The following is a 54565-nucleotide window of genomic DNA, read 5'->3' as shown; positions in this document are numbered from 1 at the left end:
GCCAGACGCGCCGGGATCACCACGCAAAAGCCGCGGCTCATTTTATTTCTTCTTCCGGCGCCAGCTCGCGGGCTTCGGCTTCCAGCATCATCGGGATGCCGTCCTTGATCGGGTAAGCCAGTCGGTCGCCCTTGCAGACCAGTTCCTGCTTGGCCTTGTCGAAAACCAGCGGGCCCTTGCACAGCGGGCACACCAGAATATCCAGGAATTTAGCGTCCATGTTTTATCTTCAGTCGATCCAGAATCCAAGCGCTCAGATCAGGCTCCAACTCCGCCTGAACCGGCAAAACCCATAGTCTAGCACGCTGCGCTGCATCATGAATCACCCGCCGCAGCTTGACCGCGTCCTTGCTGGTGACGATCACCGCGTCCATGTCGGCCGGCAGGTCCGCCGCGGCGAATTGATGATGGTCGGGCCAGGCCAGGCAAAGCTCAGGCCGCAGGCCCAGGCCAGCCAGCGTGTCGAAGAAGCGCTGCGGGTGGCCGATGCCGGCCATCGCCGCCAGCCGCAAGCCGGCGAAATCCGCCGCCGCCCGCGTCTCCTCGGGCCGGTCCAGCCGCTGCAGCGCGGCCGGACGCAAACGCATGGCAAAACGCCGCGGCCCGGCCGGCAAGGCCAGGCCGGCGGCGTCCCCGCCGTTGATCACCACCGCGCCGACGGAGCACAGCCGAGACCACGGCTCGCGCAGGGGACCGGCCGGCAGCAGCCGCCCGTTGCCGCCGCCGCGCGCGCCGTCCAGCACCACGATCTCCAGATCGCGGCTTAAGCGGTAATGCTGCAGACCGTCGTCGGTCAGTATCAATTCCAAATCGGGATGCAGCGCCAGCAAATGACGGCCGGCGGCGACCCGGTCGCGCCCCACCACCACCGGCGCGCCGGCGGCGGCCAGCAAGAGCGGCTCGTCGCCCACTTCTTCCGGCGAGCTGTCCGGCCGCACCAGCGTGGGCTGGCGGTGGCTGCCGCCGTAACCGCGGCTGATCACCCCCGCCTTGACGCCGCCTTGTTGCAAATCGCGCAACAGGGCCAGGGTCAGCGGCGTCTTGCCGACGCCGCCCACATTGATGTTGCCGATCACCGCCACCGGCGCGGCCAGGCGCTCCGCGCGCAGCCAGCCGCGGCGGTAAGCCAGCCGCCTGGTCGCCGCCGACAGGGCAAACAGCCCTTCCAGCGGAGCCAGAAGGGCCGTCAGCCACCAGCGCGGCCGATACCATTGCCGTTCTATCCAATGCATACGGCTATTGCGAACGGGTGGCGAAGGTCAGCTGGTTCAGACCGGCCTCGCGCGCCGCCTCCATCACCGTCACCACCGATTGGTGGGTGGCTTTGGCGTCGGCGTTGACGATGACGATCACATCGCTCTTGCCCGCGGCGTCGTCCTTCAGCTTGCTCAACAGCGCCGCCTTGTCGCCGGCGGCCAACTTGGCCTCGCCCACCGCCATTTCGCCGTTGGCGGCCACCGCCACGGTGATTTCCGACGACTTGGTCTTGGCCTGCTCGCCCTGGGCGGCCGGCAGATTGATCTTGAGTTCGGCGAACTTGGAATAAGTGGTGGTGACCATCAGGAAGATCAGGATCACCAGCAGCACGTCGATCAGGGGAATGAAGTTGATCTCGGGCTCTTCGCGGCTGCGGCCTCGGCGGAAATTCATGCTCAACCCCCGTTTTTACGCTCGCCGTGCAGCACTTCCACCAGCTTGACCGCTTGCGACTCCATCTCCACCAGCAGGCCGTCCACCTTGGAGCGGAAATGGCGATAGAACATCATGCTGGGAATGGCGACGATCAGGCCGAAGGCGGTGTTGTACAGCGCGATGGAAATGCCGTGCGCCAATGCTTGCGGGTTGTTGCCCGCCGGCGACTGCGAACCGAAGATCTCGATCATGCCGATCACCGTGCCCAGCAGGCCCAGCAAGGGCGCCATCGCGGCGATGGTGCCCAGCGTGGTCAGCAAGCGCTCCAGTTGATGCGCCACCACACGGCCCTCGTCCTCGATCGCTTCCTTCATCACTTCGCGATTGCCGCCGACATTGCGCAGGCCGGCGCAGAACAGGCGGCCCAGCGGCGAATGCTCCTGCAGCTTGCGCAACAGCTCCTCGCTGGCGCCGGCGCGGCGGTACTCCTGCAAAGCCTGCCCCAGCAGGCCCTCCGGCGCCACGCTGCTCTTCCTCAGGCTGAACAAGCGTTCAAAGATAATCGCCAGCGACACGACCGAGGCGGCGATGATGGTCCAGATCGGCCAGCCGGCCGCTTCAATGATTGACCACACGAGGAGGTTCTCCGAAAAACGATTGCAAACGCTGAACTTTAGCGGCATCCATGCCGGTTCAGCAACCGGCTCCGCTACGCGCCGCCGCCGCCGCGCCCTCAAACAGGCGCTTAGCGGCGAAAACTACGCAGAGTTGTCAACAAAGCCGTCTAAACCCATCTTTTATAAAGGCTTTCGAATGCCGGCCCCATTTCATCGGCGCCGCTCGAAACTCAAGCCGGCGAAAGCCGCGCCAGGCAAGGCTTTCAACCCAGACTATCAAGATCCGCGCCATGATTGGAGGCTGCCGCTTTTTTAACCTTTGCCAGCAAAAGCCAAGCCCTGGCAAGCGATCCACACAGTTATCCACAAGGTTATTCAGCCGCCGCTGTGGATAATTGCCGCGCCTCAATCGCGCAGCGAAATCACCCGCCAGCCCTCTTGCTCGGCGTGGGCGCGCAGGGTGTCGTCCGGGTCCACCGCCACTGGATGATCCACCAGCTTCAGCAAGGGCAGATCGTTGTGCGAGTCGCTGTAGAAAAAGCTCTGGCCGTAGCTGTCCATGCTCAGGCCGCGCTCGTCCAGCCACTGCTGCAAACGGGTGATCTTGCCCTGCTGAAAGCTGGGCACGCCGCTGACGCGGCCGGTGAAGCGGCCCTGCTCGTCTTCCTCCAGCTCGATGGCGATCAGATGCTCCACGCCCAGCTCGCGGGCGATAGGCCCGGTAATGAAGCGGTTGGTGGCGGTGATGATGATGATCTCGTCGCCCTGGGCCGCGTGCGCGGCCAGCAAATCGCGCGCCTTGCGGGTGATGATGGGCTTGATGTGTTGTTCCAGGTAGTCCGCATGCAAGGCGTCCAGTTCGGCGCGGCTGAAACGCTTCAAGGGCTCCAGCGCGAACACCAGGTATTCGTGGATGTCCAGCGTGCCCTGCTGATACTGCCGGTAGAAATAATTGTTGCGCTCGTCGTAATGCGCCTGCTCCAGAATGCCGCGCTGGATCAGGAAGCGCGGCCATTCGAAATCGGAATCGCCGGCGATCAGGGTGTGGTCTAGGTCGAACAGCGCCAGATTGCGCAATGCAGAAGTGTCGGTCATGGTTCCGGGCTTGCGGTTTGCAAAACGTTTTTCACCAGCGGCACGGTGATCGGCCGCCTCATGGCCAGAGAATAGCGGTCCAATATGTCAATCATGCCGATCAGGCTGGACAGGTCGCGCCGCCAATGGGTCAGCAGGTAGCGGTAGACATCGTCCGGAATCGACAGCTGGCGGCTGGCGGCGTGGCTGCGCAAGGCGGCCAGCTTGTCCTCGTCCGACAGCGCCTTGACTTCGAACACCAGGCCCCAGCCCAGGCGGGTGCGCAGATCGTCGCGCACCGCCAAGGCCATCGGCGGCTGGCGGCCGGCCATCAACAGCCGCGACTCCCCGCTCTCTTTCAGCGAGTTGTAGAAGGAAAACAGAGTGATCTGGTCGTCCGGCGCCAGGTCGTCGACATGGTCGACGGCGATGAAGCTGGCTTCGCGCGCGAAGTCCGGCAGATGCTCGGTCTTGCCGTCCAGATAGATGGAGGCGCGCCCCAGCCGCTCGGCGTGGGCGATCCAGGCCTGCAACAGATGCGTCTTGCCGCAGCCGGGCTCGCCCCACAGATAGATGAAGCGCTCGCCGGCCTCGGCCGTCAGCGCGGTAATCACCTCGCGGTTGCGTTCGGCCAGGAAATTGTCGAAGGCCGGCAAGGGGGTGGGCGTCAAATCAAGTATTAACTGGTCCAAGTGAAGGCGATCAAACTAGGTTTTGATGTCTATTCCTGATTTTACGCTGATAAAAGCGTGTGTTGAAATAAGCGCGCGCCAGAAAGCGGCAGATCACCAAGGTGGCGGCCGCCATCGGCAAGGCCAGCAGCAGGCCGGCGAAGCCCAATAACTGCCCGAAGGCGAGCAGGGAAAAGATCACCGCCACCGGCGACAGGCCGATGCGCTCGCCCACCAACCAAGGCGTGATCAGCAGGCTTTCCAGCAATTGTCCGGCGCCGAACACGCCCAGCACCAGCAGCACCTCGCCGGCGGAATCGAACTGCAGCGCGGCGGCCAGGCCCGCCAGCGCGAAACCGAGAAAAGTGCCCAGATAGGGAATGAACACCAGCAGGCCGGCCACCACGCCGATGGCGATGCCGGACTCCAGGCCCAGCAAGGCCAGGCTGGACGCGAAGATCACCGCCATGATCAGCATCACCGACAGCTGGCCGCGCAGGAATTCGCCCAGCACCCTATCCAGCTCCCGCGCCAGGGCCGTCACCTCGTCCGCCCAGCGCCGCGGCACCAGCGTGGCCAGCGTCGCCGCCATCCGCGGCCCGTCCTGCAGGAAATAAAACAGCAGCACCGGCAGCAACAAGAGATTGAACAACAGGCCGGCCAGCATGAAACCGCTCTGGGTGGCGCGCAGGGCCACCGCCGACAGCGCGCTCTTCAAGGCGCCGGCGTTGGCGGCCAGCACCCGCTTCCAGCCGGCGGCGTCCAGCTCCAGCTGGATGGCGAACTCGGCGCGCAGCCAGGGCAGCACCCGGCCCTGGGCGAAATCCACCAAGACCGGCAGGCGGTCGATCAGGCCCTGGGTCTGCTTGAACAGCATGGGCGCCACCACCAGCAGCAAGGCGAAGGTGGCGGCCATGCCGGCCAGCGTCACCAAGCCGGCGGCCAGCGGCCGCGGCAGGCCTTTGCCGGCCAGATAGCGCATCGCGGGATTGAGCACATAGGCCAGCACCGCGGCCACCGCGAACGGCGTCAGCGCGGCCGCCAACTGCTGCAACAGCCAGCCGGCGAACAGCAGGGCTGTTGCGCCGATGACCCAGGGAATCAGACGGTTTTGGGAGCGTTTCATCGCGACTTCAGTTAAAATGTGCTGCTTTCGCGTCGGCGAAAGCTTGATGTAAAAATACTTCAAGATTTGCAGAAAGCGAGTTTACCTTGAACACCACTTCCCTCAGTTACCGTGATGCCGGCGTCGACATTGATGCCGGCGACGCGCTGGTCGAGAACATCAAGCCTTATGCCAAGCGCACCATGCGCCCGGAGGTGATCGGCGGCATCGGCGGTTTCGGCGCACTGGTGGAGATTTCCAAGAAATACAAGGAACCGGTGCTGGTTTCCGGCACCGACGGCGTCGGCACCAAGCTGAAACTGGCCTTCGACTGGAATCGTCACGATACCGTGGGCATCGACCTGGTGGCAATGAGCGTCAACGACATCCTGGTGCAAGGAGCGGAACCGCTGTTCTTCCTCGACTATTTCGCCTGCGGCAAACTGGACGTGCCCCAAGCCACCGACGTGATCAAGGGCATCGCCGCCGGTTGCGAACAGGCCGGCTGCGCGCTGATCGGCGGCGAGACCGCGGAAATGCCCGGCATGTACCCGACAGGCGAATACGATCTGGCGGGCTTCGCCGTCGGCGTGGTGGAGAAGAGCGCCGTGATCAGCGGCCGCGACATCGCCCCGGGCGACGTGGTGCTGGGCCTGAAATCCAACGGCGTGCACTCCAACGGCTACTCGCTGGTGCGCAAGATCATCGACCGCGCCCAGCCGGACCTGGACGCGCCGTTCGAGGACGGCCGCAGCCTGCGCGACGCCATCATCGCCCCCACCCGCATCTATGTGAAGCCTCTGCTCAAGCTGATGCAGGCGCTGCCGGTCAAAGGCATGGCCCACATCACCGGCGGCGGCATCACCGAGAACACGCCGCGCGTGCTGCCGGAACATGTCGTCGCCCAGATCGACGCCGCGGCCTGGCCCCAGCCCAAGCTGTTCCAGTGGCTGCAACAGGAAGGCAAGGTCGATAGCCAGGAAATGTACCGAACCTTCAACTGCGGCATCGGCATGGTGGTGATCGTGGCGGCGGAACAGGCGGAACAGGCCGTCGCCCTGCTGCAGGCCGAAGGCGAGACCGCGTACCGGATCGGCGCGGTGCGCGCCCGCAATGGAGACGAACATCAAACTCAGATCGCCTAAAGCGCTGCGTTGGATGCTACTGGCGCCGCTGGCCCTGCTGGCGGCGTTTGTCATTTATCGCGAGGCCGCCATCCTGGCCGACCTCGATCGCTGCCTGGACCTGGGCGGCGGCTGGCACGAACAAGAGTTGCGCTGCATCACCGATGCCGCCGACTGGGAACACTATCTGGCAAAGTCTCCGTCGATTCCATCATGAAGAATATCGTCATCCTGATTTCAGGCCGCGGCTCCAATATGCAGGCCATCGTCGACGCCAAGATCGCCGGCGCGCGCATCGCCGCGGTGATCTCCAACCGACCCGACGCCGCCGGCCTCGCCTGGGCGGCCGAGCGCGGCATCGCCACCGCGGCGCTGGACCATAAAGCCTTCGCCAGCCGCGAAGACTTCGACACCGCGCTGGCGCAGCTGATAGACGGCCACCAGCCGGACCTGGTGGTGTTGGCCGGCTTCATGCGCATTCTCAGCGCCGGCTTCACCCGCCGCTACGAAGGCCGCATGCTGAACGTGCACCCCTCGCTGCTGCCGGCCTTCACCGGCCTCAACACTCACCAGCGCGCGCTGGAAATGGGCTGCAAGGTGGCCGGCTGCACCGTGCACTTCGTCACCGCCGAGCTGGACCACGGCCCCATCGTCGCCCAGGGCGTGGTGGAAGTGCTGGACGGCGACAGCGCCGACACGCTGGCCGAACGCGTGCTGCAACTGGAACACCAACTCTACCCGGCCGCGGTGCGCCGCTTCGTCGCCGGCGAGCTGAACATCGTCGCCGGCAAGATCGCCAGCCGCGCCGCGCTTGCCGGCAGCCTGATGGCGCCCGCGCCCTGAACCCATGAAAAGCCGTCGCCTGATCCTGCTGGCCCTGGCCCTGTCGCTCGCCCTGCATCTGGGCGTGCTGGGCTCCGGCCTGCTGCCGGAAGCGGCTTTGGAACTGCCGCCGGATCAGGACTTGCGCAGCATCAGCGTCAAGATGCAGGCGCTGGACGCCGATGAGCCGGCGGCCAAGCCGGCGCCGCAAGGCGCGGTGGCCCAATTGCGGCCGGCCGCGCCCAAGCCGGCGCCGGCCAAACCCAAGCCCGCCGCCAAAAAGGCGGAAGCGTCGGCGCCGCGGGCGGCGTCGGAACCGATAGCCGCCCAGGTGCGGCCAAACAAGAACGCCGGCAGCGCGCCGCTGGCGGAGGCCAAGCCCGACGCCTCCATGCCCGACGCGGAGAACAAACTCGCCTCGTCGGCGCCGGTCGCCGATAATGTGGCGGCGAACGACAAGGACGAGGCCAGCGCGCCGGCGGCCGAAACCGCCGCAGCCGACGACGGCTACCTCCATCCCAAGAGCAAGCTGCGCGGCTTTCCGCGCCAGGCCACGCTGGGCTACCAGGTATTCTACGGCTCGGCGATGCTGGGCACCGGCACGCTGGAATGGGGCCGCGGCGACGGCGGCTACCGCTTGGAGATCAACGCCAATCCCTTTATCGGTCCCAAGCTGCGTTACCTTTCCGAAGGCCGTTTCAAGAACAAGGCGGGCTTGCTGCCGGACAGTCTGCAAGCCTGGCGCGGCGGCCAAAGCAAAGAGTCCGCGCATTTCGACTACAATGCGGGTCAGCTGCGTTATGGAGATCAGGGCGACAAGCTGCTGGACTTGAAGCCCGGCGCCCAGGATGTGTTCAGCCTGGCCTTCCAGCTGGGGCTGAAAGGCGGCGAACTGGGACCGGAAGCGATCCAGATCACCACCGGCAAGAAAGTGTACGAATACCCGATGCGCCCCAGCGGCGAGGCCGACTACGACACCGGCGCGGGCAAGATCCGGGTCATCGTGTTCCGCGCCCAGGGCGACGGCGACATTAATGAATTCTGGCTGGCGCCGGAATTCTCCAATCTGCCGGTGCGCATCCAGCGCATCGACAAGGACAAGCGGATCGACCTCAGAGCCGTCCGCATCGACGTGAACGGCGCGCCGCAATGGAAGCTGCCGCCGCAACCCACGAGAAAACACAAGAATGACTATTAATCACCATCAACTGAAACATATCGAAACCGTCATCGGCCAGATGATCCGCTTCGACCGCCCAGCCGACGCGGTGCTGTCGGCCTATTTCCGCGAACACAGCAAACTGGGCGCCAACGACCGCCACATCATCGCCGAAACCGCCTTCGGCGCGCTGCGCCGCCTCTTGCAGCTGCGCGCGCTGATCGCGCCGGACAAGGCCACCCCGCGCCGGCTGGCCCTGGTGGCCCTGCTGAAAATCCACAGACTCAACGTCAAGGAGCTGGGCGACGCCGCCAGCGCCGGCGAAAAGGAATGGCTGGGCCAAATCAAGGGCAAGGCGCTGCCGGCCAGCCTGGAAGTGGACGCCGAACTGCCGCAGTGGGTGATCGAGCGCCTGGGCGAACAGACGCCGGAACAGGTGATCGCGCTGGGCAAGGGCCTGGCCGAAGGCGCGCCGCTGGATCTGCGCGTCAACACCATGAAGATGAAGCGCGACGAATTGCTGGGCCGGCTGCAAGCCGACGGCCTCGAGTGCGAAGCCACGCCCTACTCTCCGCTGGGCATCCGTCTCAAAACCAAGCCCTCGCTGGCCAAGCACGAGCTGTTCAAGGCCGGCGTGTTCGAGGTGCAGGACGAGGGCAGCCAGCTGCTGGGCCTGATCACCGGCGCGCGCCGCGGCGAAATGGTCGTCGACTTCTGCGCCGGCGCCGGCGGCAAGACCCTGCTGTTGGGCGCGCAAATGGCCTCCAGCGGCCGCTTGTACGCCTTCGACGTTTCGGAAAAGCGCTTGGCCAAGCTGAAGCCGCGCCAGGCGCGTTCCGGCCTGTCCAATGTCCATCCGCAGCTGCTGGCCTCGGAAAACGACACCAAGGTCAAGCGCCTGGCCGGCAAGGCCGACCGCGTGCTGGTGGACGCGCCCTGCTCCGGCCTGGGCACGCTGCGCCGCAACCCGGACCTGAAATTCCGCCAGAGCCCGGACAGCGTGGCCGAGCTGAACGCCAAACAGGCGTCCATCCTGGCCTCCGCCGCCCGCCTGGTGCGCGCCGGCGGCCGCCTGGTCTACGCCACCTGCAGCCTGTTGCCGCAGGAGAATCAGGACATCGTCGCCGCCTTCCTGGCCGATCACCCCGAGTTCAAGCTGGTGAAAATGGACGAGGTGCTGGCGGAGCAGAAGATCTCGCTGCAAATGGGCGATTATCTGGAACTGAAACCGCAGTTGCACAATACCGACGGCTTCTTCGCCGCGGTGCTGGAAAAAAACGCCTGAGCATGCTCAAACCCCGGCCCTTGATGCGGCCGGGGTTTGTCATTCCGGGCAATACGCCTTACCATTGAATATTAGAAAAATCTCACATATTCATTCGCAAAGGCCGGCTCCATGCCAGACACCCCCACTGCCAGACAAGTCCGCAGCCGCGTCCAGCGCCGCCTGCGTTACCTCTACTTGTCCGCAGTCCTGTGGCGCCGCCACATCCCGATCTGGACCGCCGCCATTCTGATTGGCCTGATGGCCAGCGTCTTCGCCAACGGCAGCCATCTGTCGCACGCCATCTTCACCCGCATCTACGACAACTCGCCGTACTGGAGCCTGCTGATCACTCCGGCCGGCCTCGCCTTGGCCATCTGGCTGATGCGCCATTACTTTCCCGGCTCCGCCGGCGGCGGCATCCCGCAGTCCATCGCCGCGCTGGAAGGCGGCATGCAGGCGCTGCGCGAGCGCATCCTGACCATACGCGCCGCCATCGGCAAAATGCTGCTGACCCTGATCGGCATCAGCTCCGGCGCCACCTTCGGCTACGAAGGCCCCATCGTGCAGGTGGGCGCGGCGATCAAATACTCGCTAAACCGCCACGCGGCGCTGCGCCACGAGGGCGCGGCGCGCAGCTTCATCCTGGCCGGCGGCGCCGCCGGCGTGGCCGCCGCCTTCAACGCGCCGCTGGCCGGCATCGTGTTCGCCATCGAGGAAATGGGCCGCACCTTCGATTTGCGCGCCAGCTCCACCATCCTGCTGTCCGTGATCGTCTCCGGCCTGACCGCCACCGCCATCCTCGGCAATTACAGCTATTTCGGCATGGTGTCGGTGAATATGGAACTGGAGCAGTCCTGGCTAGCCATCCCGGTCTGCGGCATCATCGGCGGCCTGCTCGGCGGCGTCTGCTGCCGCATCATGCTGGCGCTGACCCAGCGCCTGCCAGGCCCGCTGCACGGCTGGCGGCTGCAAAAACCGGTGCTGTTCGCCGCCGGCTGCGGCCTGGCGCTGGCGGTGATCGGCATCGCCAGCGACGGCGTCACCTTCGGCACCGGCTATTTCCGCGCCCGCGAAATCATCGAGGGCAGCGGCGCCGGCATGCAGGGCTACGGCCTGCTCAAACTGCTCAGCATGTTCATCAGCTTCATCAGCGCGGTGCCCGGCGGCATGTTCGCGCCGTCGCTGGCGGTGGGCGCCGGCTTCGGCCTGAACATGGCCAATCTACTGCCCTTCCTGCCGCAGACCTTGATCGTGCTCTTGGGCATGGTGGGCTTCTTCGCCGGCATGACCCGCGCGCCGATGACCGGCTTCATCATCGTGATGGAGATGACCGACTCCTCGGCGATGATCATCCCCTTGATGGCCACCGCGCTGCTGGCGTCCAATGTGTCGCGGCTGATTACCCGCCGCGCGCTCTACGACGGCCAGGTGCACATCTTCCTGCGGCAATGGCACGCCGCGCAGGCGGCGCCCGCTGCGAAGCAAATTGACCCGCGGGCGGCCGAAAAGTAAAATAACCCATTGAAACGCTCGGGTATTTCGCCGCAGGCGGCCCCGCAGCCACATTGACGATCCAAGCAAGGACCACTGAATGAGCGCGCAACAAACCATCCAGCAAACCGTGACCGACAACCCGGTAGTGCTGTTCATGAAGGGCTCGGCCCAATTCCCGCAATGCGGCTTCTCCTCCCGCGCGGTGCAAATCCTCAAGGCCTGTGGCCTTGAACAGTTCGCGACCGTGGACGTGCTGCAAGACGCCGACATCCGCCAGGGCATCAAGGACTTCTCCAACTGGCCGACCATTCCGCAGCTCTACGTCAAAGGCGAGTTCGTCGGCGGCTCCGACATCATGTATGAAATGTTCCAAAACGGTGAATTGCAAGAGCTGCTGAAAGACCTGTAAGCGCCTCTACCAGGTCCCGGCCATGGCCGGGACCTTTGTTTTTGAAGCGGAATTTAGCGTTTCGAAAACACCCGCCATGTCATACAATCAGGGTGACATCCGCTTGCCCGACCCAAATCACCCCATGCCGACACATCAGGAAACCAAAGCCGCCCTCAGCCCCGCCAGCGCCATGCCCATCGAAGAGATCTGGCGCGCCTTGGTCAACGATCAGCTCATTCCCTGGTTTCAGCCGATAGTCGAAATCTCCAGCCGCAAGGTGATCGCCGCCGAGGCGCTGGCGCGCTGGCAGCACCCGGCGCTTGGCGTGCTGTCCCCGGTCAGCTTCGTGCCGGCGATGGAAGAGCGCGGCATGATTCGCGAACTCACTGAACTGATCCTGGAAAAATCGCTGTACGCCTGCAGCGACTGGCAGGAGCGCGGCCACGACATTCCGGTCACCATCAACCTGACCTCGATGTCGCTGGACGATGAAAGCCTGTGCGAGCAATTGCTGCAGAAAGTACGCATCCTGGGCCTGGAGCCGGCCAAGCTGACGCTGGAATTCTCCGAATCCACGCTGCGCCAGCACTGGCAGAAGGCCGACGCGCAACTGTCCCAGTTGCGCGCCGCCGGCTTCGGCATCGGCATAGACGAGTTCGGCATCGGCGTCACCCTGACCGACAAGCTGTTGATCAGCCATTTCAGCCTGCTGAAAGTGGACCGCGCCTTCGTGCAGGGCGTCAGCTCCAATCAGCATCTGCAAGCCATCCTGCGCGAAGACATCGGCCTGGCAAAGGCCTCCGGCCTCACCACCGTGGCCATCGGCGTGGAGGACAGCGCCGACTTGGCCACGCTGGCCGAGCTGGGCTGCGACGCGGTGCAAGGCTATATCTGCAGCCCGCCGCGGGCCGCCGCCGAATTCTTGCAGTGGATTTCGGAATGGGAAAAGGGGTAAAATACCGCCCCATACCAAATACCCCGCACCGGCAGCCCGGGATCATCGAAGGCTGCCGGCTTCATAATTAATACCAAGAGCTGCTTTTGGCGCGCCCGCGCCGAAAGCAGCTCTTTGCCAAGGTATGGGAACGTCTCATGAACATCACCGTCGTCCAGCATCCGCTGGTGCAACACAAGCTCGGCCTGCTGCGCGAAGCCGACACCAGCACCATGAAATTCCGTCAGCTGACCCAAGAGCTGGCGCGTCTGCTCGCCTATGAAGCCACCCGCGACTTCGAACTGGAAAGCGTCACCATAGACGGCTGGTGCGGCAAGATCGACGTCCAGCAGATCAAGGGCAAGAAGGTCACCGTGGTGCCCATCCTGCGTGCCGGCATCGGCATGCTGGACGGCGTGCTGGACCTGGTGCCCTCGGCCAAGATCAGCGTGGTCGGCCTGGCCCGCAACGAAGAAACGCTGGAACCGGTGTCCTATTTCGAGAAGTTCGTCGGCAATCTGGACGAGCGCATCGCCATCATCATCGACCCGATGCTGGCCACCGGCGGCTCCCTGGTCGCCACCATAGACCTGCTCAAGCGCAATGGCTGCAGACAGATCAAGGCCGTGGTGATGGTGGCCGCGCCCGAAGGCGTGAAGATCGTCAACGACGCCCACCCGGATGTGCAGATCTACGCCGCCTCGCTCGACAGCCACCTGAACGAGCACGGCTACATCATCCCCGGCCTGGGCGACGCCGGCGACAAGATCTTCGGCACCAAGCAAGCCTGATCATGAGCCCGTCCAGCGCCGCTGCTCCCACTCCGGAAGCGGCGCTTTTTTGCGCGCCCAGCCCGGCCCCAAGCATGAAAATACGTCCCGCTGCCGCAAGCGACCTCGCGGCGATCTGCCGCCTGGCCGACGAGATCAACCTGCAGCACCATCGCGCGCTGCCGCACATCTTCGCCGCCAACGGCGCCGCAGACCGCGACCGCGCATTCTGGGCCGGCCTGCTGGACGCGCCCGGCGGCGCGCTGCTGCTGGCGGAATCCGGCGGAGAGGTCAGCGCTTTCATCGCCCTGTCCCTGCTGGAACTCACCCTGCCCTTCCTGCGGCCGCGCCGCATCTGCCGCGTCACCACCCTGGTGGTGACGGCGGCTGAGCGCGGGCAAGGCCAAGGCAGCGCGCTGCTGGCGGCGGCCGAAGACTGGGCGCGGCGGCATTCGGCCGACGAGATCCGCCTGGAGGTGAAGGACTTCAATCAGGCCGCGCTGAATTTCTACCTGCGTCGCGGCCTGGAACCGCAGTCGCGCATTCTGGGCAAGCGGCTGGACCAGGCCCCCGCCCCCCATTCAGACCAAGACGAGCCAAAAGGTTAAAACCATGTTCCAACAACTCAAGCTGGCCGTGTCCGGCGCCCAGATCCTGTTCGTCGCCTTCGGCGCGCTGGTGCTGGTGCCGCTGCTGACCGGCCTCAATCCGGCGATGGCGCTGCTGGGCGCCGGCGTCGGCACCCTGCTGTTCCAGCTGTACACCGGGCGCCAGGTGCCGATCTTCCTCGGCTCCTCCTTCGCCTTCATCGGCCCCATCATTTATTCCATGCACACCTGGGGCCAGGGCGCGACGCAGTTCGGCCTGTTCTGCGCCGGCTTCATGTACTTCCTGTTTTCCGCCGTGGTCCGCTGGCGCGGCATGGCCTTCGTCAACCGGCTGCTACCCCCGGTGGTGATCGGCCCGGTGATCATGATCATCGGCCTGTCGGTGGCCTCCGCGGCCTCCGGCATGGCGATGGGCATCGCCGGCGGCAAGCAGGTGACGCCTTACGCGGTGTCCATGCTGCTGGCGGCGATCTCGCTGGCCACCACCGTCATCGTGTCCATCTACGCGCGCGGCCTGTTCAAGCTGGTGCCCATTCTGGCCGGCGTCATCGTCGGCTACATCGCCGCCGCCCTGCTCGGCGTGGTGGATTTCGCCAAGCTGGCCGCCGCGCCGTGGTTCGCGATGCCCGCCTTCCACAGCCCGGAAGTCAATTGGGCCGCCGCGCTGTTCATGCTGCCGGTGGCGATTGCGCCGGCCATCGAGCACATCGGCGGCGTGATGGCGATAGGCGGCGTCACCGGCAAGGACTACACCAAGTCGCCCGGTCTGCACCGCACCCTGTCCGGCGACGGCCTGGGCGTCTGCGTGGCCGGCCTGATCGGCGGCCCGCCGGTCACCACCTACGCCGAAGTCACCGGCGCGGTGATGATCACCCGCAACTTCAACCCGGTCACCATGACCTGGGCCGCGCTGTTCGCCATCGCCATGGCCTTCTTCGGCAAGTTCAACGCGCTGCTGCAGTCCATCCCGCTGCCGGTGATGGGCGGCATCATGGTGCTCTTGTTCGGCACCATCGCCTCCATCGGCCTGAAGACCCTGATCGAGGCCAAGGTGGACCTGATGGAACCGCGCAATCTGGTGATCATCTCGGTGGTGCTGACCTCCGGCATCGGCGGCCTCAGTCTGAAGCTGGGGGATTTCGAGCTGGCCGGCGTCGGCCTGTGCTCGCTGCTGGCCATCGTGCTGAACCTCTTGCTGCCCAAGCGCGCCGCCAGCCATGACGGCATCGTCGAGGGCCAGGACGTGTAAGAAGCTGTTTACGATCTGCTGCGCGTCGAGAGACGTGGCACGGTGAGTACGCCTTCGAAATGCTCATATACCACGTGTACATTCCGCTTTCTCAGCCGTTTTCGCCTTGTCTCGCCTTAGCTCGCGGGATCGTAAACACGCTCTAAGCACCCCCACGCAATTGAGCCTATCCGGCCGGCCTCCTCGCGGACGCCGGCTTTTTCACGGCCGCAGCTCGCCCGCCTCCACCGCCTGCTCCAGCCGCTGGATGAACCACTGCAAAGCCTTGCCCGGCTGCGCCTGCTTCCAGGCGAAACACATCTGGTGGTCCGGGCTGTCCTCGGCCACCTCCTTGGCCACCAAGTCCCCGCTGGCCAGATAAGACCCCACCATGGAGCGCGGCAGATAACCGCTGCCCAGGCCGGCCAGGATCACGTCCAGCTTGGCGCGGCTGCTGTGCACGGTCAGCACGTCCTGGCCGTCCAGCAAACCGCCGGTGCGCGGCTGCAAGCGCCGCGAGGTGTCGCCTATCGCCACCGCGCGGTGCTGGCGCAACACATGCGGCGGCAGCGGCTTGTCCTCCGCCGCCAGCGGGTGGCCGGCGGCCACCACCAAGACGAAATCGTAACTGCCTATGGTGCGAGTGAAATAATCCCCGGGCGGCGGCATATTGGGCGCGCCTATCACCAGATCGGCTCGGTCGTCGTACAGCGCGTCCCAGGTGCCGCCGAAAATCTCGCTGCGGAAAATCAGCCGCGTAGCCGAGGCCAGTTGATCGAATTCCGCGATCAAGGGAATCACCTGGGCGAAATCCACCAGGTCTCCGATCACGATGCGCAACTGGTGTTCCCAGCCCTGAGCCTGCTTGCTAACCCGCAGCTCCAGCTGACGCGCCGCGTCCAACAGATGCCGGCCGTCCTTGAGCAGGCGCTCGCCGGCCGGCGTCAGCCGGGCGCGGTGGCCGCTGCGGTCGTAGATCTGCACGCCCAGACTCTGCTCCAGTTTCTGCACGGTATAGGTGACCGCGGACGGCACCCGGAACAGGGCGTCCGCGGCGGCGGCGAAGCTGCCGTGATTATCGATGGCGTCCAGCACCAGCAAAGCGTCGAGAGATAGTTTCATATTCAAATTTACTGATGGTTCAGTGCAAATCATTCCGCTATCTGCGGCGAAAAAACATCCTTAATATTCAGTCACTAAGTCGCACAGCCCGCCAGAGCAGGCTAAGCGGCTTCTTAGCGGAGCGCCGGATCGATTCTAGCATTTTGAACATCCTCGCCGCCGCCAAGCCACTCAATCACACAAGGATTTTGACCATGTTGAAGCAAACTCTTATCGCCGCCCTGTCTCTGATCGTTCTGTCCGGCGCAGCCGCCGCCGGCGGCGAGGGCGCCGGCAACGCTCGTGAAATGCGCGAACGCATGCAAGCCCAGATCGACGCCAAGCAGGCCCAAACCCCGGCCCAGGCTCCGCAAGCCAAATAAGCGCCCGTCCCACACTTTACAAGGAATTCACCATGTTGAAACACAGCCTTATCGCAGCCCTGTCCCTGATCGTTCTGTCCGGCGCCGCCACGGCCGGCGGCGAAGGCGCCGGCAACGCCCGTGAAATGCGCGAACGCATGAACGCCCAGATCGCCGCCAAGCAAGCGCCGACAGCGCCTCAAACCAGCCAGGCCGGCCGGTAATCCGGCTTTGTAAACGCCGTCAAAACTCATTAGCACACGCTCACAATCGTTTACCGCACTGCGGCAAAGCCCGCCATAGAATGTCGACTCAAGCCCTGCCGCCGGACGCAGCAAGTCCGGCCCCGGCAAGATCGCAATGAAAGGAAACCATCATGAAAAAGACCGTACTCACCGCGCTGTCCCTGATCATTCTGTCCGGCGCCGCCATGGCCGGCGGCGAAGGCGCCAGCAACGCCCGTGAAATGCGCGAGCGCATGGAGGCCCAGATCGCCGCCAAGCAAAGCGCCGCGCAGCCAAGCGCGGCAGCCGGCGCTCAGACCAGCCAATCCGCCAGCTAAGATGGCGAACCGCCCCCTCCCGCCCGCGCTCCGCGGCGGGAGGCCAGGCCCCGCGAAACGCGATTCACACTCGTTTGCAAATTGATCACCGCCATGGCCGGACAAAGTCCCTGCCTTCACTAGAATTCAATGGCGATGCAGGCCGCCCAAACAGCGACAGGCTTCGCCAGGCCCGCAGCCGACCTCCGTCGACGCCCTGCGCCGAGCCGGTCGACCGGTCGATTTGCCATGAAAGGAAACATCATGCTGAAGAAAACCGTACTGACCACCCTGTCCCTGATCCTGCTGTCCGGCGCCGCGATGGCCGGCGAAGGATTGTCCAATATGTGGGAAATGCGCGCGCGCATGGACGCTCAGCTGCAAACGCAGCAGCCGGCGCCGCAAGCACAGGACGCCGCAGGCAAATAAGCACGCAGCCACGCCAGCGCCCGCCCACGCGGGCGCTTCGTCATTCCAGCCGGCGCAAACGCGCCATGATCAAGGTGTCTTCATAACGGCCGGCGCGCAGTTGTTCCATCCGCCGCCTCCCTTCCAGTTCGAAACCGAATTTGCGATACAGGGCGATCGCCGGCTCGTTGTCGTGCACCACCGCCAGCTCCACCCGCAACAATCCCAACCAGTTGTCGGCCAGCTCCAGCAGCGCCCGCAACAAGGCGGAACCCACGCCGCGGCCGTGCCAATCCGGATGCACGACGATGAACAGGCTGGCCGCGTGCCGGATGCGCGGACGCTCGTCGCCTATCAGGCCGGCATTGCCTATCACCCGCCCTTCGGCATTGCAAACCACCAGGGAATGCACATGCGGCGGCGTGTGCGCCAGCTTCCGCCGCCAGTCCTCAACCGATTGGTAGGGCAGTTGCAAAGTATTGGCCACCACCTCCTCTAACACCATCATCGCCGCCAAGACGGGCGCGTCTTCCGGCTCCACCTTGCGGATATGCAGTCCATCCACGATTCACCTCCTGTCGATTATTGCGATTCGGCCTTTGAGTCATCATCAACGGAACGGGATGAGGCCGGCAAGCGAAAATGACAAAAGGATTTCAGCGCGGCGCAAGCCCGCGTCAAAACAGGTATCCTGAATGCTGCGACAAACCCCTCACACGCCCCAAGGAGCGCATTATGCTGATGCACAAGGAGTTGGCCAGCCTGCTGGTGGTGGACGTCCAGGAAAAACTCGCGCCGGCGGTCGTCGACGCGGCCGGCATGGCGGCGCGCTGCCGCTGGCTGATCAGCGTGGCCGGCGACCACGGCCTGCCGGTGGTGTTTTCGGAGCAATATCCGCGCGGCCTGGGCCACACCCTTCCCGAGCTGCTCGCCCAGGCGCCGGAACCCAAGGTGGTCGAGAAGACCCATTTTTCCTGCGTCGCCGCCCACTGTCTGCCGGACGCCGTGCTGGCCCGGCCGCAAGTCATCGTCTGCGGCATGGAAGCGCATGTTTGCGTGCTGCAAACCGTGCTGGAACTGCTGGAGCTGGATAAGCGGGTCTTCGTGGTGGCGGACGCGGTGTCCAGCCGCAAGGCGTCCGACATCGAACTGGGCTTGCAAAGGATGCGCGACGCCGGGGCCGTCATCGTCAGCAAGGAGATGGTGCTGTTCGAATGCTTGCGCCAGGCCGGCAGCGAGCACTTCAAGCGGATGAGCCAGCGCTATCTGGTGGGCGAGCAGCCCTGATGCGCTGAAAATGAAACGGGGTCGCCGGCTTCGCCGATCGACCCCGATCCAAGGCGGCTTTGCCGCTCTCTTATCCCCTTTGGAGACTGGCGCGAGACGCCGGGCCATGCCCTGGCGTCACCAGATCGCTTTATAGTTAGCAATTGCCGTGCCAAGTTAACAATCACAGGCCAAGCCTTTGATTCATTAACAAATCCGCAACACAAAATCATCCAAAGCATGGTGTAATGAAGAGCTGTCGGCATACATTGCACCAAATCAAGGCAAGACGGCCGAGCGGCCGCACCAAAAATGTGCAACGCGCGGCAGCCGGCTGAACTTTCTCAGCCGGCCCGCCGCCTAATACCCGGCTACACTGGAACGGTCTTGCATCCGGCCCGGCCCAACGCCGCGGCCCATGCGCAACGCCCCCTCAACGGGCCGCCCCGGCGGCCCGCCACGATAACGACAATAGGAAACACATCATGCAAGCAAGCGCTTTCAAGGACATCCTCAACACCCTGCCCGCCGTCGACGACATTCGCGCCATCGTGCTGCTGGACGCCAGCGGCGAGCCGGTCGGCCGGCTGGACAATCAGCCCGGCACCGCCGGCTCGGTGCGCGTCTACCACGCCCTGATCAAGGCCCACGGCCATATCGACCGCAAGGCCGCGCGCGAGGGACTGGCGCTTTACGCCGAACACACGCCGGACGCGCGCGCCAATCCGGGCAAACACCCCAATATCGACCGCCTGCTGTCCATCGCCGAGGCCGACGCGCCCGGCTTGCGCGCGCGCCTGGTGCTGAGCCAGGACGACTGATCCGCGCCCCGGCGCGCGCCCAAACAAAAAGCCCGCTCGAATGAGCGGGCTTTTTGATAAAGCGTTCCTGAAAACAGGAATTAAGCTTCGGCAACCACCACGATCTTGATCGGGGTCACGACGTCGTGATGCAGAGCGATCTCGATGTCGTACTCGCCGATGGCCTTGAACGGGCCGTTCGGCAGGCGAACTTCGGTGCGCTTAACCGCAACGCCGAAGGCGGTCACGGCTTCAGCCACGTCGGCGTTGGTCACGGAACCGAACAGACGGCCGTCAACGCCGGCTTTCTGAGCGATGGTGACAACGGCTTCGTTCAGCTTCTCGGCGCGGACCTTGGCGTCGGCCAGGATCTCGGCTTGCTTGGCTTCCAGTTCGGCGCGACGAGCTTCGAACTGTTTCAGGTTGGCTTCGGTAGCGCGCTTGGCTTTGCCTTGCGGGATCAGGAAGTTACGACCGTAACCATCCTTGACTTTAACCACATCACCCAGTTGACCCAGGTTGGCAACTTTTTCGAGCAGAATGATTTGCATCTTTTAAGTTCCTTTTCCCGGCTTAGTGCTGGTCGGTGTACGGCAGGAAGGCCAGGAAGCGAGCACGCTTGATAGCGGTGGTCAGCTGACGCTGGTAGCGGGCCTTGGTGCCGGTGATGCGAGCCGGAATGATTTTGCCGTTTTCGGCGATGAAGTCTTTCAGGAGATCAACGGATTTGTAGTCGATTTCCTTGATGCCTTCTGCCGTGAAGCGGCAGAACTTCTTGCGCTTGAAGAGTTGACGAGCCATTTTGACTAACCTTTTACAAATTCAACATATTCGATATTGAGCACTAACCGCGGATTCCTGAGGCTGCGCTGGGACAGAAAGCCGGTGAGATTCACCGTGTTTCCCGCCAGTTTCCCGGAAAACTTCCGGGCGTCTTCGCCTATCAGCACGGCCTGTATTTCGCAGGCCACATCCCGATCAAAACCGTGAGCTGTCTGTCTGGACTGATGCTTGAGCCACATTTCCAATACCGGCAAGCCGGCGGGCGTGTATCTCAGCGCATCCTCTCGGTCGACCGTGGCGGTCAGCGCCAGACGGTTCTGCAAGACTTTGCTCCGGCCAATTAGGCGGAAGCTTCAGCCTCGGCTGCCGGCTGCTGGGCGTCCAGCAGGTTCTTGGCCTTTTCGTCCTTCATCATCGGAGACGCTTCGGTAACCGCGCGCTCCAGCTTGATGGTCAGGTGACGCAGAACAGCGTCGTTGAACTTGAAGGCGTGTTCGATTTCGGCCAGGGTCTCGGACTGGCACTCTACGTTCATCAAAACGTAGTGAGCCTTGTGCAGCTTCTGGATCGGGTAAGCCAGTTGACGGCGGCCCCAGTCTTCCAGACGGTGGATCTTGCCCTCAGCGGCCAGAACCATGCCCTTGTAGCGCTCGATCATGGCCGGAACCTGTTCGCTCTGGTCCGGGTGGACGATGAACACGATTTCGTAATGACGCATGTTAACTCCTTGTGGCTATTGAAGCCTTTTGCCATGCAGTTGCAAAAGGCAAGGGGTTGAAACCGCAGCATTCTACGCGCTAAGCCGGCGGCAGGCAAATAAATCAGTGGCTTCCGCGCGGAACGGCGGCAAGGCTGTGGCGAAGACGGGATTCGGAATCCGCCCCAAGTCGCGGTTCAAAGCCTCGCAAGCGAGGGCGAGGCAAGGCGAAAACGAGCGAAAAAGCGGAATGTACGAGGGGGGTACATGAGCATTCTGAGCTCGCACTCGCCGTACAACGCTTCACGACGCGCAGCAGACCTTGAACAGGTTCTCAGAGCTTTTTGTCGCGGGAGATATCCACCACCACCCCATTGCTCAGCGTCACCGTGGTGGTATAGGGCACGGCGTCGTTGGCGAGCCAGGACAGCGAGCGGGTGCTGGTTTCCACCACCGCGTTGGCGTCCTTGGTTTTGACCGTGGGGCCGTTGCTGCTGTAATCGGGCGCGCCGGCCTGGGACACCAGTTCGGCCTCGGACATGCCCTTGTGCAGCTTGATGTAGACCTCGAACGGAATCGGCCCCGCCGCGGCCAGCGCGGAAGCGAGGGACAACAGGACGGCGAGCGGGGTTTTCATGTGCATTCCTTTGCGGCGACGCGGCTCAGCGCACTTTTTTGACCACGTCTATCAGTTCGGTGACCATGCCGGTGGCGTCGCCCTGATGCAGCGCGCGCGCCACGCAGCCTTTCATGTGATTTTCCAGCAATTGCATCGACACCGCGTCCAGCGCCGACTTGACCGCGGCCACCTGGGTCAGGATGTCCACGCAATAACGGTCCGCCTCCACCATGCCGCTGATGCCGCGCACCTGACCCTCGATGCGCGCCAAACGCTTGATCAGCGCGCTCTTGCCCGGCTGCACCACGGTTTTGTCGGAAAGCGGGGCCGCTGCGTCGCAACAGCCGTCCTGCGGTTTTTCTTGCGTCATGTCCATCCTAATCCAAGCGGGTTCAAAGCGAGCCCGGCCGCCGTCCGGCGGGCCGGGCTGCGGCCATTGTGACGCAGTTGCGCGCGGCCGCCTAGGCCTCCACCCGCAGCATGCCCATCATCCCCGCGTCTTCGTGCTCGAGGATGTGACAATGAAACATGCGCAGGCCCGGCATGTCCTGGCGGAAACGCAGCCGCAGCGTCTCGCCGGCGGAGACGTTGGCCACGTCGCGCCAGGCCAGGAACGGTTCTTCGCGCCAGACGCCGTCCTTGCGGCGCGCCAGCGCCTGGAACTGGGTGCCGTGAATGTGGAAGGGGTGGTCCATATCGGCCTCGTTCACGATCTCCCACTCCTCCACCGCCCCCACCTTGCCCAGGAAGTCCGCCCGCTCCATGTCGAAGGTCTTGCCGTTGATCAGGAACATCGCGGCGGGATTGGCCATGTCTTCGGACAGCACCACCCTGCGCCGCACCGCCGGCGCGCCCAGGGGCTGGATTTCGCGCAGCCGCTCAGGCAGCGGCGCCGTGGCTTTGGCGACGGCGCCCCGGCGCAGCTCCAGCAGCGTCAGGCTCGCGTCCTGCTCGGCCGACATCATCTTGCCGCGCCGATACGGCAGGGCCAGCAGGCCGGCGCCGTGGCCGGGCGCGAAGCGTCCGGTCACCACCAGCTCGGCGCGGGCGCCGGGCGGCAGCGTCAGGCTGTCGATGCGTCGCGGCCGCTGCAGCAGGCCGCCGTCGCTGCCCACCAGTTCCAGTTCGTGGCCGGGCAGGGCCAGCTTGAGCACGCGCGCGCTGCTGGCGTTCCAGACTCGCCAGCGCTGGCGCTCGCCGACGCCCAGCGTCAGATGCGGCCGCCAGGCGCCGTTGACCAGCAGGAACTGGCCTTCGCGGCCGTCCATGCGATCGGCTTCGCTATTGGCCGCGATCTTGCCGTCGGCGTCCAGCTTCAGGTCCGACAACACCAGTCTTTGCTCCGGCAGATGCGCCAGCGGATCGCTGCGGCTCTTGACCACGAACACGCCGGCCAGTCCCCTATACACCTGCTCGGCGGTATGTCCGTGCGGGTGCGGGTGATACCAGTAACTGCCGGCGCAGCCCTGCGGCAAAGTAAAGCGGTATTCGCGGCTCCCTCCCGGCGGCACCGGGTCTTGCGGATTGCCATCCTGGTCCGCCGGAATCGGCAGGCCGTGCCAATGAATGGTGGTGGGCTGGGACAGGCGGTTTTCGAAATGCAGCCGCAATTCGTCGCCTTCGAACACTTCTATCGTCGGCCCCGGCACCTGGCCGTTATAGCTCCAGAACACGGTGGCGGGCTTGCCGGGCAACAGCGGCAGCGCCTGCGCGCCGGCGCTGAGCGCCGCGCTGAACACGCCGGGCAAGGCGCTCTGGTTGCGCAACAGCGGCAGGGCCGGCAAAGCCAGGCCCGCCGGCAGGCCCAAAGCGGCCGCGGCCGGCATCGTCTCCGCCGCCGCGCCCATGCCGCCATGTCCCATCGCCGCGTGATCGACGGCGGGCGGCTGCGCCGCCCAGGCCTGCCGCAACAACGGAACCAGAGCCAACGCCGCGCCGGCGCCGATGAATCCACGTCTATCCATCACTGCACTCCCCCTCTCGCAAATAGGATACCCAGGTAAGGTATCAACAAGACTGCGGCGGCGCCAGATCGGTTCCGTATTCTGTCTACTTTTTTAGGCTCGCATCTGATCACAGTCAAACCCCGCGCCCAAGAAAAAGCCCCCGAGGACGGGGGCTTTGCGGTGCGGGTGGCCAGGGCTCAATCGGCCTTGGCCTGCGCCAGCGTGCGCTGGCGGCGGCTTTCCGACAGCACCATGCCGGCGGACACCGACACGTTCAGGCTTTCCACCGTGCCGAACATCGGGATGGACACCAGCACGTCGCAGTGCTCGCGGGTCAAGCGGCGCATGCCCTCGCCTTCCGAGCCCATCACCCAGGCCAGCGGGCCGGCGGCGTCGCAGTGGTAGAGGTCGGTATCCGCCTCCATGGTGGTGCCGGCGATCCAGATCCCGGCGTCTTTCAAGTCGCGCAGCGTGCGCGCCAGATTGGTGACCGTGAGATAGGGAATCACCTCGGCGGCGCCGCACGCCACCTTGGACACGGTGGCGTTGAGGCCGGCGGAACGGTCCTTGGGCGCGATCACCGCGTGCGCGCCCATCGCGTCCGCCACCCGCAGGCAGGCGCCCAGATTGTGCGGATCGGTGACGCCGTCCAGGATCAGCAACAAGGGCGGTTCGCTCAGATTGTCCAGCACGTCGTCCAGGTGCACGAAGTTGCGGCTGGCGTCTATCATCGCCGCCACGCCCTGGTGGCGGGCGTTGCCGCTCATGCTGTCCAGGCGTTCCTTGTCGACGATGTGCAGCTTGATGCCCTCCTCGGCGGCCTTGTCCAGCACCGCCTTGGCGCGGGCGTCGTGGCGGCCGCCGGCCAGCCAGACTTCCAGCAGGCTCTTGGGGTTCTGCCACAGACGGGCATTGATGGCGTGAAAGCCGTGGATCAGGCGTTTGTTGCTCATGGCGATTCTCTAATGACAATCCCGCCATTTTAGAGCGCGCGGCGGTTCAGGGCAAAACCGGCTTGCGTTCAGCTGCCCAGCACCTCCACGCCGGACATCAGCCCGAGCTGCCGCTGCTCGCCCACGGCGACGATGCCGGCCAGCAAGGCGGGCAACTCCGCCGCCGGCACCGGGCGGCCGAAGTGATAGCCCTGCAGCAAGGCGCAGCCCTTGCTGGTGAGGAATTGCGCCTGGCGCTCGCTCTCCACGCCCTCCGCCACCACCTGGAACTGCAGCTTGCGCGCCATCGCCAGAATGGCTTCGGCGATGGCGGCGTTGTCGCCGTCGTCCGGCAGGCCTTCGACGAAGGATTGATCGATCTTCAAGGTATCCAGCGGAAAACGCTTCAGATGGGACAGCGAGGAGTAACCGGTGCCGAAATCGTCGATGGACAGGCCCACGCCCAGCGCCTTCAATTCGCCCAGCTGGCGCACCGCCTCGCCGGGGTTGAGCATGATCATGCTTTCGGTGATTTCCAGCTCCAGCCGCGCCGCGGACAGGCCCGCCGCCCGCAACGCCTCCGCCACCTTGAGCGGCAGCAGCTGCTGTTCGAACTGGCGCGCGGACAAATTCACCGCCAGCCGCGGCACCGCCACGCCCTGACGGTCCCAGACCGCCAATTGGCGGCAGGCTTCCTGCAGCACCCAGTCGCCTATGGGCTTGATCAGGCCGGTTTCCTCCGCCAGCGGGATGAAGCGGCCCGGCGGCACCAGGCCCAGTTGCGGATGGCGCCAGCGGATCAGCGCTTCCGCGCCCAGCACCCGGCGGCTGACCGCGTCCACCTGCGGCTGGTAATGCAGTTCCAGCTCGCCGCGCTCCAGCGCCAGCCTCAGGCCGTTCTCCAGCAATAGGCGTTCGAAGGTCTGGGTGTTCATTTCCGCGGCGAAAAACTGGTAAGTGTTCTTGCCTGCTTCCTTGGCGCGGTACATCGCCACGTCGGCGTTCTTGAGCAGGGTCTGGGCGTCGGTGCCGTCATTGGGGTAGACGCTGATGCCTATGCTGCCGGTGACGTAGACTTCGTGGTTTTCCAGCCGCAGCGGCTGGCCCAGCGCCGCCAGCGTGTCCTCGGCGGCGGTCACCAGCGCGGCGGCGTCCTTGAAGCCGGTCATCACCAGGGTGAACTCGTCGCCGCCCAGCCGCGCCAGCAGGCCGCGCGCGCCCACCGCCCGCTGCAGACGCAGCGCCGTCTCGCGCAACAACTCGTCGCCGGCCTGATGGCCGAAGGAGTCGTTGATCAGTTTGAAACGGTCCAGGTCGATGAACATCACCGCCAGCGAGCCGCTGGCGCAATCCAGGCTGATGATGGCCTCGTCCAGACGCGTGGTCAGGCTGCTGCGGTTGGGCAGCTGCGTCAGCGGATCGTGATTGGCCAGAAACTGCAGACGTTCCTCGGACTGCTTGCGCAGGGTGATGTCGGAGAACACCGCCACGTAATTGCTGAGCGCGCCGCCAGCGTCGCGCACCGCCGAGATCGCCAGCTCGGCCGGATACCACTCGCCGCTCTTGCGGCGGTCCAGCATCTCGCCCTGCCAATGGCCGCCGCCCGCCAGCGCCTCCAGCATCGCCTGCCGGCTCAGCTGTTTCTGATCGCCAAAAATGCGCGACACCTTGCCCAGCGCCTCGGCCTCGGCGTAACCGGTGATGCCGCTGAAGGCGTGGTTGACCGCGATGATACGCGCCTCGGCGTCCATCAGCAGAATGCCTTCCGCCGAGTTTTCGAACACCTTGGCCGCCAGCCGCAGATTGGCGTCCGCCGCCAGCCGTTCGGAAACATCCATCACCACGCCGATGATGGCTTTCTTGCCCTCGTAGTCGAACAGCCGGCTGTGGATTTCCACGTCCACCACCACGCCGTCCTGGCGCACCGCGCGGGTGCCGTATTGCAGCACCGCGATGTTCTCGCGATAGCGCTTGACGATTTGCTGGCGGATGCGCGCGGCCTCGCCCGGCACCAGCAGTTGCTCCAGCCCCATGCCCTCCATTTCCTTGGGCTGATAACCGATGATGGCGGCCAGCTTGGGGTTGGCGTAGATCAGCTTCTCGTCCTGCAGGATGTAGATGCCCACCAGCGATTGCTCCACCAGCGCGCGGTAACGCTCCTCCGTTTCGCGCTTGGCTTTCTGCTCCTGACGGGTTTGGGTGATGTCGGTGTCCACGCTGCCCACCCCGGCCGGGCGGCCATGGGCGTCGAACAAGGGAAACTTGGTGACCAGCAAATGGCTGAGCACGCCGTTGAACAGAAAGCTCTCCTCGAACTGGCGCGGCTCCAGGCAGGACAGCACCACCGCGTCCTGCTCGCGGATCTGGGCGGCATCCTGCTCGTCGAACAGCTCCTCCACCGTTAGACCCTGCATGCCCTGAGGCGCGCGCCCCACCCGGCGCGCATAGGCGGCGTTGGCCAGCAGAAACCGGCCGTCCAGCCCTTTAAGCGACATCATATTGGGACTGTTGTTGACCAGGGACTCCACCCGCGCGCGAAACTCGCGCAGCGCGCTCTCGTTCTGACGATGGCCGTCGGCCAAGACCGACACCAGCAGGGTGGCGCAACTCAAGGCCAGGGTCAGCGCCACCTCGCTGGCGCCGTTGAGCACGCTGGCGTGCATGGTCAGCTCCGGCGCCAGCACGTATAGCGACAGCAGGCCGAGCACCCAGGCCCCCACCAGCGCCGCGCCGCGGAAACCGACGCGAAAGGCCGCCCACAGCATCAGCGGGAAAAACAGCAATTGGCAGGGCAGCGAATAGGCGACGCTGCTGCCCAGCAGGCTGAACCACATCACGCTGGCCAGGGCCAGAATCAGGGCGGTTTCCAAGACCTGGCGCCGCGTCGGCGGCGCGCCGGACGCGTACAAGGCCGGCGGCGCGCACAAGGACAGGGCCAGGCCGGACACGCCCCAGGCCTGCGCCGCCCACGACCACAAGCCTTCCATGCCGAACCAGCGCCAGCCGGCGCCGGCGGCCAGGCCGGCCAAAAGCACCGAGGGATAGCAGGCGAGCCGCAGCAGCAGCCGCAGCAAGTCCGCCGGCTGACGCACCGCCAGTCCCCCGCGCAGGCCGGCCGCGTACAGACCGGGCGCCAGCGCGTACAGGCTGATCAGTAGCAGGGCCGCCCATTGCGGCGGCGACCATTGCGCCGCCAGCGCGGCGGCGGCCAGCGGCCACCACCAGGACTGGCGCCAGCCGCGACGCAAAAAACGATAGCTCCATACACCGTGGGCGAGGAAGGCCGCCAGCGAAAATCCCAATACCGGCTCGCGCGGCCAAAAAGCCGTGCACGCCAAAAACCCCAGAAACACCGCCGCGTCCCGGCAAGCCGATCCGACTGTCACGCCACCCCGCCCCCATTCGCGCCGGCGCCCCGCCGCGCGCCGAAATTAATTTTGCATTAACAAATCAAGCGCATATATGCCAAACGAAAAACAAAATCACCCGGCTGACATACAATATATGCAATTGCCGGATGCAGCCAGACAATGACGATGAAAATATTCACCCCGCCGGACACAAGCGACGCCCGCCCAGCGCAAGCCGGGTAAACGGCGCGCGCCGGACGGCTGCTATAATCCCGAAACCGCCAAAACTAGTGAAGCAGCATGCTGGATAACCTCCCGCGGATCCCTCCCGCCAGTCAGAAAACTCGTCACGGACGCCTGCCCGCCGGGCTGGACGCCAACATCGTCGCCCGCCTCGCCGCAGAGCGGCGTCCGCTGCTCATCCTCGCCGCCGACGCGCAATCGGCGCAGCGCCTGCAAGCCGAGGCTCCGTTCTTCGCGCCCTCGCTGCGCGTGGCGCTGCTGCCGGACTGGGAGACCCTGCCCTACGACCATTTCTCCCCGCACGGCGAACTGGTCAGCGAGCGGCTGGCCACCTTGTGGCAGATCCATCAGCGCGAATGCGATGTGATCATCGCCCCGGTCGGCACCGCGATGACGCGGCTGGCGCCGATCGGCTATCTGCTGGGACGCACCTTCTTCCTGCAGGCCAAGCAGCGGCTGGACGTGGAGCAGCTGCGCGCCAATATGGTCACCGCCGGTTACCACCACGTCACCCAGGTGATGGCCCCGGGCGAATTCTCCATCCGCGGCGGTCTGATCGACCTCTTCCCGATGGGATCGGCGCTGCCCTACCGCATCGATCTGTTCGACGACGAAATCGACAGCCTGCGCACCTTCGACCCGGACAATCAGCGCACCCTGTACCCTGTGCCGGAAATCCGCCTGCTGCCGGCGCGGGAATACCCGGCGGATGAAAGCGGGGTCACCGCCTTCCGTCAGCGCTACCGCGAGCGCATCGAAGGCGACCCCAGCAAGAGCCGCATTTACAAAGACGTCTCCCAGGGCCTGTGGCCGGCCGGCATCGAATACTTCCTGCCGCTGTTCTTCGACGACACCGCTACGCTGTTCGACTACCTGGGCGAAGACGCGCTGATCGTATTGCACCACGATGTGCAACAGGCCGCCCAGGTCTTCTGGCAAGACGTGGAAAGCCGCTACGACATGGCGCGCGGCGATCTGGAACGCCCGGTGCTGCCGCCGGCCGACATCTTCCTGCGCCCGGACGAACTGATGGCGCGGCTCAAGCCTTACGCCCGCGTGGAACTGGCCGGCGACGGCGAACTGGCGGAAGGCTGCGCCCCGCTGCCGGAACTGGCGGTGGAGCGCCGCGCCGAACAACCGCTGCACAAGCTGGACGCCTTCATCCGCAGCGGCGGGCAACGCATCCTGATCACCGTGGAAAGCCTGGGCCGCCGCGAAACCGTCCACCAGTTCCTACAAGAGCACGGCATCAAGCCGCGCCCAGTGGACGGCTGGGCCGAGTTCCTCGCCGGCGACATGCCGCTGGCGCTGAGCGTGGCCCCGCTCTACACCGGCTTCGCCCTGCCCGGCGCCGGCATCGCCGTGGTCACCGAATCCGAGCTCTACCAGCATGTGGCGCGCAGCCACACCCGCCGCAAAAGCGCGCGCGCGGGCTCCGACTCCATGCTGCGCGACCTGGCCGAGGTCAAGGCCGGCGACCCGGTGGTGCACGAACAGCACGGCATCGGCCGCTACGTCGGCCTGGTGTCCATGGACCTGGGCGAAGGCGAAACCGAGCTGATGCAGCTGGAGTACGCCGACAGCGCCACCCTCTACGTGCCGGTCAGCCAGCTGCATCTGATTTCCCGTTACGCCGGCGGCGCGGCGGACCAGATCCACCTGCACAAGCTGGGCAATCCGGCCTGGGAGAAAGCCAAGAAGCGCGCCGCGGAAAAAGCCCGCGACACCGCCGCCGAGCTGCTCAACCTCTACGCCCAGCGCGCCGCGCGCGAAGGCCACAGCTTCAGCCTGTCCCACCACGACTACGAAGCCTTCGCCGCCGGCTTCGGCTTCGAGGAAACCCCGGACCAGGCCAGCGCCATCGAAGCCGTGGTGCAGGACATGTGCTCCGGCAAGCCGATGGACCGCCTGGTCTGCGGCGACGTCGGCTTCGGCAAGACCGAAGTCGCGCTGCGCGCCGCCTTCGTCGCCGTCCTCGGCGGCAAACAGGTGGCGGTGCTGGTGCCCACCACCTTGCTGGCGGAACAGCACTTCCAGAACTTCTCCGACCGCTTCGCCGACTGGCCGGTGAAAATCGCCGAACTGTCCCGCTTCCGCAGCGCCAAGGAAAGCAAGGCCGCGCTGGCCGGCCTGGCCGACGGCGGCGTGGACATCGTCATCGGCACCCACAAGCTGGTGCAGCCGGACATCCAGTTCAAGAACCTGGGCCTGGTCATCATCGACGAGGAACATCGTTTCGGCGTGCGCCAGAAAGAGCAACTGAAACGGCTGCGCGCCAATGTGGACGTGCTGACGCTGACCGCGACGCCGATTCCGCGCACGTTGTCGATGGCGCTGGAAGGCCTGCGCGACTTCTCCGTCATCGCCACCGCCCCCAGCCGCCGGCTGGCGGTGAAAACCTTCGTCAGCCCGATGGCCAACGGCGTGATCCGCGAAGCGGTGCTGCGCGAACTCAAACGCGGCGGCCAGGTGTTCTTCCTGCACAACGAGGTGGACACCATAGAAAACATGCGGGAAAAGCTGGCCGAACTGGTGCCGGAAGCCCGCATCGGCGTGGCCCACGGCCAGCTGCGCGAACGCGAGCTGGAACAAGTGATGCGCGACTTCCTGCAGCAGCGCTTCAATGTGCTGCTGTGCTCCACCATTATTGAAACCGGCATCGACATCCCCAACGCCAACACCATCCTGATCAACCGCGCCGATAAGTTCGGCCTGGCCCAGCTGCACCAGCTGCGCGGCCGCGTAGGCCGCAGCCACCATCAGGCCTACGCCTATCTGCTGACGCCGGACGGCATCACTAAGGACGCGATGAAACGGCTGGAAGCCATCCAGATGTCCGAGGAACTGGGCGCAGGCTTCTACCTGGCGATGCACGATCTGGAAATCCGCGGCGCCGGCGAAGTGCTGGGCGAAGGCCAGTCCGGCGAGATGCAGGAAGTGGGCTTCTCCCTGTTCACCGAAATGCTCAAGCAGGCGGTGCGCGATCTCAAGAAAGGCCGCACCCCGGACCTGGACGCGCCGCTGGGCGTCACCACCGAAATCAATATGCACAGCCCGGCCCTGCTGCCGGACGGCTATTGCCCCGACGTGCACGAGCGGCTGGTGCTCTACAAGCGGCTGGCCACTTGCGAGAGCGAACAGGAAATCGACGACATCCACGAAGAGCTGATAGACCGCTTCGGCCTGCCGCCGCAAACCGTCAAGACCCTGATAGACAGCCACCGCCTGCGTCTGCTGGCCAAGCCCTTGGGCGTGCAAAAGCTGGACGCCAGCGAAGTGGCCATCCAGGTCCACTTCGCCAAGAACCCGCCGATAGACCCGATGAAAATCATCCAGCTGCTGCAAACCAAGCGCAACTACAGGCTGGCGGGACAGGACAAGCTGCGCGTGGAGGCCGATATTCAGGACGTGGCGCTGCGCGTGGTCAGGGTCAAGGAACTGTTGAAGGAGCTGAGCTCCTAAAGTCTGTCGCGCGGCCTCGCGCAACGGCGAGGGCCGGGCAATGCCCATGCGCCAAACACGCATGCCGCTTTCCCGGTCCCGGCGCCTTTATCGCTCAGGCTCGCAAGAGGCGACACCCGCTTTGGGATGGCAAACGCCCGGCTCAGCCAGGCGGCCGGCAAGCCAATCCAAAGGCATAATGAAGCGATAATGCCAAGCCTTCGGCATGGCCTGCGGACGAAAGAAGAAAGCGCTTACTTGAGCAACATCAAGATAAACGAGGACAGCGACTCTGAGACAAAAAGCCTTGCCCCTTGTTTTTACAGGAAAAAATAGCGTCACAGGATTGAAACCGAAAACCCTGTGGATAACTTTGTTGATAAAACTGTGCAAATATGCTCTCAAGCCAAGCGCCAAGCCGTTTTGAGCTGAAAGCCGTCCTGGATAAGAAAACAATCAAGTTATTGATTTTATTGATTTTTTTAGAGATATCAAACGCTACGCAAGCCAAGTTGCAACTCGCTTTAGCTGAAAATATTTTCCACCCACCGCTGTGGATCACTTGACAATCATGTTTTTTACCGCACCCCAGAACGACGTCATCAGCGTCTCCTCCCTCAACCGCATGGCGCGCGATCTGCTGGAAAGCGGACTGCCGCCGATGTGGATAGGCGGCGAAATTTCCAACCTCACCCTGGCCGCGTCCGGGCACGCCTATTTCTCCCTGAAAGACGGCGGCGCCCAAGTGCGCTGCGTGATGTTCCGCGGCAAAGTGTCGCAACTGCCCTTCCGCCCGGCGGAAGGCATGCAGGTGGAACTCAAGGGCACCGTCACCCTGTACGAGGCCCGCGGCGACTTCCAGATCAACGTCGACCAGATGCGCTCCGCCGGCCTGGGCCGTTTGTACGAGGCCTTTGAAAAACTCAAGGCCAAGCTGCAGGCGGAAGGCTTGTTCAACCCGGCGGGCAAACGTCCGCTGCCGGTCCACCCCGCCGCCATCGGCATCGTCACCTCGCCCGCCGCCGCCGCGCTGCGCGACGTGGTCAGCACGCTGCGCCGGCGCATGCCCTCCATCCCGCTGATTCTCTACCCGGCCCAGGTGCAGGGCGAAGGCTCGGCCCAGCAGGTGGCCGACGCCATCCGCCGCGCCGGCGAACGGCGCGAGGTGGACGTGCTCATCGTCTGCCGCGGCGGCGGCAGCATCGAGGACTTGTGGTCGTTCAACGAGGAAATCGTCGCCCGCGCGGTGGCCGCCAGCCCCATTCCCACCGTCAGCGGCGTCGGCCACGAAACCGACTTCACCATCTGCGACTTCGTCGCCGACAAACGCGCACCCACGCCCACCGCCGCCGCGGAACTGGTGTCCCCCAGCCGCGAGCACCTGAACGCTCAGCTCGAAACCGCCAAGCGCGGCCTGGAGCGCGCGCTCGGCCGCCTGCTGACCGACAAATCCCAGCAGCTGGACTATCTGGCGCGCCGGCTGGCCCACCCCGGCGAAAAGCTGCAACGCCAGCGCGAAGCGCTGCAGCGCCAGCAAGAGCGGCTGCAACGCCGGCTGGGCAGCCTGTTCGAACAACGGCGTTGGGCGCTGCAACTGGCGGACAGCAAGCTGCAGCGCCGTCGGCCGGACCTGGCCCAAACCGCGCAAACGCTGGACCGGCTGCAAACCCGGCTGCAGCGCGCGCGTCGGGATCTGCTCAACCGGCAGGCCCAGAAACTGGACACCCTGGCCGCCACCCTGCTGGCGCTCAATCCGGAAGCGGTGCTGGCCCGCGGCTACGCCATCGTGCAAAAACAGGACGGCACCGCGGTCAAATCCCCGGCGGAACTGCGCGACCGCGAACGCGTCAGCCTACGCCTGGCCGAAGGCAGCACCGAGGCCGTGATCGACCATCCGCAAGGCGCGCAGCCCAGCTTGTTCTGACGCCGCCGGCGCCCGCGCAGGCCGGCGCCGGCGGAAAACCGCACGCCCCCATTGCCACTTCCGATCAGAAATATCCAAGAGGACGCTCAGCCAGCGCCAGCATGGCGTCCTCCCACAGCTCCGGCGCGCATAGCATCATCCCCAGCGCATCGCCGCGCGCTTGCGAAGCCTCAGGCAAGACTCGGAAGCCAAAGCGTCGATAAAACTCGCAGTGGATATCGGCGTACAGCAAAAACACCTCCGCCAAACTTTGTTCTCGGTAGGCGCTCAACACTTCCTTCAAAAATAGGCTGGCAAAGCCCTGACCACGCCTGGCGGGCGCCGTGGCGATCGAACCGATGCCAACTGCCTCCCGTTCCGCCAGCGACGGCAAGCGATAGGCAATCGCCGAACACAGCAAGCTTCCATCCATATCCGCCAACACATGCCAGCTGCCGCGTCGATACTTATGCGAATCCCGGCAGATTCGCAAATACTCGGCCTCGGAGCAGCCCTCGCCCCAAACATCCCGGCCCATCAGATAAACCGCCTCCATCTCCTCCGCAACCGCCGCCCGCAAGAGCAGACCATTGCCATGCCGGGCCGGCAACGCCGGCGCCGGGCTTAAAGCTTCAAGCGCCATCCTCTCCCCCAATCAATGCTGCGCCGGACATGACCAAAGTCTCGCAGGCCCAAGCAATTTATGCGCTTGGACTCAAGCTATGCTAGCATCCGGCCCCTAGCGCGGCCCGCGCCCGCAACCATCCCCCCTCCAGCCACCGCCAGGGAAGCCCCATGTCGCCAGTACACAAATGGGAAATCACCGTCGCCGCCGGCGGCTACTATCCCGATCTCGCTCATCATTTCTTCGGCAACGACATCGATCTGGGCTACGAGAACGACCACATCGGCATGCAGTTCTACGCCTATTCGCGCCACATCGACGAACTGGACGACCCCGATCACGTATCCGAACGCCTCTACAGCCTGCAACTGCTGCTCAACGGCGCCTTGCGCGCCGCCGCCGGCTGCGTGAGCAGCATGCCCATCCAGTTTCTGGGCTTCAGCGCTTATGAGAACGGCTGCAGCTATCCCGTCAGCGCGCACCGGATCGAAGAAGACCCGTTCAGCCGCACCCCCAGGATCGACCAGATCCACACCCGTTACGAAGATCCGCGCCAGCGCTACCCGTCCTACCTGCTCTACCTGGCCAAGCGCGACCCCTGTCTGCGCGATCTGCTCTTCCTGCTGGGCCTGATTTCCACCAACACCACGCTGGAAAAAGTGCTGGCCTGGAGCACGCTGTACAAGATACTGGACAGCGTCAAACACTACGCCAAGGAGATCGACGCCGGCATCGACGCCTTCGCGGATCCGGAACAGCTCAGCCTGTTCACCGCCGCCTGCAACAACACCAGCATCCTGGGCATCTACGCCCGCCACGGCGCGTCGGAAAACCCGCCGCCCAAGCGCGCGCTCACCGATATCGACGACGCCAGCGCGCTGATCGCGGGCATGACCGCCCGCTTCTGCCGCGGCTATATCGCCGCCAAATATCCCTGAGCCGCGCAAGCCGCGCGTCATGCCCGCCGCCCGCGGCCGCAGCTGCGCGACGACGCCGATCTCCCTGAGGAGATCGCTTACCAGATCCACCTGAACGACGTGTCGGTCAGCGCTGACATCCCGCCCAATGAACCACGGTCTATTCCGCTGATTGAAAACGGCAAGGGCATCGCCACCTTCGCCGGCCTGCTGCCCGGCGGGACATGGTCGGTGGCCGTAGCTGGCGGCGAGCGGCCTAAACCGCTGCAAGAAGGCATGACCGTCACCATCGCCGGCACCAATGTCGCCACCGGCAAGCCCTTCCACATTCCGGCGATCTTCGAGACCAAGGAAACCGGCGATCCCGCCGAGTTCGTGGGGTGGCGCGTGCGGCGGGAACGGTAAGCGGAACGGCCGGCTGTCCGCCGGCCGCCCTTGACGTCTCTTTGCGGACGACAGCCCAAGCTGCCGTCCGCAACGGTTTCCAAAGCGCTTACTTGACTTGCAGCAGATCCGCCAGATGCACGTCCACGCCGCCGGCCGCGCCCACCGCGTTGACGTGATCGAAATAATCGTACCAGCCGCTGGCGCGGATGCCGGCCAGCATCCCCTCACAGGCCTCTTGGTCGGGCAGGCTCCAAACGCCCAGGAAGCGATAGGGCGCCGCCTGATCGGCGTCGGCCGCGATCTGGCTCAAGGTCAGCAGTTGAATGCCCAGGCCGGGCAGCGCCTCGATATTGCTTTTGACCTGATCCAGGAAGTCGGTGCGGTGCAAAAAACTCAAGGCCAGCCAAGCCGGCTTCGGGCTGTACAATTCCACCAGATAATGCGCCATAGAAAATCTCCGTGAGTGTGAACGGCCTAAGAACCGGTTTACGATCTGCTGCGCGTCGTGGAGCCTTACACGGTGAGCACGCCTTCGAAATGCTCATGTACCACGTGTACATTCCGCTTTCTCAGCCGTTTTCGCCTTGCCTCGCCTTAGCTCGCGAGATCGTAAACAGGTTCTAAGCCGCAGCCTGCTGATTAAGCCGCGCGCCGCTTCGCCTGTCATTGCATCTTATTGCCAGCTGAAAAACTTTAATGCTATAAAAAGCATCCGCCCGCTCCCATTGAAATATACAGGAGCGGCGTTCAGCCACCGCGGCCACGGCCGCGCCAGCCAATTCCCCCAACAAGAGCATTCCGCGCGCCCCTCCCTGCCTGGCAGCAGCCGGGCGCCAGCGGCATTGCCACCGCAGGACAAAGATCCATCATGCAGTGTAGACACGCCCTATCGCTGTCGCTGGCCGCCTTGAGCGCGAGCCTGGCGGCGGCGCCTCTGCCTTCTTACGACTTCGCCGTCAAAGACCCTTGGGAGACGCGCGCCAAGCCGTCGATGAAGGCGAAGGACAAAACCGATAAAGCGCTCAAGTACAAGGGCGCGGTGCAATTGAAGAACCTGGACGCCGGTCCGGATTTCTCGGTCAAGGCCGAAATACGCAGCCCCAGCCTGCTGGAGCGGCGGCAAAGAGAGCAAATGCAGCATTGCGTCGGCGTCAACCCGCCGCCGGGCTGCCCCGGCTTCAACCCGCTGCCGCGCTGCTTCGGCCAGAGCGACTGCGGGCAGCACGCGCCGCCGCCGGCCCATCCGCTCAGCGGCCCCACGCGGCAGCAAGCCGGCGATTACTCGCTGAGCGGCAGCTGGCTGCCGCGTTAAGACGCAAAAAAGCCCGCTACAAAAGAGCGGGCTGACAAGACGGCGGCGCGCGCTCAGCGAGCGTTCTGCGCCAGCCGCGCCACTTCCTCGGCGCTGCGCTTGTTGTAGCCCAACAGATAATAGGCCACCACCAGGAAGGCCAGCCAACCCGGGCCGATGATCAAGGCGATGCGGGTATCCGGGAAATAGGCCATCAAGCCCACCACCAGGATCAGGAAGCCCATGGCGATGTAGGAGCCATACGGCCATAACGGCATCTTGTAGGCCAGCGCCGCCAGCTGCTCGCGGCTCAAGGTGCGGCGGAAGCGCAGCTGGGCCAGCAGGATGATCACCCAGGTCCAGATCGCGCCGAAGGTGGAGATCGCGGTCAGCCAGGTGAACACTTCCTTGGGCGCCAGATAGTTGAGCAGCACGCCCACCAACAGCGCGAACACCGACATCAGCAAGGCGAACACCGGCACGCCCTGACGCGACACTTTGGCGAAGATGGGCAGCGCCTGCTGTTGCTGGGCCAGGTTGTATAACATGCGGCCGGTGCTGAAGATGCCGCTATTGCACGAGGACAGCGCGGCGGTGAGCACCACGAAGTTGATGATGCCGGCGGCGGCGGGGATGCCCAGCTGCTCGAAGGTGAGCACGAAGGGGCTGCCGCGGGTGCCCAGCTCGTTCCACGGATAAATCGCCAGGATGACGAACAGCGCGCCGATGTAGAAAATCAGAATGCGCCAGAACACCGAATCCACGGCGCGGGCCAGCGCTTTCTTCGGGTTCTTGGCTTCGCCGGCGGTCAGGCCCAGCATTTCCACGCCCAGGTAGGCGAACATCACCATTTGCAGCGACATCAGCACGCCGCCAAAGCCGTTGGGCATGAAGCCGCCGTGGCTCCACAGATTGGAGATGCCGGTGGCCACGCCGCCGTGTCCCAGGCCGAACACGATCATGCCCAGGCCGCCGATGATCATCAGCACGATGGTGACGATCTTGATCAGCGCGAACCAGAACTCGAATTCGCCATAGGCCTTGACCGCGATGAAGTTGACGCCGCCCATGGCCACCAGCGCGGCCAGCGCCCAGTACCAGGCCGGAATGTCCGGGAACCAGATGCCCATATAGACGCCGACTGCGGTGATTTCCGCCATGCAGGTCACCAGCCACAGAAACCAGTAATTCCAGCCGGTCAGGTAGCCGGCCAAGGGGCCGAGGTAATCCAGCGCGTAGCGGCTGAATGAGCCGGCCACCGGATTGTGGATGGCCATTTCGCCCAGCGCGCGCATGATGAGGAAGATGGCGAAACCGCCCAGGGCGTAAGCCAGCATGATGGCGGGGCCGGCCATCTTGATGGCGGTGGCCGATCCCAGAAACAGGCCGACGCCGATGGTGGCGCCCAAGGCCATGAGGTTGATATGCCGCTCTTCCAAACCCCGGTGCAGGGTGTCTTGAGCAGGTTGCATAGTTGCTCCTTTAACTGTCTTTGTATTGCGTAAGGGTTGTGGCCTTGGCGCTTAAGGCCTGTTCAAAGCGTCGCGTGCAAGAGCGAGACAAGGCGAAAACGGCTGAGAAAGCGGACGGCGCACAAGGCACATCGGCGTTTCGCAGCGGTACTCGCCGCGCCGGCTTTCACGAAGCGCAGCAAACTTTGAACAGGTAAACGGCAGCGCCGCCGCCGGTGCTATGGCTTTGGATTGTCGTTATGGCCCATAACACATGGGGGTCGAGATTACCTCAAGACCCTTGTCATGTCATGTTTCAGAATATACATGCGCGCAAAAGGCATAAACGCGACGCTTTGTGATCAAGCGTCCCCGCTTAATGCCATAAGGATTTAACGCAAGCCCCGCCGCCGTTTCCGCCGCCGGCATCCGGCGGCCCGGCCCAAGCCGACAGGTGCTATCAATAAAGCGTTGAATCGGTTTATCGAGCCGGGAGCATGCACCCATGCGGCACCACAGCATCAGCCTGAAGCTCAACCTGGCCTTCATGCTCATCATGTCCGCCCTGCTGGCGGCCTTCGGCGCGCTGGACTATTGGCGCACCCAACAGGAACTGCGTCAGGAACTGGACGGAGAAATCGCCGCGATCAGCGCGCGGCTGGCGGCGAATCTGGCCGGACCCATGTGGAATTTCGACAGCGCCCAAGGCTTGCGGGTGCTGGAGGCGGAGATGGGCAAACGCGCGCTCCGCGGCGTATTCGTCCGCGACGCCAACGGCGTTCCCTTCGCCGGCTACCGCCGCGAGGCCGACGGCTCGCTGCTGCGCGGCGCCGCGCCGGCGCCGGACGCGGACCTGACGCGCGAACGCGCCGTGGTCTTTCACGACGGCGCGACCGCGCGCGTCGTCGGCAAGCTGAGCCTGCAAGTGTCCACGGAAGAAATCCGCGAGAAACTGCGCGCGGTGCTGTGGCGGGTGACGGCGGAAATCCTGCTGCTGGACCTGGTCACCGTCCTGGTGCTGTCCCTGCTGGTGCGCCGCCTGCTGCACAGGCCCATCCGCGAGGTGAGCCAGGCGCTGCACGCCATCGCCGACGGCGATCTGACCGCGCCGCCGCGCTACGCCAGCCAGGACGAACTGGGCGATCTGGCCGAATCCACTCGCCGGCTGGTCGCCAAGCTGGCCGGCATTCTGGCGCATATCGACGCTTTTTCCTCGGACCTGGCCAACGCCGCGCGCCAGATCAGCCAGGCGGTGGACACCCTGAGCCAGCAAGCGTCGGAGCAGGCCAACAACATCGACAAGAACAGCGCCAGCCTGGAACAGATTTCCGCCTTCGTGTGGAAGAACCGGGACGACGCCCGCACCACGGATCAGATGGCCAGCGACAGCAGCAGGCACGCGGCGGCCGGCGGCCAGGCGGTGGACGAGACCATCGCCGCGATGTGGGACATCGCCAACAAGGTGCTGATCATCGACGACATCGCCTACCAGACCAATCTGCTGGCGCTGAACGCGGCGATCGAGGCGGCGCGCGCCGGCGAACACGGCCGCGGCTTCGCAGTGGTGGCCGGCGAAGTGCGCAAGCTGGCGGCGCGCAGCCAGCAGGCGGCCAAGGAAATCAGCCAGCTGACGCAAAGCAGCGTGCGCCGCGCCGAACACGCGGGCGAACTGTTCAATCAGATGTTGCCGACGATACAGAGCACCGCCAGCTTCGTGCAGGAAATCAATCAGTCCTCCAACCAGCAGGCGCAGCGGGTGGAGCAGATCAATCAGGGCGTCAGCGAAATCAGCCGTTCCATGCAGGCCAACGCCGCGGCGTCGGAACAGCTGACCGCCACCGCGCGCGGCATGAGCGAGCAGGCGGTGGAGCTGGCGCAGACCATAGGTTATTTCAAATACTGAGCCGCGCCGTGAAAAAGCCGCCGGGCTGAGGCGCGGCGGCTTGGCGGACGGCGGCGGGACTCACACCGCCTTGAGCTTGCCCTTGGCCGGGCGCGCGTCCGGCTTGGCCTCCGCGCCGGCTTCGCGCTCCCAGCTTTCCTTGTAGGCGCGGCCGTAATAGCTGTCCAACAGCAGCTGCTTCAGTTCGCTGATCAGCGGATAACGCGGGTTGGCGCCGGTGCACTGGTCATCGAAAGCGGCTTCCGCCAGCAAGTCCACCTTGGCCAGGAAATCCGCCTCGGCCACGCCGGCGGCCTGGATGGACGCCGGAATGTCCAGCGTGCGCTTGAGCTCGTCCACCCAGTCGATCAACTTCTCCACCCGCTCGTGGTCGCGGCTGGCTTCCAGGCCCAGATGGCGGGCGATTTCAGCGTAGCGCGCCACGCTCTTGGGCCGGTCGTACTGGCTGAAGGCGGTCTGCTTGGTCGGCACGTCGGCCGCGTTGTAGCGGATCACATTGCTGATCAAGAGCGCGTTGGCCAGACCGTGGGCCAGGCCGAACTCGGCGCCTATCTTGTGCGCCATCGAGTGGCAGACGCCGAGGAAGGCGTTGGCGAAGGCGATGCCGGCGATGGTGGCGGCATTGTGCACCTGCTCGCGCGCCTTGGGGTCTCCGGCGCCGTTGCGGTAGGCGGACGGCAGATAGTCCTTGAGCATCTTCAAGGCCTGCAAGGCCTGAGGGTCGGAATACTCGTTGGCCATCACCGAGGCGTAGGCCTCCAGCGCGTGGGTCACCGCGTCGATGCCGCCGAAGGCGGTCAGCGACTTGGGCATATTCATCACCAGATTGGCGTCGACAATCGCCATGTTCGGCGTCAGCTCGTAGTCGGCGATCGGGTATTTGACCCCGGTGTTCTCGTCGGTGACCACGGCGAACGGCGTCACTTCCGAACCGGTGCCGGAGGTGGTGGGCACGGCCACCAACTCCGCCTTGCGTCCCAGTTTGGGGAACTGGTAAATCCGTTTGCGGATGTCCATGAAACGCAGCGCGAGGTCTTCGAAATGCACTTCCGGGTGTTCGTACATCACCCAGATGATCTTAGCCGCGTCCATGGGCGAACCGCCGCCCAAGGCCATGATCACGTCCGGCTTGAAGGCGTGGGCCAGGTCCGCGCCCTTGCGCACCACCGCCAGCGTGGGATCGGCCGGCACCTCGAAGAACACTTCCACCTCCAGACCCATTTTCTTCAGCAGGCGGATGGGCTCGTCGACGAAGCCGTTGTCGAACAGATACTGGCCGGTGACGATCAGACAGCGGCGTTTGCCGGACAGATCCTCCAAGGCCACCGGCAGGCAGCCGCGGCGGAAGTAAATCGACTTGGGCAGCTTATGCCACAACATGTTCTCCGCCCTCTTGGCCACGGTTTTCTTGTTGATCAGGTGTTTGGGCCCGACGTTCTCCGAGATCGAGTTGCCGCCCCAGGAGCCGCAGCCCAGCGTCAACGACGGCGCCAGGCTGAAGTTGTAGAGGTCGCCGATGCCGCCTTGGGACGACGGCGTGTTGATCAGGATGCGCGCGGTCTTCATCTTGTCGCCGAAGTAGCGGATGCGCTCGCCTTGCAGATCCTGGTCGGTGTACAGCGCCGAGGTGTGGCCGATGCCGCCCATCGCCACCAGCGCCGCGGCCTTGTCGCAGGCGTCGATGAAATCGCCGGCGCGGTACATCGCCAGCGTCGGCGACAGCTTTTCATGCGCAAAGGCCTCGGCGGCGGACACATCGCTGACTTCGCCGATCAGCACCTTGGTGGCCGGCGGCGCTTCGATGCCGGCCATCGCGGCGATCTTGGCCGCGCTCTGGCCGACGATGGCGGCGTTGAGGCTGCCGTCCTGCAGAATCACCTTGCGCACCGCCTCCGCTTCGCGCTTGGACAGGATGTAGCCGCCGTGCTTGGCGAAGCGCTCGCGCACCGCCTCGTAGATTTCATCGACGATGATGACGGACTGCTCGGACGCGCAGACCACGCCGTTGTCGAAGGTCTTGGACATCAGGATGGAGGCGACGGCGCGCTTGATGTCGGCGGTCTCGTCTATCACCGCCGGGGTGTTGCCGGCGCCCACGCCGATGGCGGGCTTGCCGGAAGAATAGGCGGCGCGCACCATGCCCGGCCCGCCGGTGGCCAGGATCAGATTGAGGTCAGGGTGGTGCATCAGCTGATTGGACAACGCCACCGAGGGCTCGTCTATCCAGCCTATGATGTCCGGCGGCGCGCCGGCCGCCACCGCCGCCTGCAACACCAGCCGCGCCGCCTCGCAAGTGGAACGCTTGGCGCGCGGATGCGGCGAGAAAATGATGCCGTTGCGCGTTTTCAAAGAGATCAGCGCCTTGAAGATGGCGGTGGAGGTGGGATTGGTGGTGGGCACGATGCCGCAGATCAGACCGATGGGCTCGGCGATGGTGATGGTGCCGAAGGTGTCGTCCTCGGCCAGCACGCCGCAGGTTTTATCGTCCTTGTACTTGTTGTAGATGTATTCGGAGGCGAAGTGGTTTTTGATCACCTTGTCCTCCAGCACGCCCATGCCGGTTTCCGCCACCGCCATCTTGGCCAACGGTATCCGCGCGTCCGCGGCGGCCAGCGCCGCGGAGCGGAAGATGTGGTCCACCTGCTCCTGGCTGAAGCCGGCAAACGCGGCCTGCGCCTTTTTCACCCGCGCCACCAGCGCGTCCAGTTCCAGTTCATTGCCAACGGTCATTTCAAGTCTCCCAAACAGTTAAACCTGTCGCAGCGAGAGAATGAATAATTAGTGACATTTTACTTTCATTTATGAAAATAAAATCTAGACAATAATATTGTCCATTCACCGCCCATTCTCATCGCTTCAAAACTTTTTTGTAGCAAGCGCATTACAGCGATACGCTTTCAACACCGAAAAACCCTGTCGCCCGCAAACGCGAAACCATAGCGGCGGCATCAATAAGTCCATGCTAAGCGAAAAAACGATATTCGTTTTTGCGCATTGCCAAACAAATACGGATTAAGCGGAGAAAAAATGTCACAACCGGAATCATGAGGGGAAAAGCGCGCGCATCGGCTGTAACGGCGACGCTACCGCGCCGACGCCGCGCAAATAGAATGGCCGCCTGTCGGCGGCCATGGGCGAAGCGGAAATGCGGCGCGCCGCTATTTCATGAAACTGTATTTGAAGAACTGGCCGGCGCGGCTCATTTCGCGGATCTTGGCCGGATCGGTCTCGCCGTTCAGATTGGTGATCACCAGCTTGCCGTAGCCTTGCTTCAGATCGTTGCGGAAGTCGTAGAACGCGCCCAGCACCGCCAGCTTGCCCGCCTCCACCTCGCCGGCGTAGGTCATGATCGCGGTTTCCACCTGATTATTGACGTTCAGCAGCGCGCCGTTGGTGGGGTCTATGCCCTTGGGAATGTCGATGGTGGACAGCTCTTTGCGGATTGCCGGCTCCAGCCCGCCGTAGTCGCCGGAGGCGGCCTTGATCGCGCCGCAGGCGGCATGGCCGATGATGATCAGCAAGGGGGTATGCAAATGCCTCACCCCGTATTCGACCGAACCCTCGGCGGTGGCCAATTGATTGCCGATGTCCCGCACCATGAACAGATCGTTGACCGCGTCGCCGTGGAAGGCATTGGTTTGCACCCGGGAATCCGAGCAAGTCACCACGGTGGCGCGCGGGCTCTGATGCTCGGCGAAGCGCTCAAAATAGGCTTTGTCGTGCGCCTTCATATAGCGGGCGTTGGCTTCGACTATGGTCTCCACCACGCCGCGCACTTGCTGGGCCTCGGAGGCCAAATGCGCGCCGGCGTGCGCGTCGCCGTGCTCGGCAGCAACCGCCTTGCGCTTGGGCTTGACCACGCGGCGCTTTTTCACCGGCGCGTGCACTTCCGGACTGGGTTCGCTCAAATTCTTGGCCGCCGGCGGCGGCGCCATCTTCACCGCCGGTTCCATTTTCTCCGGCGGTTTGGCCTCGGCGTGTTTGGCTTCAGCGGGCTTGGCCTCCGCCGGTTTGGCTTCCGCGTGCTTCGCCTCCGGCTTGACCTCCGCCTTGGCGGCGGGCTTGGCCTCGGTCTTGTGTTCCGCCGCCGGCGCGGCCGGCTTGGCCGGCTCCGCCTTGTGGGCTTCCGGCGCCGCCGGCTTCAACTTCAGCGGCAGCTTGATCACCGTCTTGGGCTGAGACCCTTCGGCCGGCGCCGCCTCCTCCGCCCAAGCCTGGGCCGTCAACAACAAGAGACAAAGCGCCAGTCGGCGCTTGCGTCCAAGCATCCCCATTTACCACTCCTTATTGTCATCTTGGCGGTCATTATATTTATGCAATATCGGCTATGTTTGATAAAACTGAAAGACGATATTAATTGACCGGTAATTAGCCCAAAAAAATGACAATAAGTTAAATTAACGCCGTTCAACATGCAAACGGCGCCGGCGGCTCAGCTGCTTTGTATCCAGTACTCGACAATGCGGCCATCCGCCACCCGGTAGCAGGCGCTGCCGATCTGGCGCAGCGGCTCGCCGCTGGGCGGGCGGCCGTCCAGGCCGGCCAGGTCATGTCCCAACTGGGTCCAGCGCGCGTAAGCCTTGTCTCCGTCCACCAGCAATTCGTCCACCCTCAGTTCAAAGGCGCCGTAGTCGCGCAGGAAGTCCCGCACATGGGCGGCGTAGTCGGCCGGGCTGCGCTCCAGCGTATGCGGCGACTCCGCCACCAATTGATGCGCCAATACCTTGGGCGCCAGATAATCGCCGGCCGCGTCCGGATTGCGTCCGGAACGCACCTCCTTCAAAAACCCCGTCACTACCGCTCGGGTATCCTGCATTTTCGTTTCTCCTCGATTCGACATCACGGTCAATGAAACACCCGTCGGTTCCGCGCGCAATCCACCGGATTGGCGCACTGCCGTCCTCCGTTCGACGCCGCGCACCTCGCCCGCTCCAGCGCCTCGGTTTCATCGCGCAACGCCCGCCGCGTGTGGGCTTGCATGCCCTGCCACCACAAACGGCCCAGCCGCCCCCAGAATCGACTCCACGCCCCCCAGGCTCCCAATGCCATGATGCGCTCCAATTGTTCTGCTATTGATCACGCAAGCATGCTAATCTACATGCGCATACAATAAAATCCGTGAAATATCCACACACTGTTCTGAAATGAAAACAAACCACCCTCCCTCTCCGGATGCTCTGCTGGCCTTCGACGCGCTGGCCCGCCACGGCAGCTTCACCGCGGCGGCCGACGCGCTCGGCTGCGCCAAAAGCCGCGTCAGCCAATTGGTCAAGCAACTGGAGCTGGAGCTGGGCGCGGTGCTGGTGCTGCGCAATACCCGGCGCGTGGCGCTGACCGAGGCCGGCCAGCGGCTGGCCGTGCACGCGCGCCAGCTGCGCGAGATGCTGGACCGGGTGCGCGGCGACGTCGGCAATGTGCAGGATTGCGTGGAAGGGCCGCTGGTGATCAGCTCCGCGTCCGCCTTCGCCCAGTTCCTGCTGGTCCCCATCCTGTCCGAGCTGTCCAATCAATACCCGGGGCTGGAGATGCAGCTGCAAGTGGAGAACCGGCTGCAAGACCCGGTGGCGGAAGGGCTGGATTTTTGCGTGCGCACACGCAATGTCTACGACGACGGACTGGTGGCCAAACCGCTGGGCTTCATGCGCGAGACCGTCTACGCCTCGCCCGGCTACCTGGCCCAGGCGCCCAGGCTGGAACACCCGGAAGACCTGTGCCTGCACCGCGTGCTCTACGATTCCAGCAAGGCGCCCAGCGAGGCGGTGGAATGGGCGCTGGAGAAGGACGGCGTCTATGTGCGCATGCCGGTGCGGCCGGTGCTCAGCTGCAATCAGTATTCGCCGCTGGTGTCCGGCGCGGTGGCCGGCTGCGGACTGGCGCTGCTGCCCCATTACGTGGCCAGCAGCTTTCTCGCCACCGGCCAGTTGGTGCCGGTGCTGCCGGGCTGGAGCCACGATTGCTGGCCGGCCTTCCTGGTCTACCCTTACCGTCACCCGCTGCCGCGCAAGAACGAGATCTTCGTCCAGCACGTGGTGCCGCGGCTGCGCGCGCTGCTGGCGGCGGAACCGCAAACGGCTTGATCCAGGCCAAGACGCGCGGCGCCTCCCCTGGGCTATGCTGGCGCGCGACCCGGCGCTCGGCGAAAGGCGCGGGCAAACGATTGGAAAGGGATTTATGCAATACAGCGATATTCTCATCGTCGGCGGCGGCATGGTGGGCTCGGCGCTGGCCGCCGCGCTGTCCGGCCACGGCCTGAGCATTGCGGTGCTGGAGCAAGCGCCGCCCGCCCCGTTCGACGCGGCCCAGCCGCCGGATCTGCGGGTTTCGGCGATCAGTCCGGCCTCGGCTCGCTTTCTGGCCGGCATCGGCGCCTGGGACGCGGTGCTGGCGATGCGCGCGGCCCCCTATCTGCGCATGCAGGTGTGGGAGGGCGAAGAAGCCGACGGCACGCTGTTCACCGCCGAGGAGGCCGGCGAGGCCGCGCTCGGCCACATCGTGGAAAACCGGGTGGTGCAACTGGCCGCCACCCAGGCCCTGCGGCAGCGGCCGGACATCGACTACCTGGCCCCGGCCGCCATCCGCCGCATCGTCTACCAGCCCTTCGCCTCCCGCGTGGAGCTGGAAGACGGCCGTCAATTGAGCGCCCGCTTGCTGATCGCCGCCGACGGCGCGCGCTCGTCGGTGCGCGACGCCGCCGGCATCGGCGTCACCAGTTGGGACTATCCCATGCACGCGCTGGTGGCTTGCTGCGAGCAAGAGCAAACGCAGCAGGACATCACCTGGCAACGCTTCACCCCCACCGGCCCGCAAGCCTTTTTGCCGCTGACCGGCGAATACGGCTCGCTGGTCTGGTATCACCGTCCGCCGGACGTCCAGCGGCTGCTGGCGCTGGACGAGGCCGAGCTGGCCGCGGCCTTTCACGCCGCCTTCCCCCGCAAGCTGGGCGCGATCCGCCGCATCGTGGCCAAGGGCAGCTTCGCGCTGACCCGCCGCCACGCGCAGCACTACGTCAAGGACGGCGTGGCCCTGGTGGGCGACGCCGCCCACACCATCCACCCCTTGGCCGGCCAGGGCGTGAACCTGGGCTTCCAGGACGCGGCCAAGCTGGCCGAGGTGATACGGGAAGCCGCGGCCCAAGGCCGGGACTTCGCCGCCGTCGGCGCGCTGCAACGCTACCAGCGCGCGCGCAAGCCGGCCAATCTGGCGATGCAGACCGCGATGGACGCCTTCTGCTACGGCTTCGGCAACGATATCGCCCCGCTGCGGCTGGCGCGCAAGCTGGGAATGCGCGTGGCCAACCACGCCGGCCCGCTGAAGCGCGAAGCGATACGCTACGCGCTGGGCTTGAAAGGCGGCTGACGCCCAGCGGCGTCTCCTTGAGCGGCCGGCGTCATCGCCCCTTGGCGGCTATGCTGAAGCGTCTGGCCCTCATCAGCGCCGCCGTCGCGGCGGGCCGGCCATCGCTCAAGGAGGCCATTCCATGAAACGTCTGACATTGCTGGCGGCGCTGCTTTACGCGCTCGGCGCCCTTTCCTCCCCCGCCTGGTCCTTCTCGCCTGCCCACGGGCCGCTGCTCAGCCAGGCTGGCGGTGGCGGTGGCGGTGGCGGTGGCGGTGGCGGTGGCGGTGGCGGTGGCGGTGGCGGTGGCGGTGGCGGTGGACACGAGGGCGGCGGCGGAGGTTCCGGCGGCGGCGGACATGAGGGAGGCGGCGCCGGCGGTGGCTCCGGAGGCGGCGGCAACCATGACGGCGGCCCACAGGGCGGCGGTCATGCTCCCGGCAACGCCAACGGCGGCCCGCAACATGGCGCGGCCCCCGGCAACGCGCCTTCCGGCGCGCCCCATGGGGAACCGCCGGGAGACCGCCGCGCGGCGCCGGGCGCCGACGATGCGGCCGCTCAGGGACAGGCTCCGGCCGGCAACGGCCAATAAACAAGCACAGGAAAGCAAACAGGCCGCATCCGAGGATGCGGCCTGTTTGCTGTCAGCGCGCCGTCATGCCTGATTTGGAACAGGCCCTCAAACCGCCTCCACATTGTTGTGGACTTCGCTGTCGCGCAAGACCACCTGCGCCCACACCGCGGCGTCCATATAGTACTGGTTGACCAATTCCACCTCGAAATCCAGCACCTTGGCCAAGGCTTCAATCTGCTCGGTGTCGCCCTGCTCGCAGGCCAGCGCCATCGCCAGGAAGGGCGCGAACATGCCGCGGCGCTCCACCACCGCCTCGCGCACCGGCGAGGCCAGCTCCAGCGGGTCCAGCACATCGGGAAACGGCACCCCGAGCAAAACGTCCAGCATGGAGAACATGCCGGTGAGGAACAGATGTTCGGCCTCCACCCGGTTGCCGCGATAGCTGCCCATGCGCTCCAGCAGGCGGGCGCGGATCAGCGACTTTTCCAGCAGCGACACCGCGGTGCCGTCGTCCTTGCGCGCGGTGAACAACAGCATGGACAGCCACTTGAACAAGGTTTCCCGGCCCAGCAGCAGCAGGGTTTCCTCTATGGTCTGCACCTTGCGCGACAAACCGTGCACCGGCGAATTCATGAAACGCAGCAGTTTGAACAGCAGCACCGAGTCCAGCTTGAACTGGGTCTCGATCTCGGCGGCTTCGGCATTGGCACGCAACATGCGCATGATTTGCAGCACCCGGGTCTGGCTGGCGTCCACCTTGCCGCCCTCCAGCGCGCGCACGGTGGCGATGAAGGGGCCGTGGAACAAGGCGAAACGATTATGCCCCGGCCCGCGCAGACAGACGTCCAGATCCTCGGCGGTGCCGACGTTGCGCGCCATCCAGCGCACAGTGGGATAACGCTTGGGCAGTTGATCCAGAATGGGCTCCAGCACCTTGCCGGACGGCGCGTCGAAGTCCAGGATCATGAAGTCCATGCGGCTGAACAAATCGTTCTGCAGGTGCGCCGGCAGGCTGCCCGGATCGTAGCCGGCCGGCTCCAGCGCGAAGCGCATCGCTTTTTGCTTGAGCGCGTCCAGCTGCCGGATCATCTCCTCGGACACCGAACCGGTCTGCGACGGCTCCAGCACGAAGATCACGCTGCTGGCCGGCATATTCGACAGCATAGGCTCGTCCAGGGTGTCGATGGAGATATGGACAAAGGCGCGGCGGAAAGCCAGCAAGCGGAAGATGTCCATATTCTGCAGCGTGCTGAGCATCAGCCTGTCGAACTCTTGCTGCTTGCCGGCGGCGATATTGCGCTTGCCCTGGCGCACGAAGAAATCGTAAGCCACCACCCTTTGCAGCCTGTCCATCACCGGCTGATGCGAAACAAAGCCCAGGGTGGGCGGCAAATCCAGCGGCGGCGCGTTTTCCAGCTGCCGGCTGGCCGGCGAGTCGTGCGCCAGCTCGGTGAACGGCGCGGGCACGACCTGTTCGTCGCTGGAGGAGTCCGAAGATTTCTTCATACGGCCGGTCAGGCCGCTGATCAGATTTTTCAGCATGTTCCATCCTACCGGATATGCCGGCGTCGTCCCGGCTTACGGTTTACAGTCTAGCCGATTCGGCCGGCAATTCTGGGAGTATCTACCGAAACATCGCCGCATTGCGCGCGATGGCGCAAGGCGTGGTCGATTAACACCAGCGCCAGCATCGCCTCGGCGATCGGCGTGGCGCGGATGCCGACGCAAGGATCGTGGCGGCCGTGGGTTTCCATGGTCAGCGGCTGGCCCTGCTTGTCTATGGAGCGGCGCGGCTGGGCGATGGAGGACGTCGGCTTGATGGCGATGGACACTTCGATGTCCTGGCCGGTGGAAATGCCGCCGAGCACGCCGCCGGCGTGATTGCTGGCGAAGCCCTGCGGCGTCAGTTCGTCGCCGTGCTCGCTGCCGCGCTGGGTCACGCAGCCGAAGCCGGCGCCGATCTCCACGCCCTTGACCGCGTTGATGCTCATCATCGCGTGGGCGATGTCGGCGTCCAGCCGGTCGAACACCGGCTCGCCCCAGCCCACCGGCACGTTTTCAGCCACCACCCGCAGCCGCGCGCCGATGGAGTCCAGGCTCTTGCGCACGCTGTCCATATAGCTTTCCAGCTGCGGCACCACCTCGGGATCGGCGGCGAAGAAGGGGTTGCCGGACACATGCTCCCAGCCCTTGAACGGGATGGCGATTTCGCCGATCTGGCTCATGTGGCCGCGGATGACGATGCCGTAGCGCTGATGCAGCCATTTCTTGGCGATGGCGCCGGCGGCCACCCGCACCGCGGTCTCGCGGGCGGAGGAACGGCCGCCGCCGCGCGGATCGCGGATGCCGTACTTATGCCAATAGCAGTAATCCGCATGGCCGGGACGGAAGGTGTCGGCGATATTGCCGTAGTCCTTGCTGCGCTGATCGGTGTTGCGGATCAGCAGCGCGATCGGCGTGCCGGTGGTCTTGCCCTCGTACACGCCGGACAGGATTTCCACCGCGTCCGGCTCGCGGCGCTGGGTGACGTGGCGGCTGGTGCCGGGCTTGCGCCGGTCCAGCTCCGCCTGGATGTCGGCTTCGCTGATCTCCAGCCCCGGCGGGCAGCCGTCCACCACGCAGCCAATGGCCGGGCCGTGGCTTTCGCCGAAGGAAGTCACCGTGAACAACAACCCCATGGTATTGCCTGACATCTTCACTGTCCTTTGTATGCGGAATCCTTGGCGAAGATTCTAGCACGAGCCGTCGGCCTACCAGCCGGCCGCCGTCGCCATGCGGCGGCGAAACCAGCCGGTGATGGACAAACGCTGCCGGCCGGCCGGCAACACCTCGTGCCAGAAGCGGTCGGACAAAAACAGCGCCAGGGTGCCGGCCTCCGGCCGGACGTCGACATGGCGCTCGCCATCCTCGTCCAGATAAAGCCGCATCTCGCCGCCGGCGTCGGCCGGCCAGTCGTCGTTCAGGTAGAGCACCGCGGTCAGCGCGCGCGCGTCGTCGTTGCGGAAGCGGTCCAGGTGTTTTTTATAGAAAGCGCCCTGCGGGTACACGGCGAAGTGGGACTCCAAGTCCTCCAGCCCCATGTAGAAGGCCTGGTTGACCTCCTGGCGGACGGCGTCCAGCTTGGAGAAATACAAGGATGCGGCGGAATCGGCATTGTCCGGCTCCAGCCACAGCACCGAGTCGGAACGGATTTCGCTGCGGCGGTTTTGCTGCGCGGCGCGCCCGACGGCGGCTTCATGGAACTTGCCCTGCTGCCAGTGGACGAGGCATTCCTCGCGCAGCAGGCGGATGTCTTCGGCAGAGAACAGGCTGCGGTCTACGACCCAGCCCTGTTCGGCAAGGTTGTCGATAACGGGCCCTAGCAAATAGGGCGAAACTTCAAAGTCTTGTGTCATGGTTCATTCTCCCAGGCGCGATTTCTACCACAGCCGCGCGCCAAGGAAAATGTCATTTATCAGTAATTTTCGCTGACCTGATCATACTCACCATGCAGCCATGCCAATACCAGCGGGAAATGGTCCCGGATGGCATCAGGATGGGTCAATAATGACACATGGTTGTAATCGTGCAGATGGCCGACGCGCCGGGACAGCAGGCGCAGCCGCGACAGGTGCGGGCCGGATTCGTCGCGGAAGCGGCGCACGTCCTCCGGATGGCCGCGGCAGGGATCGTGGCCGGCGGCGAAGTACAGGGCCGGCGGCAAACGGGCGCCTTGGGCGGCGGCGCCGTAATCGAAGCCGTCGTCGCTGTCCACCCAGGGCTTGGGCTGCGCCCACAGCTTGCTTTGCAGATGGCTCTTGTCGCTCTCGTCGTCCGCCCCCAGCCGGATGCGCCGCGCCGGCAGATAGCCGAACAGGCGGATCAAGACCCGCGAGGCGATATTCCACATGAAGTCCACCTCCACCAGCTTGTTCAGATTGCGCACCCGCACGCTGCGCTTGCTGCCGAAGTAAACCAGGCTGGCCACTTGCTCAGCCAGCTCGGGAAAGCGGATCAGGCAGCTGGACATGTGCACGCCGCCCCAGGAATGAGCCATCCAATGCAGCGGCGCGCCGTTCTTGAGTTCGCGGATGTGGCGATGCAGCGCCGGCAAATCCTCGCAGATGGTCTCGGTCTGCCCGTGGCGCGAGGCGCGGCTGATCTTGGGCAGGCTGCGGCCGCGGCCCCGCAGATCGGCGACGAACACATCGTAGCCGGCCTCGGCCAGGTAATGAGCCAGCCCTCTGCCGGAATCGCTGTAAAAAGTGCGGCCGTTGGCCATCACCCCGTGCAGCAGCAACACCGGCGGGCCGTCCTCGCGGCAATAAATGCGTTTCAGATACAGCTGCTCGCCGCCCACCGCGACAAAGCGGTCCTGCTGGCGCTTTTCCATGCCTTCTCCTCGTATCGGCGTCTGCTTCGTCGTCTGCGCGACAATTCAAACAAGCGCTTGATCATGACAAAAAAGCTGCCAAAGAGAAAGCCCGCCCTGCGCCAGAACCTGTTCAAAGCCTCTCGAGCCAGAGCGAGGACACGGCTGAAGAAGCGGAATGTACGGGTGGTAATGAGCATTCTGAAGACGTTTTCAACGCCGTATCGCCGACGCGTAGCAGATCGTAAACAAGTTCTCAAAGCCTGTTCAAAGTCTCGCGAGCAAGGGCGAGACAAGGCGAAAACGAGCGAAAAAGCGGAGTGTACAAGTGGTACATGAGCATTTTGAGCTTGTTTTTAACGCCGTATCGCCGAAGCGCAGCAGACTTTGAACAGGTTCTCAGGTCTTCAAGGCCGAAGCCTGCCACACGCCGCCCCCCCGGGCCTGCCGCAAGGCCTCGCCGCGCAGCGCCAGCCACCAGGCCAGCGCGCACAAGCTCGCCATCGCCGCGAATAAAGTCCCGCCGGACGCGCGGGCCAGCATCCAGCCGGCCAGCATCGGCCCCAGCGCTCCGCCCAGACTGGCCAGATTCTGCGCGCCGTAGTAGACGCCCTTGCAGTCCTCCGGCGCGATCGCGTCTATGTACAGGTATTCGGCCGGCACCAGCACGATCTCACCCACGGTGAACACCAGCATCGCCGCGCACATGCCCAGCAGCCCGCCGGGGACCCAGCCCAAGCCCAAGGTGCCCAGCCCCAACAGCAGAAAGCCGGCGCTGATAGCCTTCATCAAGCCGGCATCGCCTATCCGCCGGCCCAGCGGGTATTGCAGCAAGATCACGCCGACCGCGTTGCAGCTGATCAGCGCCGACATCCAGCGCAGCACCTCGGCCTCCGGCAAGCTCTGCATCAGATACAGGGGCAGATAGCTGGAAAAACGCGCGTACACCAGGTTGGCCAAGGCGCAACTCAGGGTGAACAAGACCAGCACCCGGTCTTGCCGCAAACGGCCCAGCGTCGCCCAAAAGCCCGGCGCAGGCGCGCCGGCCTCCCGGCTGGGCGCGCAAGGGCCGCGCGGCGTCGCCGCTCCGCCGGCCGCGGCCAGCGCGATCGCGCACCAGAACGGCCAGTTCCCGTCCCAAGCCAACAGCAGGCTGCACAGCAAGGGCCCCAGCGCCCAGCCGACGTTGGCCAGGGTGTAACGCAGGGAAAAGGCCTTGCCGCGCCGCTCCGGCGGCAGCAAATCGCTGATCATCGCCTTGATCGCGATGCTGTGCACCGCCTGGCCGATCTCGCTGAGCGCCAGCGCCAGCGCGCTCCACCACAGCTGCTGGCTCAGCGGCAGCACCAGATAGTTCAACGCGATCAAGGCCGCGGCGCCCAGCAACACCGGCCGCCGCGGCCAACGATCCAGCAAATGGCCGCCGTACAAGCCCATCAAGGCGGACAGCAGCAAGACGCCGCCCAGCAGCAGGCCGGTCTGCTCGCCGCTCAAGCTCAGTTGCCGCCCCAGGGTCAGCACCAGCAGCGGCGCGATCACCGCCCGGCTCATCGTCAACAACCAGGAGCCGGCCAGCAGCCAACGCACCTGGATTTCTTTTTCGCCAATCATGCCAAGGCCTATGCAAACAGGAAGTGCCCCCAGTATCCTGCTAAAAGCGGAATGTAAAAATGGATGCGAACCAAACAAATTGCTTCCGCTTTTAGCCTAGCCCTCAACCGGAAACGAGCATGAAGCTGGAACGACAATATCAGGCGCTGCACCAGGCCTACGCCGGCCGGCAGCCCGCCCAGCCGGGGCTGGCCGAGCTGTGCGCGCTGTGGGACTGCAGCGAGCGCAACGCCCGGCTGCAGCTGGCCAAGATGCGCGAGCGCGGCTGGCTGGCCTGGGAGCCGGGCCGGGGGCGCGGCCGCAAATCGCGGCTAAGCCTGCTCTGCCCGCCGGAACAGCTGGAATGGCAGCGTCTGCAGCGCTTGCTGCGCGACGGCAAGCTGGAGCAGGCCTTCGCCCAATTGCCGCCGCAGCGGCGCGAACAATTGCTGAGCGCGCTGCCGCAATACCTGGGCAGCGCCGCGCAAGGCCGCTGCCTGCGCATCCCGATACCGCATGCGCCGCTGAGCCTGGACCCGGTCACCGTCAGCGGCCGGCTGGAATCCCATCTGGTCCGGCAGATATTCGACCGGCTATGCCGTTTCGACCGCGCGCTGCAAAGCCTGCAGGGCGGCCTGGCCCATCACTGGGAAAGCGACGACGCGGCCAGGCGCTGGCGCTTCTGGCTGCGCCCCGGCCTGCAATTCCACGACGGCTCGCCCTTGCAGGCCGACGCCGCGGCCGCCAGCCTGCTGCGACTGCGCGAATCCGACAATCCTTATCAGCGGCAATACCGCCACCTGAGCGCGGTCGAGGTCCACGATCCGCTGTCCTTCAGCTGCCGCTTGGACGA

The 54565-nt window shown here is 64.8% G+C and carries 59 protein-coding genes (2 of these 59 only partly in view); 27 read left to right on the top strand and 32 right to left on the bottom strand.

Annotated features, from left to right (window positions below; translation table 11 throughout):
• The 5 genes in view from kdsB to QUG03_RS09215 are tightly spaced (at most 4 nt apart) and all read right to left on the bottom strand, a layout consistent with a single transcriptional unit that may run on beyond the window.
• Positions 1-41, bottom strand: the beginning of a protein-coding gene (kdsB, locus tag QUG03_RS09235; RefSeq protein WP_486636578.1) for a 3-deoxy-manno-octulosonate cytidylyltransferase. 733 nt of this gene lie to the left of the window's left edge; 41 of the gene's 774 nt are visible here — the first part of the coding sequence; its start codon is at positions 39-41; the stop codon falls past the left edge of the window.
• Positions 38-220 carry a Trm112 family protein gene (locus QUG03_RS09230; RefSeq protein ID WP_048408720.1) on the bottom strand — a complete coding sequence of 61 codons (183 nt, stop codon included), beginning with the start codon at positions 218-220 and terminating at the stop codon, positions 38-40. Before QUG03_RS09230 ends, kdsB begins: the two co-directional genes overlap by 4 nt.
• Positions 210-1232, bottom strand: coding sequence for a tetraacyldisaccharide 4'-kinase (gene lpxK, locus QUG03_RS09225; protein ID WP_486636577.1), 1023 nt, complete (start codon positions 1230-1232; stop codon positions 210-212). The genes QUG03_RS09230 and lpxK overlap by 11 nt, the downstream gene beginning before the upstream one ends.
• Before the next feature lie 4 nt (positions 1233-1236).
• Positions 1237-1650 (bottom strand): ExbD/TolR family protein, encoded by a 414-nt coding sequence (locus tag QUG03_RS09220; RefSeq protein WP_107798232.1) that lies wholly within the window; start codon positions 1648-1650, stop codon positions 1237-1239.
• 2 nt (positions 1651-1652) lie between these two features.
• Entirely contained in the window at positions 1653-2267 is a 615-nt protein-coding gene (locus QUG03_RS09215; protein WP_107798231.1) for a MotA/TolQ/ExbB proton channel family protein, read from the bottom strand.
• Positions 2268-2289: 22 nt separating this feature from the next.
• Here QUG03_RS09215 and QUG03_RS09210 point away from each other — a divergent pair, with 22 nt between their 5' ends.
• Positions 2290-2565, top strand: a complete 276-nt coding sequence (locus QUG03_RS09210) for a hypothetical protein (RefSeq protein ID WP_146176567.1) — start codon at positions 2290-2292, stop codon at positions 2563-2565.
• An 89-nt stretch (positions 2566-2654) separates the two neighbouring features.
• On the opposite strand, the gene QUG03_RS09205 is transcribed toward QUG03_RS09210, so the two are convergent.
• From QUG03_RS09205 to QUG03_RS09195, 3 genes are read right to left on the bottom strand one after another with little or no spacing between them, the layout of a single operon-like run.
• Positions 2655-3344: a histidinol-phosphatase gene (locus QUG03_RS09205; protein WP_107798230.1), complete on the bottom strand. Its 690-nt coding sequence runs from the start codon at positions 3342-3344 to the stop codon at positions 2655-2657.
• Positions 3341-4015: a DnaA regulatory inactivator Hda gene (gene hda, locus QUG03_RS09200; RefSeq protein ID WP_043591991.1), complete on the bottom strand. Its 675-nt coding sequence runs from the start codon at positions 4013-4015 to the stop codon at positions 3341-3343. The genes QUG03_RS09205 and hda overlap by 4 nt, the downstream gene beginning before the upstream one ends.
• A 10-nt stretch (positions 4016-4025) precedes the next feature.
• Positions 4026-5120, bottom strand: coding sequence for an AI-2E family transporter (locus QUG03_RS09195; RefSeq protein WP_107798229.1), 1095 nt, complete (start codon positions 5118-5120; stop codon positions 4026-4028).
• A gap of 86 nt (positions 5121-5206) precedes the next feature.
• On the opposite strand from QUG03_RS09195, the gene purM reads away from it, so the two are divergent.
• The 11 genes from purM (at position 5207) to QUG03_RS09140 (ending at position 14917) form a co-directional block, all read left to right on the top strand.
• The gene (gene purM / locus QUG03_RS09190; RefSeq protein WP_107798228.1) at positions 5207-6244 is read left to right on the top strand and encodes a phosphoribosylformylglycinamidine cyclo-ligase; all 1038 of its coding nucleotides are present in this window, start codon (positions 5207-5209) and stop codon (positions 6242-6244) included.
• Positions 6213-6440, top strand: a complete 228-nt coding sequence (locus QUG03_RS09185; protein ID WP_146176566.1) for a hypothetical protein — start codon at positions 6213-6215, stop codon at positions 6438-6440. Before purM ends, QUG03_RS09185 begins: the two co-directional genes overlap by 32 nt.
• The gene (gene purN / locus QUG03_RS09180) at positions 6437-7066 is read left to right on the top strand and encodes a phosphoribosylglycinamide formyltransferase (RefSeq protein ID WP_500819876.1); all 630 of its coding nucleotides are present in this window, start codon (positions 6437-6439) and stop codon (positions 7064-7066) included. The genes QUG03_RS09185 and purN overlap by 4 nt, the downstream gene beginning before the upstream one ends.
• A gap of 4 nt (positions 7067-7070) precedes the next feature.
• Complete coding sequence (locus tag QUG03_RS09175; RefSeq protein WP_500819875.1) at positions 7071-8243, top strand: DUF3108 domain-containing protein; 1173 nt, start codon at positions 7071-7073, stop codon at positions 8241-8243.
• A complete protein-coding gene (locus QUG03_RS09170; protein WP_370646610.1) occupies positions 8239-9489 on the top strand; it encodes an RsmB/NOP family class I SAM-dependent RNA methyltransferase in 1251 nt (416 codons plus the stop codon). The genes QUG03_RS09175 and QUG03_RS09170 overlap by 5 nt, the downstream gene beginning before the upstream one ends.
• A gap of 111 nt (positions 9490-9600) precedes the next feature.
• The gene (locus tag QUG03_RS09165; RefSeq protein ID WP_107798223.1) at positions 9601-10983 is read left to right on the top strand and encodes a chloride channel protein; all 1383 of its coding nucleotides are present in this window, start codon (positions 9601-9603) and stop codon (positions 10981-10983) included.
• Between the two features lie 79 nt (positions 10984-11062).
• Complete coding sequence (gene grxD / locus QUG03_RS09160) at positions 11063-11374, top strand: Grx4 family monothiol glutaredoxin (RefSeq protein ID WP_107798222.1); 312 nt, start codon at positions 11063-11065, stop codon at positions 11372-11374.
• Positions 11375-11498: 124 nt separating this feature from the next.
• A complete protein-coding gene (locus QUG03_RS09155) occupies positions 11499-12311 on the top strand; it encodes an EAL domain-containing protein (RefSeq protein ID WP_107798221.1) in 813 nt (270 codons plus the stop codon).
• 137 nt (positions 12312-12448) lie between these two features.
• Positions 12449-13081, top strand: a complete 633-nt coding sequence (upp, locus tag QUG03_RS09150) for a uracil phosphoribosyltransferase (RefSeq protein ID WP_227107045.1) — start codon at positions 12449-12451, stop codon at positions 13079-13081.
• 74 nt (positions 13082-13155) lie between these two features.
• The gene (locus tag QUG03_RS09145; protein WP_158274227.1) at positions 13156-13668 is read left to right on the top strand and encodes a GNAT family N-acetyltransferase; all 513 of its coding nucleotides are present in this window, start codon (positions 13156-13158) and stop codon (positions 13666-13668) included.
• 4 nt (positions 13669-13672) lie between these two features.
• On the top strand, positions 13673-14917 hold the full coding sequence (locus QUG03_RS09140) for a uracil-xanthine permease family protein (RefSeq protein ID WP_253313838.1): 1245 nt from the start codon (positions 13673-13675) through the stop codon (positions 14915-14917).
• 201 nt (positions 14918-15118) lie between these two features.
• On the opposite strand, the gene QUG03_RS09135 is transcribed toward QUG03_RS09140, so the two are convergent.
• Entirely contained in the window at positions 15119-16018 is a 900-nt protein-coding gene (locus tag QUG03_RS09135) for a LysR family transcriptional regulator (protein WP_107798217.1), read from the bottom strand.
• Positions 16019-16212: 194 nt separating this feature from the next.
• Between QUG03_RS09135 and QUG03_RS09130 the strand changes: the two genes are divergently transcribed.
• The 4 genes from QUG03_RS09130 (at position 16213) to QUG03_RS09115 (ending at position 17329) form a co-directional block, all read left to right on the top strand.
• Positions 16213-16380, top strand: coding sequence for a hypothetical protein (locus tag QUG03_RS09130; protein WP_199225799.1), 168 nt, complete (start codon positions 16213-16215; stop codon positions 16378-16380).
• A gap of 32 nt (positions 16381-16412) precedes the next feature.
• Positions 16413-16583: a hypothetical protein gene (locus QUG03_RS09125; protein ID WP_199225798.1), complete on the top strand. Its 171-nt coding sequence runs from the start codon at positions 16413-16415 to the stop codon at positions 16581-16583.
• A 152-nt stretch (positions 16584-16735) separates the two neighbouring features.
• Positions 16736-16921 carry a hypothetical protein gene (locus QUG03_RS09120; RefSeq protein ID WP_107798216.1) on the top strand — a complete coding sequence of 62 codons (186 nt, stop codon included), beginning with the start codon at positions 16736-16738 and terminating at the stop codon, positions 16919-16921.
• A 243-nt stretch (positions 16922-17164) separates the two neighbouring features.
• Positions 17165-17329: a hypothetical protein gene (locus QUG03_RS09115; RefSeq protein WP_227107035.1), complete on the top strand. Its 165-nt coding sequence runs from the start codon at positions 17165-17167 to the stop codon at positions 17327-17329.
• A 40-nt stretch (positions 17330-17369) separates the two neighbouring features.
• On the opposite strand, the gene QUG03_RS09110 is transcribed toward QUG03_RS09115, so the two are convergent.
• A complete protein-coding gene (locus tag QUG03_RS09110) occupies positions 17370-17873 on the bottom strand; it encodes a GNAT family N-acetyltransferase (protein WP_500819874.1) in 504 nt (167 codons plus the stop codon).
• Between the two features lie 170 nt (positions 17874-18043).
• Here QUG03_RS09110 and QUG03_RS09105 point away from each other — a divergent pair, with 170 nt between their 5' ends.
• Together QUG03_RS09105 and QUG03_RS09100 are read left to right on the top strand one after the other, a co-directional pair.
• Complete coding sequence (locus QUG03_RS09105) at positions 18044-18595, top strand: hydrolase (RefSeq protein WP_227107033.1); 552 nt, start codon at positions 18044-18046, stop codon at positions 18593-18595.
• Positions 18596-19059: 464 nt separating this feature from the next.
• Positions 19060-19395, top strand: a complete 336-nt coding sequence (locus QUG03_RS09100; protein WP_500819873.1) for a DUF2322 family protein — start codon at positions 19060-19062, stop codon at positions 19393-19395.
• Between the two features lie 80 nt (positions 19396-19475).
• Here QUG03_RS09100 and rplI read toward each other — a convergent pair whose 3' ends face one another.
• The 9 genes from rplI to QUG03_RS09055 form a co-directional block, all read right to left on the bottom strand.
• On the bottom strand, positions 19476-19925 hold the full coding sequence (rplI, locus tag QUG03_RS09095; protein WP_048410928.1) for a 50S ribosomal protein L9: 450 nt from the start codon (positions 19923-19925) through the stop codon (positions 19476-19478).
• Positions 19926-19947: 22 nt separating this feature from the next.
• Positions 19948-20175 carry a 30S ribosomal protein S18 gene (rpsR, locus tag QUG03_RS09090; protein ID WP_011137185.1) on the bottom strand — a complete coding sequence of 76 codons (228 nt, stop codon included), beginning with the start codon at positions 20173-20175 and terminating at the stop codon, positions 19948-19950.
• A gap of 5 nt (positions 20176-20180) precedes the next feature.
• Positions 20181-20480: a primosomal replication protein N gene (gene priB / locus QUG03_RS09085; RefSeq protein WP_048415985.1), complete on the bottom strand. Its 300-nt coding sequence runs from the start codon at positions 20478-20480 to the stop codon at positions 20181-20183.
• Positions 20481-20497: 17 nt separating this feature from the next.
• The gene (rpsF, locus tag QUG03_RS09080; protein WP_048410930.1) at positions 20498-20875 is read right to left on the bottom strand and encodes a 30S ribosomal protein S6; all 378 of its coding nucleotides are present in this window, start codon (positions 20873-20875) and stop codon (positions 20498-20500) included.
• A gap of 313 nt (positions 20876-21188) precedes the next feature.
• Complete coding sequence (locus QUG03_RS09075; protein WP_048415984.1) at positions 21189-21491, bottom strand: hypothetical protein; 303 nt, start codon at positions 21489-21491, stop codon at positions 21189-21191.
• A gap of 25 nt (positions 21492-21516) precedes the next feature.
• On the bottom strand, positions 21517-21843 hold the full coding sequence (locus tag QUG03_RS09070; RefSeq protein WP_043632821.1) for a metal-sensitive transcriptional regulator: 327 nt from the start codon (positions 21841-21843) through the stop codon (positions 21517-21519).
• Between the two features lie 91 nt (positions 21844-21934).
• Entirely contained in the window at positions 21935-23437 is a 1503-nt protein-coding gene (locus QUG03_RS09065) for a multicopper oxidase family protein (protein ID WP_500819872.1), read from the bottom strand.
• A gap of 179 nt (positions 23438-23616) precedes the next feature.
• Positions 23617-24372, bottom strand: a complete 756-nt coding sequence (rlmB, locus tag QUG03_RS09060) for a 23S rRNA (guanosine(2251)-2'-O)-methyltransferase RlmB (protein ID WP_107798213.1) — start codon at positions 24370-24372, stop codon at positions 23617-23619.
• A gap of 68 nt (positions 24373-24440) precedes the next feature.
• A complete protein-coding gene (locus QUG03_RS09055; protein ID WP_227107029.1) occupies positions 24441-27653 on the bottom strand; it encodes a sensor domain-containing protein in 3213 nt (1070 codons plus the stop codon).
• A gap of 348 nt (positions 27654-28001) precedes the next feature.
• On the opposite strand from QUG03_RS09055, the gene mfd reads away from it, so the two are divergent.
• On the top strand, positions 28002-31406 hold the full coding sequence (gene mfd / locus QUG03_RS09050) for a transcription-repair coupling factor (RefSeq protein ID WP_500819871.1): 3405 nt from the start codon (positions 28002-28004) through the stop codon (positions 31404-31406).
• A gap of 87 nt (positions 31407-31493) precedes the next feature.
• Here the strand turns inward: mfd and QUG03_RS09045 are convergent, their stop codons facing one another.
• On the bottom strand, positions 31494-31778 hold the full coding sequence (locus QUG03_RS09045) for a hypothetical protein (RefSeq protein ID WP_500819870.1): 285 nt from the start codon (positions 31776-31778) through the stop codon (positions 31494-31496).
• A gap of 178 nt (positions 31779-31956) precedes the next feature.
• Between QUG03_RS09045 and xseA the strand changes: the two genes are divergently transcribed.
• Positions 31957-33309, top strand: coding sequence for an exodeoxyribonuclease VII large subunit (gene xseA / locus QUG03_RS09040; RefSeq protein WP_107798211.1), 1353 nt, complete (start codon positions 31957-31959; stop codon positions 33307-33309).
• Positions 33310-33373: 64 nt separating this feature from the next.
• Here the strand turns inward: xseA and QUG03_RS09035 are convergent, their stop codons facing one another.
• Complete coding sequence (locus QUG03_RS09035; RefSeq protein ID WP_500819869.1) at positions 33374-33931, bottom strand: GNAT family N-acetyltransferase; 558 nt, start codon at positions 33929-33931, stop codon at positions 33374-33376.
• A 152-nt stretch (positions 33932-34083) separates the two neighbouring features.
• Here QUG03_RS09035 and QUG03_RS09030 point away from each other — a divergent pair, with 152 nt between their 5' ends.
• Both QUG03_RS09030 and QUG03_RS09025 read left to right on the top strand, forming a co-directional pair.
• Positions 34084-34851, top strand: coding sequence for a hypothetical protein (locus tag QUG03_RS09030; protein WP_500819868.1), 768 nt, complete (start codon positions 34084-34086; stop codon positions 34849-34851).
• Positions 34852-34950: 99 nt separating this feature from the next.
• Positions 34951-35235: a hypothetical protein gene (locus QUG03_RS09025; RefSeq protein WP_500819867.1), complete on the top strand. Its 285-nt coding sequence runs from the start codon at positions 34951-34953 to the stop codon at positions 35233-35235.
• Positions 35236-35323: 88 nt separating this feature from the next.
• Here the strand turns inward: QUG03_RS09025 and QUG03_RS09020 are convergent, their stop codons facing one another.
• Positions 35324-35665 carry a DUF6616 family protein gene (locus tag QUG03_RS09020; protein ID WP_227107020.1) on the bottom strand — a complete coding sequence of 114 codons (342 nt, stop codon included), beginning with the start codon at positions 35663-35665 and terminating at the stop codon, positions 35324-35326.
• A 420-nt stretch (positions 35666-36085) separates the two neighbouring features.
• On the opposite strand from QUG03_RS09020, the gene QUG03_RS09015 reads away from it, so the two are divergent.
• Entirely contained in the window at positions 36086-36529 is a 444-nt protein-coding gene (locus tag QUG03_RS09015) for a hypothetical protein (RefSeq protein ID WP_107798206.1), read from the top strand.
• Positions 36530-36582: 53 nt separating this feature from the next.
• Here the strand turns inward: QUG03_RS09015 and QUG03_RS09010 are convergent, their stop codons facing one another.
• On the bottom strand, positions 36583-37980 hold the full coding sequence (locus QUG03_RS09010) for an amino acid permease (RefSeq protein ID WP_227107016.1): 1398 nt from the start codon (positions 37978-37980) through the stop codon (positions 36583-36585).
• A gap of 484 nt (positions 37981-38464) precedes the next feature.
• On the opposite strand from QUG03_RS09010, the gene QUG03_RS09005 reads away from it, so the two are divergent.
• Positions 38465-39862 (top strand): methyl-accepting chemotaxis protein, encoded by a 1398-nt coding sequence (locus QUG03_RS09005; protein WP_227107014.1) that lies wholly within the window; start codon positions 38465-38467, stop codon positions 39860-39862.
• Between the two features lie 60 nt (positions 39863-39922).
• Here QUG03_RS09005 and adhE read toward each other — a convergent pair whose 3' ends face one another.
• From adhE to QUG03_RS08990, 3 genes are all read right to left on the bottom strand, one after another.
• Complete coding sequence (gene adhE, locus QUG03_RS09000; RefSeq protein WP_500819866.1) at positions 39923-42592, bottom strand: bifunctional acetaldehyde-CoA/alcohol dehydrogenase; 2670 nt, start codon at positions 42590-42592, stop codon at positions 39923-39925.
• Between the two features lie 428 nt (positions 42593-43020).
• Positions 43021-44136, bottom strand: a complete 1116-nt coding sequence (locus QUG03_RS08995; protein WP_500819865.1) for a carbonic anhydrase — start codon at positions 44134-44136, stop codon at positions 43021-43023.
• Positions 44137-44294: 158 nt separating this feature from the next.
• Complete coding sequence (locus QUG03_RS08990; protein WP_235084320.1) at positions 44295-44678, bottom strand: ester cyclase; 384 nt, start codon at positions 44676-44678, stop codon at positions 44295-44297.
• Between the two features lie 328 nt (positions 44679-45006).
• Between QUG03_RS08990 and QUG03_RS08985 the strand changes: the two genes are divergently transcribed.
• Complete coding sequence (locus QUG03_RS08985) at positions 45007-45939, top strand: LysR family transcriptional regulator (RefSeq protein ID WP_253313828.1); 933 nt, start codon at positions 45007-45009, stop codon at positions 45937-45939.
• A 94-nt stretch (positions 45940-46033) separates the two neighbouring features.
• A complete protein-coding gene (locus tag QUG03_RS08980) occupies positions 46034-47218 on the top strand; it encodes an FAD-dependent monooxygenase (protein ID WP_107798200.1) in 1185 nt (394 codons plus the stop codon).
• Positions 47219-47249: 31 nt separating this feature from the next.
• Here the strand turns inward: QUG03_RS08980 and QUG03_RS08975 are convergent, their stop codons facing one another.
• The 6 genes from QUG03_RS08975 to QUG03_RS08950 form a co-directional block, all read right to left on the bottom strand.
• Complete coding sequence (locus QUG03_RS08975; RefSeq protein ID WP_500819864.1) at positions 47250-47603, bottom strand: hypothetical protein; 354 nt, start codon at positions 47601-47603, stop codon at positions 47250-47252.
• Positions 47604-47876: 273 nt separating this feature from the next.
• Positions 47877-49313 carry an EAL and HDOD domain-containing protein gene (locus QUG03_RS08970; RefSeq protein WP_107798199.1) on the bottom strand — a complete coding sequence of 479 codons (1437 nt, stop codon included), beginning with the start codon at positions 49311-49313 and terminating at the stop codon, positions 47877-47879.
• 50 nt (positions 49314-49363) lie between these two features.
• Positions 49364-50464, bottom strand: a complete 1101-nt coding sequence (aroC, locus tag QUG03_RS08965) for a chorismate synthase (RefSeq protein ID WP_166450622.1) — start codon at positions 50462-50464, stop codon at positions 49364-49366.
• 57 nt (positions 50465-50521) lie between these two features.
• A complete protein-coding gene (locus QUG03_RS08960) occupies positions 50522-51166 on the bottom strand; it encodes a 2OG-Fe(II) oxygenase (RefSeq protein ID WP_500819863.1) in 645 nt (214 codons plus the stop codon).
• Positions 51167-51225: 59 nt separating this feature from the next.
• Positions 51226-52143: an alpha/beta fold hydrolase gene (locus QUG03_RS08955; RefSeq protein WP_107798196.1), complete on the bottom strand. Its 918-nt coding sequence runs from the start codon at positions 52141-52143 to the stop codon at positions 51226-51228.
• Between the two features lie 378 nt (positions 52144-52521).
• Positions 52522-53733 (bottom strand): MFS transporter, encoded by a 1212-nt coding sequence (locus tag QUG03_RS08950; protein WP_500819862.1) that lies wholly within the window; start codon positions 53731-53733, stop codon positions 52522-52524.
• 119 nt (positions 53734-53852) lie between these two features.
• On the opposite strand from QUG03_RS08950, the gene QUG03_RS08945 reads away from it, so the two are divergent.
• Positions 53853-54565: the start of an SgrR family transcriptional regulator gene (locus tag QUG03_RS08945; RefSeq protein WP_500819861.1), read on the top strand. 958 nt of this gene lie beyond the right edge of the window; only the first 713 of its 1671 coding nucleotides appear in the window; it begins with the start codon at positions 53853-53855; its stop codon lies beyond the right edge, outside the window.

It is taken from the genome of Chromobacterium sp. CCUG 30098, from assembly GCF_059916605.1.
Note: the sequence above shows the minus strand (reverse complement) of the source record. Positions and strands in the feature narration are given on the sequence as shown.

What these genes read in the sequence shown, in the direction of transcription:
- QUG03_RS09230 (WP_048408720.1), bottom strand. Translation starts at nt 220, where the DNA reads ATGGACGCTAAATTCCTGGATATTCTGGTGTGCCCGCTGTGCAAGGGC.
- lpxK (WP_486636577.1), bottom strand. Translation starts at nt 1,232, where the DNA reads ATGCATTGGATAGAACGGCAATGGTATCGGCCGCGCTGGTGGCTGACG.
- QUG03_RS09220 (WP_107798232.1), bottom strand. Translation starts at nt 1,650, where the DNA reads ATGAATTTCCGCCGAGGCCGCAGCCGCGAAGAGCCCGAGATCAACTTC.
- QUG03_RS09205 (WP_107798230.1), bottom strand. Translation starts at nt 3,344, where the DNA reads ATGACCGACACTTCTGCATTGCGCAATCTGGCGCTGTTCGACCTAGAC.
- QUG03_RS09195 (WP_107798229.1), bottom strand. Translation starts at nt 5,120, where the DNA reads ATGAAACGCTCCCAAAACCGTCTGATTCCCTGGGTCATCGGCGCAACA.
- QUG03_RS09185 (WP_146176566.1), top strand. Translation starts at nt 6,213, where the DNA reads ATGGAGACGAACATCAAACTCAGATCGCCTAAAGCGCTGCGTTGGATG.
- purN (WP_500819876.1), top strand. Translation starts at nt 6,437, where the DNA reads ATGAAGAATATCGTCATCCTGATTTCAGGCCGCGGCTCCAATATGCAG.
- QUG03_RS09175 (WP_500819875.1), top strand. Translation starts at nt 7,071, where the DNA reads ATGAAAAGCCGTCGCCTGATCCTGCTGGCCCTGGCCCTGTCGCTCGCC.
- QUG03_RS09165 (WP_107798223.1), top strand. Translation starts at nt 9,601, where the DNA reads ATGCCAGACACCCCCACTGCCAGACAAGTCCGCAGCCGCGTCCAGCGC.
- grxD (WP_107798222.1), top strand. Translation starts at nt 11,063, where the DNA reads ATGAGCGCGCAACAAACCATCCAGCAAACCGTGACCGACAACCCGGTA.
- QUG03_RS09155 (WP_107798221.1), top strand. Translation starts at nt 11,499, where the DNA reads ATGCCGACACATCAGGAAACCAAAGCCGCCCTCAGCCCCGCCAGCGCC.
- upp (WP_227107045.1), top strand. Translation starts at nt 12,449, where the DNA reads ATGAACATCACCGTCGTCCAGCATCCGCTGGTGCAACACAAGCTCGGC.
- QUG03_RS09145 (WP_158274227.1), top strand. Translation starts at nt 13,156, where the DNA reads ATGAAAATACGTCCCGCTGCCGCAAGCGACCTCGCGGCGATCTGCCGC.
- QUG03_RS09140 (WP_253313838.1), top strand. Translation starts at nt 13,673, where the DNA reads ATGTTCCAACAACTCAAGCTGGCCGTGTCCGGCGCCCAGATCCTGTTC.
- QUG03_RS09135 (WP_107798217.1), bottom strand. Translation starts at nt 16,018, where the DNA reads ATGAAACTATCTCTCGACGCTTTGCTGGTGCTGGACGCCATCGATAAT.
- QUG03_RS09130 (WP_199225799.1), top strand. Translation starts at nt 16,213, where the DNA reads ATGTTGAAGCAAACTCTTATCGCCGCCCTGTCTCTGATCGTTCTGTCC.
- QUG03_RS09125 (WP_199225798.1), top strand. Translation starts at nt 16,413, where the DNA reads ATGTTGAAACACAGCCTTATCGCAGCCCTGTCCCTGATCGTTCTGTCC.
- QUG03_RS09120 (WP_107798216.1), top strand. Translation starts at nt 16,736, where the DNA reads ATGAAAAAGACCGTACTCACCGCGCTGTCCCTGATCATTCTGTCCGGC.
- QUG03_RS09115 (WP_227107035.1), top strand. Translation starts at nt 17,165, where the DNA reads ATGCTGAAGAAAACCGTACTGACCACCCTGTCCCTGATCCTGCTGTCC.
- QUG03_RS09105 (WP_227107033.1), top strand. Translation starts at nt 18,044, where the DNA reads ATGCTGATGCACAAGGAGTTGGCCAGCCTGCTGGTGGTGGACGTCCAG.
- QUG03_RS09100 (WP_500819873.1), top strand. Translation starts at nt 19,060, where the DNA reads ATGCAAGCAAGCGCTTTCAAGGACATCCTCAACACCCTGCCCGCCGTC.
- rplI (WP_048410928.1), bottom strand. Translation starts at nt 19,925, where the DNA reads ATGCAAATCATTCTGCTCGAAAAAGTTGCCAACCTGGGTCAACTGGGT.
- rpsR (WP_011137185.1), bottom strand. Translation starts at nt 20,175, where the DNA reads ATGGCTCGTCAACTCTTCAAGCGCAAGAAGTTCTGCCGCTTCACGGCA.
- rpsF (WP_048410930.1), bottom strand. Translation starts at nt 20,875, where the DNA reads ATGCGTCATTACGAAATCGTGTTCATCGTCCACCCGGACCAGAGCGAA.
- QUG03_RS09075 (WP_048415984.1), bottom strand. Translation starts at nt 21,491, where the DNA reads ATGAAAACCCCGCTCGCCGTCCTGTTGTCCCTCGCTTCCGCGCTGGCC.
- QUG03_RS09070 (WP_043632821.1), bottom strand. Translation starts at nt 21,843, where the DNA reads ATGACGCAAGAAAAACCGCAGGACGGCTGTTGCGACGCAGCGGCCCCG.
- QUG03_RS09065 (WP_500819872.1), bottom strand. Translation starts at nt 23,437, where the DNA reads ATGGATAGACGTGGATTCATCGGCGCCGGCGCGGCGTTGGCTCTGGTT.
- rlmB (WP_107798213.1), bottom strand. Translation starts at nt 24,372, where the DNA reads ATGAGCAACAAACGCCTGATCCACGGCTTTCACGCCATCAATGCCCGT.
- mfd (WP_500819871.1), top strand. Translation starts at nt 28,002, where the DNA reads ATGCTGGATAACCTCCCGCGGATCCCTCCCGCCAGTCAGAAAACTCGT.
- xseA (WP_107798211.1), top strand. Translation starts at nt 31,957, where the DNA reads ATGTTTTTTACCGCACCCCAGAACGACGTCATCAGCGTCTCCTCCCTC.
- QUG03_RS09035 (WP_500819869.1), bottom strand. Translation starts at nt 33,931, where the DNA reads ATGGCGCTTGAAGCTTTAAGCCCGGCGCCGGCGTTGCCGGCCCGGCAT.
- QUG03_RS09030 (WP_500819868.1), top strand. Translation starts at nt 34,084, where the DNA reads ATGTCGCCAGTACACAAATGGGAAATCACCGTCGCCGCCGGCGGCTAC.
- QUG03_RS09020 (WP_227107020.1), bottom strand. Translation starts at nt 35,665, where the DNA reads ATGGCGCATTATCTGGTGGAATTGTACAGCCCGAAGCCGGCTTGGCTG.
- QUG03_RS09015 (WP_107798206.1), top strand. Translation starts at nt 36,086, where the DNA reads ATGCAGTGTAGACACGCCCTATCGCTGTCGCTGGCCGCCTTGAGCGCG.
- QUG03_RS09010 (WP_227107016.1), bottom strand. Translation starts at nt 37,980, where the DNA reads ATGCAACCTGCTCAAGACACCCTGCACCGGGGTTTGGAAGAGCGGCAT.
- QUG03_RS09005 (WP_227107014.1), top strand. Translation starts at nt 38,465, where the DNA reads ATGCGGCACCACAGCATCAGCCTGAAGCTCAACCTGGCCTTCATGCTC.
- adhE (WP_500819866.1), bottom strand. Translation starts at nt 42,592, where the DNA reads ATGACCGTTGGCAATGAACTGGAACTGGACGCGCTGGTGGCGCGGGTG.
- QUG03_RS08995 (WP_500819865.1), bottom strand. Translation starts at nt 44,136, where the DNA reads ATGGGGATGCTTGGACGCAAGCGCCGACTGGCGCTTTGTCTCTTGTTG.
- QUG03_RS08990 (WP_235084320.1), bottom strand. Translation starts at nt 44,678, where the DNA reads ATGCAGGATACCCGAGCGGTAGTGACGGGGTTTTTGAAGGAGGTGCGT.
- QUG03_RS08985 (WP_253313828.1), top strand. Translation starts at nt 45,007, where the DNA reads ATGAAAACAAACCACCCTCCCTCTCCGGATGCTCTGCTGGCCTTCGAC.
- QUG03_RS08980 (WP_107798200.1), top strand. Translation starts at nt 46,034, where the DNA reads ATGCAATACAGCGATATTCTCATCGTCGGCGGCGGCATGGTGGGCTCG.
- QUG03_RS08975 (WP_500819864.1), bottom strand. Translation starts at nt 47,603, where the DNA reads ATGGTTGCCGCCGCCTCCGGAGCCACCGCCGGCGCCGCCTCCCTCATG.
- QUG03_RS08970 (WP_107798199.1), bottom strand. Translation starts at nt 49,313, where the DNA reads ATGCTGAAAAATCTGATCAGCGGCCTGACCGGCCGTATGAAGAAATCT.
- aroC (WP_166450622.1), bottom strand. Translation starts at nt 50,464, where the DNA reads ATGTCAGGCAATACCATGGGGTTGTTGTTCACGGTGACTTCCTTCGGC.
- QUG03_RS08960 (WP_500819863.1), bottom strand. Translation starts at nt 51,166, where the DNA reads ATGACACAAGACTTTGAAGTTTCGCCCTATTTGCTAGGGCCCGTTATC.
- QUG03_RS08955 (WP_107798196.1), bottom strand. Translation starts at nt 52,143, where the DNA reads ATGGAAAAGCGCCAGCAGGACCGCTTTGTCGCGGTGGGCGGCGAGCAG.
- QUG03_RS08950 (WP_500819862.1), bottom strand. Translation starts at nt 53,733, where the DNA reads ATGATTGGCGAAAAAGAAATCCAGGTGCGTTGGCTGCTGGCCGGCTCC.